This window comes from Paenibacillus cremeus (assembly GCF_007786445.1).
GTDB classification, from domain to species: Bacteria; Bacillota; Bacilli; order Paenibacillales; family NBRC-103111; genus Paenibacillus_G; species Paenibacillus_G cremeus.
In genome coordinates, this window is sequence record NZ_VNJI01000049.1 from 1 (window position 1) to 57671 (window position 57671).

General features: G+C 51.8%; 52 protein-coding genes, 1 tRNA gene and 2 pseudogenes (1 of these 55 running past the window's edge). 33 read left to right on the top strand and 22 right to left on the bottom strand.

Annotated elements, in window-relative coordinates; all coding sequences use genetic code 11:
• Positions 1-489: 489 nt before the first annotated feature.
• The 3 genes and pseudogenes from FPZ49_RS37935 to FPZ49_RS27385 all read left to right on the top strand — a co-directional run.
• A pseudogene (locus FPZ49_RS37935) lies at positions 490-821 on the top strand (transposase); the annotation flags it as partial.
• Positions 822-1112: 291 nt separating this feature from the next.
• Positions 1113-1361 (top strand): annotated as a pseudogene (locus FPZ49_RS37665) (S-layer homology domain-containing protein); the annotation flags it as partial.
• An 18-nt stretch (positions 1362-1379) separates the two neighbouring features.
• Positions 1380-3935: an S-layer homology domain-containing protein gene (locus FPZ49_RS27385; protein ID WP_261381650.1), complete on the top strand. Its 2556-nt coding sequence runs from the start codon at positions 1380-1382 to the stop codon at positions 3933-3935.
• A 537-nt stretch (positions 3936-4472) separates the two neighbouring features.
• Here the strand turns inward: FPZ49_RS27385 and FPZ49_RS27390 are convergent.
• On the bottom strand, positions 4473-4976 hold the full coding sequence (locus FPZ49_RS27390) for a GMC family oxidoreductase (protein WP_144853202.1): 504 nt from the start codon (positions 4974-4976) through the stop codon (positions 4473-4475).
• A 267-nt stretch (positions 4977-5243) separates the two neighbouring features.
• Positions 5244-5316 (bottom strand) — tRNA-Val (locus FPZ49_RS27395).
• Between the two features lie 213 nt (positions 5317-5529).
• Here FPZ49_RS27395 and FPZ49_RS27400 point away from each other — a divergent pair.
• Positions 5530-5772 carry a hypothetical protein gene (locus tag FPZ49_RS27400; RefSeq protein WP_144853204.1) on the top strand — a complete coding sequence of 81 codons (243 nt, stop codon included), beginning with the start codon at positions 5530-5532 and terminating at the stop codon, positions 5770-5772.
• Between the two features lie 73 nt (positions 5773-5845).
• The gene (locus tag FPZ49_RS27405; protein ID WP_261381651.1) at positions 5846-6820 is read left to right on the top strand and encodes a hypothetical protein; all 975 of its coding nucleotides are present in this window, start codon (positions 5846-5848) and stop codon (positions 6818-6820) included.
• On the opposite strand, the gene FPZ49_RS27410 is transcribed toward FPZ49_RS27405, so the two are convergent.
• Together FPZ49_RS27410 and FPZ49_RS27415 are read right to left on the bottom strand one after the other, a co-directional pair.
• Positions 6800-7246: a PilZ domain-containing protein gene (locus tag FPZ49_RS27410; protein WP_144853206.1), complete on the bottom strand. Its 447-nt coding sequence runs from the start codon at positions 7244-7246 to the stop codon at positions 6800-6802. The genes FPZ49_RS27405 and FPZ49_RS27410 overlap by 21 nt on opposite strands.
• Positions 7247-7351: 105 nt before the next feature.
• Positions 7352-7579 (bottom strand): hypothetical protein, encoded by a 228-nt coding sequence (locus tag FPZ49_RS27415; protein WP_144853208.1) that lies wholly within the window; start codon positions 7577-7579, stop codon positions 7352-7354.
• A gap of 180 nt (positions 7580-7759) precedes the next feature.
• On the opposite strand from FPZ49_RS27415, the gene FPZ49_RS27420 reads away from it, so the two are divergent.
• The 3 genes from FPZ49_RS27420 to FPZ49_RS27430 all read left to right on the top strand — a co-directional run bounded on the left by FPZ49_RS27420 (position 7760) and on the right by FPZ49_RS27430 (position 10309).
• On the top strand, positions 7760-8053 hold the full coding sequence (locus FPZ49_RS27420; protein WP_144853210.1) for a DUF1811 family protein: 294 nt from the start codon (positions 7760-7762) through the stop codon (positions 8051-8053).
• Positions 8054-8266: 213 nt separating this feature from the next.
• Positions 8267-9784, top strand: a complete 1518-nt coding sequence (locus tag FPZ49_RS27425) for a hypothetical protein (RefSeq protein WP_144853212.1) — start codon at positions 8267-8269, stop codon at positions 9782-9784.
• Positions 9785-9808: 24 nt separating this feature from the next.
• On the top strand, positions 9809-10309 hold the full coding sequence (locus FPZ49_RS27430) for a divergent PAP2 family protein (RefSeq protein WP_144853213.1): 501 nt from the start codon (positions 9809-9811) through the stop codon (positions 10307-10309).
• On the opposite strand, the gene FPZ49_RS27435 is transcribed toward FPZ49_RS27430, so the two are convergent.
• From FPZ49_RS27435 to FPZ49_RS27455, 5 genes are all read right to left on the bottom strand, one after another.
• Entirely contained in the window at positions 10293-11918 is a 1626-nt protein-coding gene (locus FPZ49_RS27435; RefSeq protein ID WP_144853215.1) for an ATP-binding protein, read from the bottom strand. The genes FPZ49_RS27430 and FPZ49_RS27435 overlap by 17 nt on opposite strands.
• A 231-nt stretch (positions 11919-12149) precedes the next feature.
• The gene (locus tag FPZ49_RS27440) at positions 12150-12383 is read right to left on the bottom strand and encodes a DUF3892 domain-containing protein (protein WP_144853217.1); all 234 of its coding nucleotides are present in this window, start codon (positions 12381-12383) and stop codon (positions 12150-12152) included.
• Between the two features lie 42 nt (positions 12384-12425).
• Positions 12426-13634, bottom strand: coding sequence for an ornithine--oxo-acid transaminase (locus tag FPZ49_RS27445; protein ID WP_144853219.1), 1209 nt, complete (start codon positions 13632-13634; stop codon positions 12426-12428).
• Positions 13635-13649: 15 nt separating this feature from the next.
• Positions 13650-14561 (bottom strand): arginase, encoded by a 912-nt coding sequence (gene rocF, locus FPZ49_RS27450; RefSeq protein WP_144853221.1) that lies wholly within the window; start codon positions 14559-14561, stop codon positions 13650-13652.
• Positions 14558-15496, bottom strand: coding sequence for a proline dehydrogenase family protein (locus FPZ49_RS27455; RefSeq protein ID WP_144853223.1), 939 nt, complete (start codon positions 15494-15496; stop codon positions 14558-14560). The genes rocF and FPZ49_RS27455 overlap by 4 nt, the downstream gene beginning before the upstream one ends.
• Before the next feature lie 169 nt (positions 15497-15665).
• Between FPZ49_RS27455 and pruA the strand changes: the two genes are divergently transcribed.
• Entirely contained in the window at positions 15666-17213 is a 1548-nt protein-coding gene (gene pruA, locus FPZ49_RS27460; protein WP_144853225.1) for an L-glutamate gamma-semialdehyde dehydrogenase, read from the top strand.
• A 47-nt stretch (positions 17214-17260) separates the two neighbouring features.
• On the opposite strand, the gene FPZ49_RS27465 is transcribed toward pruA, so the two are convergent.
• The gene (locus FPZ49_RS27465; protein ID WP_144853227.1) at positions 17261-18004 is read right to left on the bottom strand and encodes an MBL fold metallo-hydrolase; all 744 of its coding nucleotides are present in this window, start codon (positions 18002-18004) and stop codon (positions 17261-17263) included.
• 312 nt (positions 18005-18316) lie between these two features.
• On the opposite strand from FPZ49_RS27465, the gene FPZ49_RS27470 reads away from it, so the two are divergent.
• Positions 18317-18931 (top strand): stalk domain-containing protein, encoded by a 615-nt coding sequence (locus FPZ49_RS27470; RefSeq protein ID WP_144853229.1) that lies wholly within the window; start codon positions 18317-18319, stop codon positions 18929-18931.
• 95 nt (positions 18932-19026) lie between these two features.
• On the top strand, positions 19027-19317 hold the full coding sequence (locus FPZ49_RS27475; RefSeq protein ID WP_144853231.1) for a DUF1292 domain-containing protein: 291 nt from the start codon (positions 19027-19029) through the stop codon (positions 19315-19317).
• A gap of 158 nt (positions 19318-19475) precedes the next feature.
• On the opposite strand, the gene FPZ49_RS27480 is transcribed toward FPZ49_RS27475, so the two are convergent.
• On the bottom strand, positions 19476-19904 hold the full coding sequence (locus tag FPZ49_RS27480) for a DUF1885 family protein (RefSeq protein WP_144853232.1): 429 nt from the start codon (positions 19902-19904) through the stop codon (positions 19476-19478).
• A 130-nt stretch (positions 19905-20034) separates the two neighbouring features.
• Here FPZ49_RS27480 and FPZ49_RS27485 point away from each other — a divergent pair, with 130 nt between their 5' ends.
• Positions 20035-20871: a Cof-type HAD-IIB family hydrolase gene (locus FPZ49_RS27485; RefSeq protein WP_144853234.1), complete on the top strand. Its 837-nt coding sequence runs from the start codon at positions 20035-20037 to the stop codon at positions 20869-20871.
• A 63-nt stretch (positions 20872-20934) separates the two neighbouring features.
• Here FPZ49_RS27485 and FPZ49_RS27490 read toward each other — a convergent pair whose 3' ends face one another.
• Positions 20935-22404 (bottom strand): aminotransferase class I/II-fold pyridoxal phosphate-dependent enzyme, encoded by a 1470-nt coding sequence (locus FPZ49_RS27490; protein WP_449289945.1) that lies wholly within the window; start codon positions 22402-22404, stop codon positions 20935-20937.
• Between the two features lie 264 nt (positions 22405-22668).
• On the opposite strand from FPZ49_RS27490, the gene FPZ49_RS27495 reads away from it, so the two are divergent.
• On the top strand, positions 22669-23850 hold the full coding sequence (locus tag FPZ49_RS27495) for an MFS transporter (RefSeq protein WP_144853238.1): 1182 nt from the start codon (positions 22669-22671) through the stop codon (positions 23848-23850).
• 72 nt (positions 23851-23922) lie between these two features.
• Here FPZ49_RS27495 and FPZ49_RS27500 read toward each other — a convergent pair whose 3' ends face one another.
• From FPZ49_RS27500 to FPZ49_RS27520, 5 genes are all read right to left on the bottom strand, one after another.
• Positions 23923-24480: a GNAT family N-acetyltransferase gene (locus FPZ49_RS27500; RefSeq protein ID WP_144853240.1), complete on the bottom strand. Its 558-nt coding sequence runs from the start codon at positions 24478-24480 to the stop codon at positions 23923-23925.
• Between the two features lie 46 nt (positions 24481-24526).
• Positions 24527-25426: an S-layer homology domain-containing protein gene (locus FPZ49_RS27505; protein ID WP_144853243.1), complete on the bottom strand. Its 900-nt coding sequence runs from the start codon at positions 25424-25426 to the stop codon at positions 24527-24529.
• An 85-nt stretch (positions 25427-25511) separates the two neighbouring features.
• A complete protein-coding gene (thrS, locus tag FPZ49_RS27510; RefSeq protein WP_144853245.1) occupies positions 25512-27428 on the bottom strand; it encodes a threonine--tRNA ligase in 1917 nt (638 codons plus the stop codon).
• 711 nt (positions 27429-28139) lie between these two features.
• On the bottom strand, positions 28140-28916 hold the full coding sequence (locus tag FPZ49_RS27515; RefSeq protein ID WP_144853246.1) for a hypothetical protein: 777 nt from the start codon (positions 28914-28916) through the stop codon (positions 28140-28142).
• Positions 28917-29019: 103 nt separating this feature from the next.
• Positions 29020-29667: a DUF1054 domain-containing protein gene (locus tag FPZ49_RS27520; protein WP_144853248.1), complete on the bottom strand. Its 648-nt coding sequence runs from the start codon at positions 29665-29667 to the stop codon at positions 29020-29022.
• A gap of 241 nt (positions 29668-29908) precedes the next feature.
• On the opposite strand from FPZ49_RS27520, the gene FPZ49_RS27525 reads away from it, so the two are divergent.
• The 8 genes from FPZ49_RS27525 (at position 29909) to FPZ49_RS27560 (ending at position 41623) form a co-directional block, all read left to right on the top strand.
• Entirely contained in the window at positions 29909-30850 is a 942-nt protein-coding gene (locus FPZ49_RS27525) for an ABC transporter permease (protein ID WP_144853298.1), read from the top strand.
• A gap of 33 nt (positions 30851-30883) precedes the next feature.
• Positions 30884-31762: a carbohydrate ABC transporter permease gene (locus FPZ49_RS27530; protein ID WP_144853250.1), complete on the top strand. Its 879-nt coding sequence runs from the start codon at positions 30884-30886 to the stop codon at positions 31760-31762.
• Between the two features lie 149 nt (positions 31763-31911).
• Positions 31912-33474 carry an extracellular solute-binding protein gene (locus tag FPZ49_RS27535; RefSeq protein WP_144853252.1) on the top strand — a complete coding sequence of 521 codons (1563 nt, stop codon included), beginning with the start codon at positions 31912-31914 and terminating at the stop codon, positions 33472-33474.
• 87 nt (positions 33475-33561) lie between these two features.
• Positions 33562-34599: a response regulator transcription factor gene (locus FPZ49_RS27540; protein WP_144853254.1), complete on the top strand. Its 1038-nt coding sequence runs from the start codon at positions 33562-33564 to the stop codon at positions 34597-34599.
• Positions 34599-36491, top strand: a complete 1893-nt coding sequence (locus FPZ49_RS27545) for a cache domain-containing sensor histidine kinase (protein WP_144853256.1) — start codon at positions 34599-34601, stop codon at positions 36489-36491. The genes FPZ49_RS27540 and FPZ49_RS27545 overlap by 1 nt, the downstream gene beginning before the upstream one ends.
• The gene (locus FPZ49_RS27550; protein ID WP_144853258.1) at positions 36488-37255 is read left to right on the top strand and encodes an SDR family NAD(P)-dependent oxidoreductase; all 768 of its coding nucleotides are present in this window, start codon (positions 36488-36490) and stop codon (positions 37253-37255) included. The genes FPZ49_RS27545 and FPZ49_RS27550 overlap by 4 nt, the downstream gene beginning before the upstream one ends.
• Positions 37252-39300 (top strand): heparinase II/III domain-containing protein, encoded by a 2049-nt coding sequence (locus FPZ49_RS27555; RefSeq protein WP_144853260.1) that lies wholly within the window; start codon positions 37252-37254, stop codon positions 39298-39300. The genes FPZ49_RS27550 and FPZ49_RS27555 overlap by 4 nt, the downstream gene beginning before the upstream one ends.
• Before the next feature lie 13 nt (positions 39301-39313).
• On the top strand, positions 39314-41623 hold the full coding sequence (locus FPZ49_RS27560) for a DUF4962 domain-containing protein (RefSeq protein WP_144853262.1): 2310 nt from the start codon (positions 39314-39316) through the stop codon (positions 41621-41623).
• A 125-nt stretch (positions 41624-41748) separates the two neighbouring features.
• On the opposite strand, the gene FPZ49_RS27565 is transcribed toward FPZ49_RS27560, so the two are convergent.
• The 3 genes from FPZ49_RS27565 to FPZ49_RS27575 are packed head-to-tail and all read right to left on the bottom strand — an operon-like array spanning position 41749 to position 44397.
• On the bottom strand, positions 41749-42810 hold the full coding sequence (locus FPZ49_RS27565; protein ID WP_144853264.1) for an ABC transporter substrate-binding protein: 1062 nt from the start codon (positions 42808-42810) through the stop codon (positions 41749-41751).
• A gap of 50 nt (positions 42811-42860) precedes the next feature.
• Positions 42861-43625 carry an ABC transporter permease gene (locus tag FPZ49_RS27570; protein WP_261381652.1) on the bottom strand — a complete coding sequence of 255 codons (765 nt, stop codon included), beginning with the start codon at positions 43623-43625 and terminating at the stop codon, positions 42861-42863.
• Positions 43558-44397, bottom strand: coding sequence for an ABC transporter ATP-binding protein (locus FPZ49_RS27575; protein WP_144853266.1), 840 nt, complete (start codon positions 44395-44397; stop codon positions 43558-43560). The genes FPZ49_RS27570 and FPZ49_RS27575 overlap by 68 nt, the downstream gene beginning before the upstream one ends.
• 178 nt (positions 44398-44575) lie before the next feature.
• On the opposite strand from FPZ49_RS27575, the gene FPZ49_RS27580 reads away from it, so the two are divergent.
• From FPZ49_RS27580 to gndA, 7 genes are all read left to right on the top strand, one after another.
• Positions 44576-45490: a stalk domain-containing protein gene (locus tag FPZ49_RS27580; protein WP_144853268.1), complete on the top strand. Its 915-nt coding sequence runs from the start codon at positions 44576-44578 to the stop codon at positions 45488-45490.
• Between the two features lie 445 nt (positions 45491-45935).
• Complete coding sequence (locus FPZ49_RS27585) at positions 45936-46532, top strand: hypothetical protein (protein WP_144853270.1); 597 nt, start codon at positions 45936-45938, stop codon at positions 46530-46532.
• 247 nt (positions 46533-46779) lie between these two features.
• A complete protein-coding gene (locus tag FPZ49_RS27590) occupies positions 46780-47796 on the top strand; it encodes a LacI family DNA-binding transcriptional regulator (protein ID WP_144853273.1) in 1017 nt (338 codons plus the stop codon).
• A complete protein-coding gene (locus FPZ49_RS27595; RefSeq protein ID WP_144853275.1) occupies positions 47796-49070 on the top strand; it encodes a lactate racemase domain-containing protein in 1275 nt (424 codons plus the stop codon). Before FPZ49_RS27590 ends, FPZ49_RS27595 begins: the two co-directional genes overlap by 1 nt.
• Before the next feature lies 1 nt (position 49071).
• Entirely contained in the window at positions 49072-50631 is a 1560-nt protein-coding gene (gntK, locus tag FPZ49_RS27600; protein WP_144853277.1) for a gluconokinase, read from the top strand.
• Between the two features lie 83 nt (positions 50632-50714).
• Positions 50715-51482 (top strand): SDR family oxidoreductase, encoded by a 768-nt coding sequence (locus tag FPZ49_RS27605; protein WP_186446138.1) that lies wholly within the window; start codon positions 50715-50717, stop codon positions 51480-51482.
• Positions 51483-51533: 51 nt separating this feature from the next.
• Positions 51534-52946 (top strand): NADP-dependent phosphogluconate dehydrogenase, encoded by a 1413-nt coding sequence (gene gndA, locus FPZ49_RS27610; protein ID WP_144853281.1) that lies wholly within the window; start codon positions 51534-51536, stop codon positions 52944-52946.
• Here gndA and FPZ49_RS27615 read toward each other — a convergent pair.
• The gene (locus FPZ49_RS27615; RefSeq protein ID WP_261381653.1) at positions 52943-53284 is read right to left on the bottom strand and encodes a hypothetical protein; all 342 of its coding nucleotides are present in this window, start codon (positions 53282-53284) and stop codon (positions 52943-52945) included. The genes gndA and FPZ49_RS27615 overlap by 4 nt on opposite strands.
• A gap of 188 nt (positions 53285-53472) precedes the next feature.
• On the opposite strand from FPZ49_RS27615, the gene FPZ49_RS27620 reads away from it, so the two are divergent.
• Complete coding sequence (locus FPZ49_RS27620) at positions 53473-53988, top strand: shikimate kinase (protein ID WP_144853283.1); 516 nt, start codon at positions 53473-53475, stop codon at positions 53986-53988.
• Here FPZ49_RS27620 and FPZ49_RS27625 read toward each other — a convergent pair.
• Positions 53985-54278: a rhodanese-like domain-containing protein gene (locus tag FPZ49_RS27625; protein WP_144853286.1), complete on the bottom strand. Its 294-nt coding sequence runs from the start codon at positions 54276-54278 to the stop codon at positions 53985-53987. The genes FPZ49_RS27620 and FPZ49_RS27625 overlap by 4 nt on opposite strands.
• Before the next feature lie 217 nt (positions 54279-54495).
• Between FPZ49_RS27625 and aroA the strand changes: the two genes are divergently transcribed.
• The 4 genes in view from aroA to thiE are tightly spaced (at most 42 nt apart) and all read left to right on the top strand, a layout consistent with a single transcriptional unit that may run on beyond the window.
• Positions 54496-55791 carry a 3-phosphoshikimate 1-carboxyvinyltransferase gene (gene aroA / locus FPZ49_RS27630; protein WP_144853288.1) on the top strand — a complete coding sequence of 432 codons (1296 nt, stop codon included), beginning with the start codon at positions 54496-54498 and terminating at the stop codon, positions 55789-55791.
• A 42-nt stretch (positions 55792-55833) separates the two neighbouring features.
• Positions 55834-56697, top strand: a complete 864-nt coding sequence (locus tag FPZ49_RS27635) for a C39 family peptidase (protein ID WP_186446137.1) — start codon at positions 55834-55836, stop codon at positions 56695-56697.
• A 21-nt stretch (positions 56698-56718) separates the two neighbouring features.
• Positions 56719-57147: a CoA-binding protein gene (locus tag FPZ49_RS27640; RefSeq protein WP_144853290.1), complete on the top strand. Its 429-nt coding sequence runs from the start codon at positions 56719-56721 to the stop codon at positions 57145-57147.
• Between the two features lies 1 nt (position 57148).
• Positions 57149-57671, top strand: partial view of a thiamine phosphate synthase gene (gene thiE / locus FPZ49_RS27645; protein ID WP_144853292.1) — the 5' portion only. The gene runs 137 nt beyond the window's last position; 523 of the gene's 660 nt are visible here — the first part of the coding sequence; the start codon lies at positions 57149-57151; its stop codon lies beyond the right edge, outside the window.

Here is a 57671-nt window from a genome sequence, read left to right on the forward strand (position 1 = left end):
TCAGTGAAATCATCTGCGGATTTAGGAGCTGTGGCAGCCATTGCTACAGACGAAAACATCGAGAATGCCAATGCAAGAGAGAGAATGGAAGATACTTGTTTTTTCATATGTTGTATGGCCTCCTGGTTGTTTAAGTTTTTTTGAGCCGTTCGTGCTGGTTACAAGAATGAGTATACTACGTGCTATACGATTTATCATGCTATAGATGTTGACAATAGAGTATATTCAATTCCAGTCTGTTGATTTGTAGTGAATGGAAGAAGCAACAAATGAAACTCTTTATAATGGAGGATTTAAATAGAAGGACAATTAAACAAGATATTTTAGACTATTTGTCGTACGAAAACCTTTAAATAACGCCAAAAGAGGCTGTCTCAAAAGCCATGAAACTGGCTGGGATGCCCTCTCTTTAATTTAATACAACAAAAAGAAACCGTTCCTTGGTAAAATGGAGGTACCACCCAACCACTTACTAAGGAGACGGTTTCTTTGTACATTCAATATACCATGGATCAACTTTGCCGCAAAAGGATTTAGAAGAAGACATTCCTCAGAATCACATCGTTCGTGTTGTTAACGCCGCCGTCAAACGTCTCGACGATGCCATCTTCGACGCAGCCTATCCAGGAGGTGGACGAGACAGCTATCACCCCAAAATGCTAACCAAAGTCATCATCTATGCCTACACCAGCGGATTTATTCCTCCCGACAGATTGCCAAAGCTGTTCGCGAAAACATCATGTTCATGTGGATCGCGGGCAGGCAACGACCGGAACACCATTAATAGGTTCCACTCGGAGCGAATGAAAACAGTACTGGAGAAACTTGCAGGTTGCTTTAAAAGGGCGGTTCATCTAGCCCCTGCAATCCATAGAACATACGTATATTATTGTAGTGCTTTAATCACATTTAAGAATTCGTTACAGATACCGACAGATTTTGTAACGCTGAAATATTATTATTTTTATGTATATAAAATGGAATGCGATGGGGTAATGTCTCATTAATCTTCCAGGGTGAGAAGGAGGTTGTGTTGTTATAAGCAGGTAGTGCGTTATTTGAGATACATAATGTATCTATAAACTAAGGCTTAGGCTTATTGGAGGCTGGGTATGAATCGGCGTTGGTTTCAATTTCAAAAAGAATTCTCAATAATTCTTATTTTTTTTATCATCTTGCAGGCTACGGTTCCCACCTGGGCGGCGACAACGTCAGACTTGTCTATCGAATCAAGTGAAAAGCCAATATCCCAGAGTGTAGCGCTTCCCGAGTGGGCCGCGAATGAGATCTCCGCTTTACTCAAGGCAGGTATAATTCAGGGTTATGAAGACGGAAAATTTTACCCTGAGCGTACACTTACTAGAGCGGAACTGGTCACAATGATGAACCGGGTATCAGGGGAGAAATCCTCTGACGAGTCTTCACAGCCGAGATTTTCAGATTTGGCAGGCGAATGGTCTGCTGACGAGGTCATGAAAGCCGTACAACAGGGGTGGGTTCAAGGGTTTCCGGACGGTACGTTCCGGCCAAATCAGCCTATTAATCGGCAGGAAGTTGCGGTCATGTTGAACCGGTTGTTGAAGTTGAGCCCCAAAGGGACACTTCCGTTTCATGACAAGGATGCGATTCCTTCATGGGCTGCTCCAGCCGTAACGGCAATGTCAGAGGCGTCAGTTTTGGAAGGCTATCTTGACGGCACGTACCGGGGTGAACAGCCGTTGACCCGGGCCGAAGCGGCCGTTTTGCTGTACAGATTCCAACAGAAGGCAGCCGTTTTCGATCATTCGTTGACGATCCAAACGGTAACGATCTCCGACACCCCACTCGCAGATGCATATGTGTTTGTCCGTATGAAGGATCAGCGATCCGTTATCAAGTGGGGAAAAACGGACCCAGATGGTAAGTTGACGATGCAGCTTCCTTATGGTTCGTATGATGTGACCCTGCAGAAGGAGGGCTTTGCTTCCCACCAAGCCATCCAATTTGTAACAAATGCTGCCTCCTTTACACTCAAAGCGGCGAAAGCAGCTACATTTACCGGAAAAATTATTGATAAGGATGGAAAACCAGCGGCGGGGGTCATCCTCTCGTTCACGACGAACCCCACTTTTGTCGCCGTTACCAATGCGGAGGGTGAATTTAAGGCCGGTATTGCTCCGGAATTGAATTATAGGCTGTCGCTTATTTATGATACCGTCCTTAGCGACCAAATCCGCCGGAACGGTATCGTGGAAGATCCATTTACCCAGCTTGCGAAAAATCCGCAAAGTCTCGGACGGTTTGATGATCCGTCGCCCCATCCGTCTCTCTGCGAATGCGAAAAAATTGAATTAACTCGTTTGTTCACCGCTCCTACGGCAGGTGCAAACTTAGACTTGGGTAGGATCTACTTTACCGAAGTAAATGCAGTACCTAGCTTCGGTGGCGGTGGCGGTGGAGGAGGGGGCGGAGGTGGAGGATCATCATCTAGCGATTTTATTCCTCCTGCAGTTCCGACGGGTCTTAACGCGAGCCCCGGGATCGGAAATGTTGCGTTAGGCTGGTCCGCAGTAGCCGACAACGATTTGGCCCTTTACCGCGTATACGTGTCCGCAAATGATGGGGGTACTTGGAATACGGCGATTAATGCCGGGAAGGTCACACAGTATACCGTCACTGGTCTGACTTACGGAATACGATACAGCTTTTCCGTCACCTCTGTTGATACGGTAGGTAATGAATCGGTAAAAACCGCGATGGTTCAATCCGTCACATGGAGTGCACCGGATCAGACATCGCCAGCGATTCCAGCGGGATTAATCGCTACGTCGGGAATTGCAAGCGTCACCTTGAACTGGGCCGCAGTCAGTGATGCCGATCTAAGCCACTACAACGTGTATGTGTCTGCCAATGGCGGAGGTACCTGGGGCACTGCGATAAACGCAGGGAAGACGACACAGTACACGTTGACCGACCTCACCTATGGCAGCTCATATCGATTCGCTGTGACAGCAGTGGATACTAGCGGCAATGAATCAACGAAATCAGCCGAGGTCAGCGCATCGCCATTGAAGCCTGCCGATGGAATACCGCCAGCCGTACCGAGCGGAGTAACTGCATCATCAGGAATCGGCAGCGTCACCTTGAACTGGGCCGCAGTCAGTGATGCCGATCTAAGCCACTACAACGTGTATGTGTCTGCCAATGGCGGAGGTACATGGGGCACTGCGATAAACGCGGGGAAGACGACACAGTACACGGTGACCGACCTCACCTATGATTCACTGTATCATTTTTCCATTACGGCAGTAGATATTAGCGGCAATGAATCCGCTAAGTCCGTTGTAGTTTCAGCAACGATACAATCACCCGCGAGAGATCCGCTTCCACCGGATCCGGGCAGCGGTCCTGCCTATAAATTTGCGGATTTCTTTAGCCGTGTCGCGGTGCCACTTGGAGCTTCTGATACCGGGCAAACCTGGTTTAATGGTGCGGGCTCTCCGCTGACCTTTGGGGCCAATGGCACGAAGGCATATATCGCCGCCGGATCAGGCTTTGGAATGTGCTTTACTAACGCCGGGGCGGCGGATGGTTATACTCTCACGGTCAAAATCACCTATAAAGCCGGAGAAGCGGCGGCGATTATGTGGCGGTCAGACGGGACAAGCGCAAACCGCTGGGTGTTCGTCTTGCAGGACGGCGGGCAAACACGCATGGAGAAGAACGTAGCGAGCGCAGCCACGAACTACGCTACCACGGGATTTAACCCGGTAGATGGGCAAACGTATACCGTGAAGATTGTCGTCAGCGGCAACACGAATACAGCGTTTATTGATAATGTACAGATGCAGCAGCAGACGGACGCAGCGCTCAATGATAAGACGTTTATCGGTTTCGCGAGCTGGGCAAACGTGGGAACACCACGTTCCCAATGGGACGATGTAATTATGCAATAAAGGAGGTGAACCATGTAACTGCAGATCGGTTTTGACAGGGAAAAAACAGCGATTCATGATTCGGAAAAAATAAAAAAAGCCTTGTAAGCCAAGGTTTTCGCAGTATGACCTGTAGTGGGCTCGAACCACTGCCCCCCACCCTGTCAAAGAGACTAAGAGGAATTTTTGAATTCTGTTATGGTTGCATAAACTCCTGATGTATAAGGCATTTACTGACCAAATCCATTATCGATCCTTCTACATGCCCTAGAAGCGCTATCTATGTTCCTGACGCTTTATATAAGGGGCCTTGATTATTTCAAGGGGTCATCGGTTCTTTGTTTGTGTCACCGGACAGCTGCTCTACGAGAAAGATGTCAGGTGACACAAACTTATATGCATAATCTTTTTACGACACAAACATATGAGCATAATCTTGAATGAAATTGGCCCGCAAAATTAGCTCGATAACCGATAATAGAATGCTGGCATTATAAGCGGCTTTAAGTGTTCCCTCCAGACGGGAATCTTATGATTACTCTCGCTCGAATCAAGGATCTATTTGCTAGAGCCTATTGATGACTCAATGATTTGATTTGCAATCGTTAACCCAATCATAAACGCAGGGGCGCCCGTATTACCGTCTACCGTGAACGGAATAATGGAAGCATCCGCTACGATTAAGTTCTTCACTCCGTGCACTCGTCCTTTACTATCGACAACGCCGCCTTTATTAAGAGGAGCCATTCGAAGAGAGCTTTGTTGATGATGATTATGTCCGAAATTTTGTTTAATGTACTCCTCAAGCTGTTCGTCATCATCGATTTGGCTTACACTTGGGGTAACGAGCTGGTACTTAGGATCGATAGCTGCAAGCTGCTCTGCAATCCCTTTAATATATACCTTGAAAATGTTTTTGACTGACTCCAAGTCGTCGGGGTCTTGTAGAAATCCTTCATTGGCAAGCACAATTTTCAATGGGTCGTTGTTTTGGAATTTAATGGATCCGCGGCTTTTAGGCTTAATTGGTTTCCTAAATTCTTCACAAATAATACTATCGATGAAGAAACTAGAACAATCATCACTAAGTCAGGAAATTGGCTCGAATATGCCATGCAGTCACATAAGAAATCAAATTCCTTGTCACACCGTTGGTATGTACACATGGAAAAATTTATCTCTTAATGTAGCTCATTGAGAAGCAAAAAAATTTTCGTCAACAACTCGTCAACAATCAGCTGAAATAGTGTCTGTTTTAGTCTAATTTCATGAATCTGTTATATAAAAAAAGCCCGCAGAATCAAGGATTCTCGGGCTTCTGTTCTTATATGACCTGTAGTGGGCTCGAACCACTGACCCCCACCCTGTCAAGATGGTGCTCTCCCAGCTGAGCTAACAAGTCATGATACAATATTTCGTGTGAACATTTTCTATATTACCAAGGGAGCGCTAGCATGTCAAGAGTTAACTGAAATTTTACCATAGAAAGGTGAAAAATAATCTGTTTCGCCAGCAAATTTCGAGCGTTTTTTTATAGCGCCTATCATATAATCAATCTATTAAAAACGCGCTATGCTAGGTAGCGCCTCATACTACCACGAGAGGAATGATGCGGATGCCATTTGTGACCCATGTGAACCACGTGACCAAGTACGGCAGTATCTACTGCTGCTTGCGGAATAAAGTCGTTCCGTTAAACGACTACCAGATCTCGCACTACTGCTCCGGCTGCAAAATGAACCAAGGGGTGGAGCAAGGGGATAAAGTGCAGTGCTATTGGAATGACGTCCGGAACATCTCAAACCCTCATATCGTGTACGACCCTCAGACCGAATTCAAGCGAATGCAAGCCAGGTAATCGGCCGCCAAAGAAAATGGTGTGACACAGACGTGTTCTCGTCTGTGTTTTTTAGTTCGGGCGATATGCTATAATGTGGAGCAGAGACAAGCTGGAGAAAGCAGGGATGAGGATGAACCATTTTGACCGGATGAGACCGCCGTTTCCAGGGAGGAGTATGATCGAACCCGAAGGGGAGACGCTTGACTGGGGGGGCAAAGAATTCGGTACACACCGGTACCATGTTCGCCGTCTCGTGGACGAATCGATTAGACTGCTTGGGCGTCCTGAGAAAGCGGTAGTGCTGGGAGCCGGCAACCACGGAGAGGTAGATCTGCCGGCCCTCGCGGTTCATTTTGGGCAGGTGACCGTGATGGACAGTGAAGACAACATGCTGCAGGAGTGGCTGGAGTCGACTGGAGGGCTTGCACTCAGCCGGTTGAAATCGCTGACGCGCGTAGACTATACAGGCTTGGACCAAATTTCATTTTATGAGACGTATGAAGAAATGCTGGAGAACGGAGCGCCAGCGGCGGAGCTGGCGGGCTATTTACGCGATTGCGCCTTCCAAGTTCGCCGGCAGGAGCGCTTGCTACATTTGAAAAAATCGTTTTCCCTGGTCGTTTCCTCAGGTGTGCATACGCAGCTGTTTTATTTGTATGCCCTGACGCAATTCCACGGCTATATGGAACGGTATTCGGCATCCGATATTCGGCAGGTGATGGAGGCACTGGTGTATTTGCGGAACGGGCTTGTGACGGACTATAATCAGCTGCTGTTAGCACTGTTGAAGCCGGAAGGCAGAGTGGTGGCCTGGACGGAGATGGTACTGCTGGACGAAGCAAAGAAGGGGATCGTGGACGAGCTGTACATGCTCCAGTCGGAGCAAGAGCGGACAAGCTATTTGTTCGAGGTGTTTGGGAAATATGGGCTGGAGGCAGCAGTGCTGGGGATGAAGGATCTGCATGATAAGCTCCGATCGGAGCAGCTCTTGTTCCACAGCTGGGTATGGCACACCGAGACCGGCAGGACGTATCTCGCTGCCGGCTTATCGGGGCGTCCGAGTTAGGGGCAGGAAGTCGGCCAGCTCTTCTGCCGGACAAAAGCTGCAGCCCGACGGGGTCGGAGTTTTACGCAGCTTAATGGACAACGCATTAATCATGCTCGTCAGCGCGGTGGTGTCCGCTTCATCTAATGAAAACTGGGAGCAATATTCATAATGCCCCGGTTCAGGCAAAATCGACCGTACGATGGTGCCAAGAAGCCGAAAATCTTTGCCTAAGGCGGTAAATTTCATCTCGACGAGCAGGTTATGTTCTTCAGGCAAGGGATTCACCGTATAGAAACGGGCACCACCGGCGCTGATATCTACCAACGCGGTTTTGAATACTTTGTAATCCGGGTCGCTGTCATCATGTCCAATGATCTTAATCTCAGCACCTATGGGATGGGAGAACAAAAGTCGAAAAAAGTTACGTTTATTATCTGTAGCCATAGCATGCCAACCCTTTACTATAATGATGTTAGTAAACCTACTATAACGTACATTTTAGGTTCGTGACAAGACCTGAAATATGCACTGTAAAGCAAAAAGACCGCTCTAATAGAGCGGCATTTGAATGCTATCTTCCGATTGACTTCGATGTAGTATCGCATGATTTCCGATGATCTCGATCCGCGAAATATCGTTGAGCTCAGATTGTCCGGCGGTAGCCGAACGGGCATGCTTGCTTTCCAGTACGCTGATCAGCTGAGGAATCGCTTTTTGATCACTAGAAATGAAGCTTACAGGAATTTTCTTGTCGCGAAACAACAATTCCGTGGTCATCTGGGCCAGTGCCTCCTTATTAGCGTAGGTTCTCTTCTATTATACAGGATATGGATGGAATTACTATTAATAGTTTGTTACATTACTTGACATGGTTCGAGTCGAATGGACAGACTGGACGATTGAGTGGATCGGACACGGTCGATAAAAGCAGTAAAGAAACGAAAGGTGCGAACGGCTATGAAAAAGTTATTTAGCGAAATGACCAAGCAAGAACTGGAGGCGGAGATGAAGCAGCTTCGCGAAGAGATCGCGGAGGCTGAATTTGCGAGCCAGAAAGCGGTGTTGGAGCGCAAGTATTACACGGCGATGGCGTACACGCTCGATCCGGCGGATTTTCCACCCGGGGCATATAAAGTGGAGCACGTCCAGCTTCCGTTTGTGGTGCGTTATCTGAATGGCATTATGGCCTGGGGCACCATCGGTGAGGATGAAGAAGCCAGCTACCCGATTTCCATGATCACCCCCCTTTAAAGTAGGTTTGAAAAAAGGAAGCCGTGCAAAACGAACATTGGGTGTTCATTGCCCGCTTCCTCCCCTTCGGCTTCAGTCCCATGACCCCAGTACCTATGCGAACAAAAATAGAACATGTTGTTACAAAAATTTGACTATGAATCGGTCTGAAATGTGGTATATTTAACATAATTCAATGTGAATGCTACCATGACAGATTCGCAGGAGGGGTCAATGACTAGAGTAGGAATTTGGATGTTCCTATTCAGCTTGATGATCATGTCCACCATGACACCGATGGGCTACGCAGATGAACGAAAAATAGAAAGCGCATACAATTCCCCTGAGGGGATTTCGTTCACGAGCTACAGCAAGAAGTGGGATGAAGCAAAGCTGGAGGGGCTTTATCAGATGCTGCTGAATTGCGGCCATGGGGAAGAGCTGCAATCGCTTAAGAAGGTCGTGCTGGATCCAGAGAGGAGCACGGGAAAAAGCGGTGCCCGGGTCGGAGGCTACAACGAAAATGAAAGCGCTATCCGAATTTATGAAGCGGATGTCATTCCCGTCGAGCGGATATTGGTTCACGAATATGGTCACCATTTTACCTACTATTGGTTGAAGAAAAAAGAAGGCAAATCGCCTAATGAGCTGACGGAAGCAAGTGAGTGGTCTAAGCTGCGGCAGCTGGATGGCTATCCGATCCGGTGGTCAGGCAGTCCGATGACCTATCAGCATAAGTGGGATCCGGCAGAGATCATGGCGGAGGACTATGTCCTGTTATTCGGCATCGCTTCGCAAAAGCCGCCGACTCGTCCGGAGGAGGTTGTGAACTATGCGCGGCATGAGAATGAATACATTCCTTCCGTTTATACCTTGCCTGCTGTACGCGAGTATTGGGAGAAAGCCGCGGGATTACTGGCGAAGCCCTTGCTGACCGAACCGGAAATCCAAGGGATGGAGCTGGAACAGGCATCGGGTGACGAGCCCGCCCGCCTGAAGGTCAAGCTTGAATCGGTAAAAGAGGACTGGCTCTCTGGGAAGGTGCTGTACGCGGCGAAGCTGGTGCTGTTCCCGACAGCAGGTGGCTGGCCTGAGCGTGAGATCGCAACGATGGAATCGGACAGCGCGGAGGATCTGGAGATCACGATTCCCATTTCAGCGGCTGAGCATTCGAACGACAAATATTATGGGCATGTGTCGATTTGGGCATACCATGAAGATACACGTCAAATGACCAACACTCCGCTCTACGACAATTGGGTTGAACTTTCCAATATCAATGAATCCAATTCAAGTACCTCCATTAAGAAAGTGCTTCGCGACATTCCGCCGCCTTGGGACCAGCAGGGTTTAACCAACATTTTACGGAATGAAGGTCTGAAGCGTTGGCCGATCATGTATATGATGATAGACGGTCGTCTCCAGGCGATGGGGACTCGCGGCGTAAGTATGAATCAGGACGGAACGATTAACATCCCTTTAAAAGTGCTGGCGCGCACTAAATTGGCGAAAAAGGCAACCGTCGCTTTCCGCTGGGGTGGTCACAGTTTCATCGTTCGTACGGGTCAGGAGGAGGCTGTGGTGGACGGCAAACGCGTCCCTCTAAAGTTAAACAATGTGGGGGGCGAGCCCATGATTTCAGCGAATGAGCTGGGGCGGTTAGTCGGTGCACAGATGACTTGGAAGGAAACGGAGAGCACTCTGGTGTTCGAAAAGCGTTTAGAATCACGTATAGAATCAATCGGGGAATAGGATGCTAAGCTTGAGGTGATGGCCATGAATCGGGCGTTATGGACGTCCATTGCCGGCATCGCGGCAGCTCAAGTGCTTAAGATTCCATCGAATATGAAGGAAAACGGCGGCAGGTGGGAGTGGCGGGATATGTTCCGTACAGGCGGAATGCCCTCCTCACATGCCGCCGGTGTCGTCTCACTAGCCACGTATATCGGCATGAAGAAGGGGTTTGCGTCGTCGTCATTCGCTATTGCATCCACCCTTAGCTTAGTTGTCATGTATGATGCGATGGGCATTCGTCGGCAAGCAGGCCTCATTGCCACGGAAGTGAATGAATTAGACGAGAAGGTGAATAAGCTCTCGAAGCAGCAGATGCCGCATATGCCTGTGGAGAAAGATAATGAGCTCGAGGAGCGACTGGGGCATCTTCCCGCCGAGGTACTGGGTGGGGCGCTGCTAGGCACCTTTGTCGGGCTGGGGAGCTTTGCATGCGAAACAAAAAGAAAGCGCAGCGCGCTTTCTTGGATTAAGCTGAGATGGTAGTCTCGGCTGCTTTAGTTGTGGTTTCCGTCGTCTTGGGGGACACCGTAGGGAGCGTAAGGGTGAACTTGGTGCCCTCGTCCTTGACGCTTTCCACTTCAATCGTCCCCTCGTGGTCTTGGACAATCTTGTGACAGATCGACAAGCCTAATCCCGTGCCGGAGTCCTTAGTAGTGTAGAACGGAATAAAGATTTTTTCCAGCTCGGATTCGGGAATGCCTTTGCCGGTATCGGTAATTTCGATGATCACTTTCTGGTCGATGGGCAGCAGCTTGATGTGCACCTGTCCTTGCTCGGGCATCGCTTCGAAGGCATTTTTCACCAAATTGAGCAGGAGCTGCAGCATTTTATCTTGATCCATCATCATGAGAATCGGCTCTTCTCTGGGCTCAAAGCGGATATAATGGCCCAGCCGGGTCGATTCCGAATCCAGCAGAGAGATGACGCGATGAATGCATTTTTGAATCGATTGGACCTTAAACTGGGTGACGTGCGGCCGGGAGAATTGCAGGAACTCGGCGGTTAGCATGCTCATCCGGTTTATTTCGTCCATGATCAGATCGTACCACGGCTCAATATTATAGCTGCTGGCTTTGGACAGCTGCAGGAATCCTTTGACCGTCGTAAGCGGATTGCGGATTTCATGTGCCATACCGGAAGCAAGCTCTCCGACGACCCTCAGCTTCTCCGAGCGCAGCATATGCTCCTCGCGCTTCAGCCAGCTCTCTCGCTTCATTAAATAAAGGGAATGCTCCGCAACAAGGATCAGATCGTCCTTCGTCAGCCCGTCCACCGGATGGCAAGCGATGCCAAAATGAATATCGATGCCGGTCAGCTTCGGGAATTCGGACGCGAGCTGTTGCGTGATGGTATGTACAGTGTGCTGCAAGTCGTCGCATTTGAGCACGATCGCGAATTCATCGCCCCCGTAACGGCTAATCAGCGAAGCGTCGGGGAAAATAATGCGCAGCAGCTGGCCGACCTGCTTCAGAATTTTATTGACTCCCTGGAACCCGTTGGTCGTATTCAGCGCTTTGATATCCTTGCAGTCGATCAGGACGAGAATAACTGTATCTCCGGAGCTAACGAGCTTCTCAAACTGCTTATGAAATTCTTGGAGGTTATATAAGCCGGTAAGCGAATCATGCGTTGTGAGGTGTTTTTTCTCATTGGTGAACATTTGTTTCTGCTGCTCGAAGTCATGGATGTATTTGCAGTACAAATAAGCAAGAACCAGACAGCTTAGAGCGGTGTATGCCACTGGAATATAGTTGCTGACATCTGGATTGTGCGACAGCGAAACGGCGGAGAACGCCAGCATCAGCACGATGTTGATAGAAAAGGCGGTATTAAAGGACGAAATTCGGTACTCTCGGCATAAATGCAGCAGATAGAGCGGAATGCACCATTCCGAGCCGCTGGACCAATGAAAGGCAACTAGCAAAACGAGCTGAAGCAAGTTATGTATGGGAATGCGTTGGCTAACAAAGTGGCTGATGGCATATAATGCTGCAAGTAGAGCTAGGAGAAGCGGGGAAGTGGCTGAGCCGGTAATAAGGGAATAGGCGAATATAATGCAAGAATAGATGAGGATGATCCATTTGACATTCAAGGAACCTCAACTCCCGACCGTTCAATAATTTATCCTATAAATAATAAAATTCTGTGTCAGCCCCCGAAATTCCTGCTTTTCCCACCAAATTTCTCTAAAATTCTTTTTCTTGCTGTCGAGCCTTATATAAATTTCGTGTCCTGGATAAGAGGTTGGGGGGGCACGGCACGTGAAAAAACCAAGCCGCTAAATGTTGCATGCAGCTTGGTTTGGGTAGCTTTTTGGATAGGGTTAAAATCCGGGGAGATTATCCAGATTGTTGGTCGGGTCGCCATCGGCATTCGAGCGGAGATGCTCGTCGCCGTCACGCCCGCGAAATACATTGACATTGGCGATTTGGCCGTTTTTGGCCATATGCTGGGCTTCGACGTAGTCCACGACCTGGCCGTTAGACAGCTTCAGCTCTACGATATCTCCGTCGCCGTTCTTGCGGACAGCGACCACTTGCGCTTGGTTTTGTTCCATTGCTTTCGCCTCCTCCATCTTAACATGTGTAAGAAGGCGGCATTATATTCCTGCATCGAGCACACCTCGAATCCGTTCATACGCCCAAGTCAGCTGCGGGCGTGTAATGGTAAGCGGCGGGGTCAGGCGGATGACCCGCTCATGGGTTTCTTTGCAGAGCAGGCCGGCGGACATGAGCTTCTCGCAATAAGCTCTAGCGGGTACAGAAAGCTCAATGCCTATAAATAGCCCGCTGCCCCGGATTTCCTGAATCAGGGGGGAGCGAAGCTTCTTGAGCAGGCTCATGAAGTACGCTCCCAGCTTGTGCGACCGTTCGGCTAGTCGCTCCTGCTGGATGACATCCAGAGCGGCGATCGCCACCGCACAGCCAAGCGGGTTGCCGCCGAAGGTGGAGCCATGCGAGCCTGGCTCGAACAGCCCAAGCACCTCGCGGTCGGCGGCCACGGCCGAAACTGGGATGACGCCGCCGCCCAGCGCCTTGCCGAGCACGTAGACGTCGGGCACGACCTGTTCGTGGTCGCAAGCGAAGCGTAGTCCCGTCCGGCCGAAGCCGGTTTGAATCTCGTCGGCGATCAAGAGCACGTTGTGCCGCTTGCACAGCTCGGCTGCGGCTCGGAGATAGCCGGGAGTCGGGAGTAGGACGCCGGCCTCTCCTTGCATGGGCTCCACCAGGAAGGCTGCTGTATTGGGGGTGATCGCTTGCTCCAGCGCCGGGAGATCGCCGAAGGGAATCACCCTAAAGCCCGGAGTGAACGGGCCAAAGTCATCCCGGTACTCTTCCACGGTGGAGAAGGAGGTAATTGTGACGGTTCGGCCGTGGAAATTATTCTCACAAACGATCAATTCCGCTTGATCGTCGGCTACTCCCTTCGCACGGTAAGCCCACCGCCGGGCAGCTTTGATTGCGGTCTCGACCGCCTCCGCACCGGTATTCATCGGCAGGATCATCGATTTGCCTGTATAGGCCGCCAGCTTTTCATAAAACATACCCAGCTGATCGTTATGAAACGCTCGGGACGTAAGCGTGACCCGTTCTGCCTGACGCTTCAGCGCTGCGATGATTTTCGGATGCCGGTGGCCTTGATTTAAAGCGGAGTAAGCGCTGAGCATATCCATATACCGGTGTCCTTCCGGATCCTCGACCCAAACGCCCTTAGCCTTCGTGATGACGATCGGAAGCGGCCGGTAATTGGCTGCACCAAGCTGCTCGGTCGTCTGGATGATATCGGAGGTGCGGGTATCGGTAGCCATGCGGCTTCAGCCCCTTTACAATATGGTTTCGCCGAGCAGCGAGCAGATCAGCTCCGCCGCCAGCTTCGCCGTTCGATTGTCGGACTCCAGCGTAGGATTCACTTCGACCAGCTCTGCTGAGGTGACGAGGCCGGATTCGGCCAGCAGCTCCATGGCCAAATGCGCTTCCCTGTAGCTTAGCCCGCCTCGTACTGGCGTCCCGGTGCCCGGTGCCTCATAGGGATCTACGCTGTCGATATCGAAGCTGATGTGCAGGCCATCCGTCCGGTCGCCAGCCACGCGGAGCGCCTCCTCCATCACCTTGGCCATGCCGAGGCGATCGATGTCGTGCATCGTAAAGCAGCGGATGCCTTCTGCAGCAATCAGGGCCTTTTCCCCCGGGTCGAGATCCCGGACACCGATCAGCACGACATGCTCGGGGCGCAGCTTGGGCGACGGTCCGCCCAGCCCGGTGAGCAGGTCATGGCCTTTGCCCAGCAGCGCGGACAAGGACATGCCGTGAATGTTGCCTGACGGCGTCGTTTCTGCCGTATTCAGGTCCGAATGCGCATCAAACCAGATGACGCCGAGCTTCCTGTGCACTTGGGCAAGCCCGGAGATGGTACCGATCGCTACGCTGTGGTCGCCGCCAAGCACGAGAGGAAACCCTCCGCTCGCCGCAATCGCGGCGGTCTCATGCGCCAGCTCCCGATTGGTAGCCGCCACCTCGGCTAAATGGAGTAAGCCGGAGAGCGAGTTCACAGAGTTCCCGGCTGTCGTGTTCTGCGGATTCACCGTGCGGATCGGTTCAACGCGGTGGCCAAGACTAGTCAATCTGGGGATGAGTCCGGTATTTAAGATGGCGTCAGGTCCAAGGGCTGCTCCGCGCCGCCCCGCACCTAAATCGAAGGGAACGTTCACCACGGTGATGGTTTTCAATCTGCTCATGACTTTTTCCTCACTCGCCAATTTTTTAAGATAAACATCACATTCGCCGGCCGCTCGGCAAGCCGCCGCACAAAATACGGATACCACTTGCGCCCATAAGGCACGTAACAGCGGACTTTGTAGCCCTGCTTGGCCAAGCGCTCTTGAAGCGGAGAGGCTACCCCGTACAGCATCTGAAACTCAAACGCCTGACGTGAAATGCGGCGCTCTGAGGCATAGGTGCAGGTCCAATCAATGATGGCCGCATCATGGGAGGCGATAGCCGTATAGACGCCCGAATCGAGTCTTGCTGCAATGAGCTGCTTCAGATTTTCATCCACATCTCGTTTCAACCGAAACGCGATGTTGTTCGGCTCTTTGTAGGCGCCTTTCACCAGACGCAGCACGACTGCTTTATTAGTCAGTTGGTTCACATCGTCCAAGCTGCGGTGAAGATAGGCCTGAATGACGGTGCCAACGTTGCGCAAGCCTTCTTTGTGAAGCTTTTGTACAATGCCTATCGTTGAGTCCGTATAAGGGGAATTTTCCATGTCAATGCAAACGAACACCTGGTGCTTTCGAGCACGCTGAACAATATCGCGAATATGCGTAAAGCCGGCATCGGGATCAAGCGATAGTCCCATTTGCGTAGGCTTTAAGGAAATCCCTGCCTCTACCTTATGCTCCTGAATGCAATCCAGCAGCTTCAAATATTCCTGCTTGAACGCTTCAGCCTCTGTCATTGATCGAATTCCCTCACCCAAATGATCGATCGTCGCGGAAATCCCTTTTCGGTTCAGCTTGGCAACCTCCATCATGACTTCTTCCAGCGTCTCCCCTGCAACAAACCGCCTCGCCCCAAGCTTCAGGCCATAGCGCTGGGCCACAGCGGCCACCGCCCGGTTGCCTGCCATCGTAAGCAGGACGGAGCGGAATAATTTGGTACCGAGATCCATAGCGAATCCCCCTTTCCCTGATGCATTCGTAATGCCCTAGAGGGCTGTCGCATACATATTAAGAACAAAGCTGCTCATTGAACTTGGCCCTTTTTCGTGTTTGTTATATATCTTATTCGCCCGTCGCCCGGAAGGAGACCAATTTTTAAGACCTAAGGAGGCGTCTGTTATGCTGGAGCCGTTTCGGAATGAACCGCTGTCGAGCTTCTCCGATCCCAAGGAGCAGCAAAGCTTTGAAGCTGCGCTGCGCAAAGTGGAGTCCGAGCTGGGTAAAGAATATGCGATACGAATCGGAGCGGAACGAATTCTGACCGACCGAAAGCTGGTATCGATCAACCCCGCCGTTCCAACGCAGGTTGTAGGCAAGGTCGCACAAGCAGATAAAGCCATTGCAGAGCAAGCGATGCAGACGGCTGCGGCTGCCTTTCAAGAATGGAGGAAGGTGCCCGCTTCACATCGCGCACGAGTGCTGTATAAAACGGCGGCGCTGCTGCGTCGTCGAAAGCATGAATTTTCTGCCTGGATGGTGTATGAAGCAGGGAAAAGCTGGGTGGAAGCGGATGCCGATACTGCCGAGGCAATTGATTTCTTGGAGTTTTACGGCCGGGAAATGGAACGGCTAGATGAGCGGCAGCCCTTGGTGCGAATTGCAGGGGAGGATAACGAGTGGACGTATCTTCCGCTCGGGGTGGGCATTATTATTCCGCCTTGGAATTTTCCGCTGGCCATCATGGCTGGAATGACCTCGGCCGCCGTCGTGGCAGGCAACACCGTGGTGTTGAAGCCGGCCAGCACGACGCCAGTCATTGCGGCGAAATTCATCGAGCTGATGGAGCAAGCCGGCTTGCCGGACGGCATCGTCAGCTTCGTGCCGGGGGCGGGAAGCGAAGTGGGAGATGCGCTCGTCGATCATCCGCTTACACGGTTTATCAGCTTTACCGGCTCCAAAGAGATCGGGCTGCGCATCAATGAACGGGCTGCGAAGACCGTTCCGGGGCAGCGATGGATCAAACGGGTGGTCGCGGAGATGGGCGGCAAGGATGCGATCATTGTGGATCAGGATGCGGACCTGGAGCTGGCAGCCGATGCGATTACCGCCTCCGCCTTCGGATTTTCAGGCCAGAAGTGCTCTGCCTGCTCAAGGGCCATCGTTCATAATGCCGTGTATGACGAGGTGCTGAAGCGCGTTGTCGCGAAGGCTAAGGGAATTGCAATGGGGGATCCGCGTACTGGAGTTTACTTGGGCCCGGTCATCGATGAGAAGGCTTTTCATAAGATCAAGGAATACATCGAAATCGGCAAAAGAGAAGGAAACCTGGTTTTAGGTGGAGAAACGGGGAGTCCGGACGACGGCTATTTCATCTCGCCGACGATATTCGCGGATGTGCCGCCGGAGGCAAGAATCTCGCAAGAGGAAATTTTTGGGCCGGTGCTCGCTTTCACTCGGGCGAATACGTTCAAGGAAGCGCTGGACATTGCCAACGGGACGGATTTTGGCTTAACTGGAGCGGTGATCTCGAACAATCGGGAGCATCTGGAATGGGCGCGCGAGGCATTTCACGTCGGCAACCTGTATTTGAACCGCAAATGCACCGGCGCCTTGGTAGGCGTTCAGCCGTTCGGCGGCTTTAATATGTCCGGTACCGACTCCAAGGCGGGGGGACGCGATTACTTGCTGCTGTTCACCCAACCGAAGGTCGTCTCGGAACGATTATAACGCCAATAAATAAACCCGGCTCATCGGTATGATGTTCCGGGTTTTCTTCATTTGAATTCATACGTTTTAAATTGCTCGATAAAGCGCATCCAGCCGGTTTTTCCTATAAAATCCGTCATATTGTCGCCGTAGTGCATGAGCAACACGTTTCGTTGGAGCGCCTCGGGCAAAGTTAGCAGCTCATCTAGCGTCGCATGGACTATGTTGGAGCCGCCCAGCTGGCATTCATGGAGGAAGTGCTCGCATCCCCGCTTCTCAAATAGCTCCGTCAGCAGCGTGCCGTTGAGCCTCGAGTCGGCGCTGTAGTATACCCGCTCATTCAGCAGGAACCCATAGCTTGGCTTATGAGGAATATGCTCCGTTGGCAGCAGCTCGATGGTGAGCTCGGGATGGATGGCTACCGGCTCGCGTTCCGGAAGCGGGATGACGTCAAAATAGTCGCTCAGCTTATGTATGCCTTCTGCGATGTTCTCCAAGCCGCCGCGAAGCGAATGCTCCCAGAGTGGGACCTCCAATGCTGCCGGCACGAACAGCTTCGTTCGGCGTTTAAAGTTATACATGTATTGGAAGGCCAGCTCCTCAAGTCCACCTACATGATCTGCGTGAATATGGGAGATGAGAATGGCATCGATGTTCGGCAAGGGGATTTGCAATTCGTTCAGTGCCCGGGGGGCGGTGGCTCCGCAGTCGATTAGCAGCGTAAAATGCTTCGTATACACCAGAGCATTGTTATTATAGTAGGTTTTCGCAAACGCGCTTCCCGTACCGATCATTTGAATTTGCAGGCTCATTTGCGATCCTCCCCTTTTTACGTCTTAGGTCCTTTTCCTAAATCTAACACGGGGGAAGAAACCGTTCAAGAGAGATATGACACCATTTGACAAATAATGCTGCCATTAAGTATGAAGCATGAAAGCTTCAAGCCTAAATGGCTTTGAATTATTACCATATTTTGTGTAAAAACGAAAAATAACTCGTGTCTGCAACTAGATCTAGCGTGTTTTTGAAAAAAATGAGTTTTCTTGAGTGAATGTCCGCAACCTTTACCCGGCTTCGGAGTATAACCATTCAGAGACGAAAGAACATGATGGAGGTTGCTGGGAATGAAAGTGCAGCGATTGCTGACGTTAGCGCTGTCGTTATCCTTATTCGGGGCGACAGGGGCTGTAGCTAGCTCCATGTGGGGCGACTACGAAGGCTTTTCGAAAGCAAGAGTCATGATCAACAATGAAGAAAAATCGTTTAGCGATTCCGATACGCCTGCTTTTTTGATTAAGGGAAGTGCCGTGCTTCCGGTTCGTGTGCTATCAGAGACGTTGCATGCCTTGGTGAAATGGGACAGCTCAACGAATACCGTGAACATTCAGAAGCCTAATGTACATATGTTTGTTGCCAAGAAGGTTGACAACGATTATTCGATCAAGCAGCCGTTCGGCGGCGTGAAGAAGGGGGATCGGCTGGATTTTGCCGTATTCGCTCAAGTGGATAGCTTGAAGACCCCGATCAACTCGTTCAAAATCTCCATCGTTTCTCCTAGCGGAGAGCAGGTAGCGGTGCATGAGAAGGTGGTAGGAGGGCAGCGGGAGAGCTTCTGGTATCCTTGGCCGTTCAACGTCACGTTCAGCGAAGCAGGCAACTACGTTGTGAAATTTTCTATTAAACAAGATGAAGGCGGGGACTACACCGTCGTATCTGAGAAAGTGATTCTCTCGGAATAGCCTATGAAACCGCTTTGAGCCTTCATTGACTTCCGCTCCGTCATCATGTTACGATACGGTGGTGCAATCAATCTAAGACGAAGTGAGGTTTTCTAATGAGCGATCACATACATGATGCTTCATGTGACCATGATCATGAAGATGATATTTTTATCGTAACAGACCAAGAGGGTGTAGAGCATGAGATGGTGATGGTTTACACGTTCGAAGTCAGCGAACAAGCGTATGCTGTTCTGCTGGACCGCAACGATATGGAAGCGGACGGCGTCATTTTCCGTATCGAGGAAGAAGACGGCGAAGCGTTCTTGGCCAGCATCGAAGATGAGGCCGAGTGGGAGCGCGTTGTGAAGATCTACGAAGAGATCGTGGAAGAGCAAGAACAATAAGAATGGGAACCCTTCTTGCAGCGGTAGCCATAGTGAACCTTTGAAGTTCATAATGGCTACAAGGAGAAGGGTTTTTCTTTTGAAAGGCGACGAAGCTTGGAAAATGAAAAGACTGCCGGCCTCCGGTGACACCGGGCAGCTCAGCAGCCTCAAAACACTTATTTGCGTGGATTAAAGTACATAATGCGTCCGTTAAACAGATGAAGCTCGGCTTTCCATAAGCGGCCGAAATATTTGCAAAATTCATTGCCTTTCGCTTTATCACCGATGGTGGCGTCATCCGGCAGCACCACTTGAACGAAGGGACGGCCGGTTTCATCCGATGCGTCCGAAGCATCCGAGCCGACACCCAAGACGATGTATTTATACAGAGGGCTCTTTCCCTTCAGGTAAAACCATTTGCCTTCACCCTCGGTCTTGGTTTCAATCGAATAAGGAAATCCGGCATCATCGTATTCCCAGCCAAGCTGCTTGCCTGTGAGCGCGAGCTGCTCCTTATAATGCAATAATTGTTGTTTCAGATCATCCAAGGTAATGGAAGATAGGGCGGATCCTTCGACAAACTTAATATATGCGCTTTGCGCCATGACGTTTGCACCTGCCTAAATAGTGGACTGGAAAGGCTTACATGCTTGTGCGAGCACCAGAACCATCATAGCATTAAGAATTTGGAAATACAATATGGAGTTGTCAACTCGAGAGGGAGATCAAGGCGTAATGGATCAGAAAGTATTTAGCGGTTGCCTGCTGGTAACGGACCTGGACGGTACGCTGCTGGGCAGTGACAAGCAGATTAGCAAGGAAAATCTGGCGGCGATTGAGAGATTTGTAGAAGAAGGCGGGCTGTTCACCATTGCTACCGGTCGGATTACCGCGTCGGCACGCCGTTATGTGGAGCAGCTGCCGGTGAAGGCTCCTGCGATTTTATATAATGGAGCCGTCGTCTACGACTATGAGCGGGATGAGACCGTCTGGGCCAAAGAGCTGCCCGAATCGGTTATCGGGGTGATGGAGCGCGCTATGCAGCGATTCCCGGAGCTAGGCGTGGAAATTTACGAGGAGAACGGGGACAGCCCTTACATCGTACGTGAAAATGAGACCACGCTGCGTCACCGGGCCATTGAGCGTTTTCCTGAAAAGGCGGCACCTGACTATACTACGCTTTCCAAGCCATGGATGAAGGTGCTGTTCGCTTGGGAGCCGAAGCGATTGGATGAAGTCGCTGCTGTGGCTGAGGAGCTGAAAGGCACTGCGGATGTCATCTGGGTGCGGTCGGATGATAAATATTTGGAGCTGCTGCCCGCAGGGGCCTCGAAAGGGCACGCATTGGAGCAGCTTGCTGCGCAGCTGGGCATTCACTCCGAGCACTGCGTGGCGATGGGCGATCATTTGAACGACCTGGAGATGATTCGGCGCGCAGGGATTGGTATTGCGGTAGCGAATGCGCATCCGGATCTGCTGCAGGAAGCAAACCACTGCTGCAAGCACCACAACGACCATGCGGTGGCGGATGTTATCGCTTGGTGGGAAGAGAAGCGGAGTGCACGCGTGTAAGCCAAAGGAATAACTAAACACCCCCTGGTTCAGATGAATTGAGCCAGGGGGTGTTTTATTTTCTTAGAAAATAGCCGGCGTTTCTACGATAACCTTGACATTTTCGATGCTGCGGTCTTCCGGTCCTTTGACAGGCAGTCCCACTTCAATGTGCTCGGTGATGTAGTCGATCAAGTCCTGGGAGATGACTTCTCCAGGGAGCAGAATCGGAATGCCTGGCGGGTAGACGTAAATGAATTCCGCGATGATCCGGTCAGCTGATTCTTTAAACGGAATAATTTCCGTATCCCCGTAAAATGCGTCGCGCGGGGTCAGCGTAAGCTGTGGAATTTTCGGAATTTTGATCACGAGCTCGTTGGCTGTCCGGATATTGTAGTTTTCCTCCGACATTCTGCGGAGCGCAGTCAGCAGCGTTTCGATGTTGTCTCTTGTATCGCCCGGAGTCACCAGGCAGAGGATATTGTACATATCGCTCATTTCGACTTCGATATTATAGTGCTCGCGCAGCCAGTTTTCGGCGTCGTAGCCGGTGAGACCCAAGTGGCGTACATGGATATTCACCTTGGTAGGGTCATAATCGAACGTGGCTTCCGTACCGAGAATTTCCTCACCGAAGCATTCCAGCCCTGGGATGGAGTTAATTTCTTTGCGTGCATAATTGGCCAGCTCAATGGCGCGGTCGGCGATCGCCTGACCGTTCAATGCCAGATTGCGCCGTGCGCAGTCGAGCGAGCCGAGCAGAATGTACGAGGTTGAGGTGGTCGTCAGCATACTGATGATCGTTTTCGCCCGGCGCACATTGACACGGCCCTCACGAATGTTGAGCACGGAGCTCTGTGTCATGGAGCCGCCCAGCTTATGGACGCTGGTAGCCGCCATATCGGCGCCCGCCTGCATGGCCGACATCGGAAGCTTCTCGTTAAAATGGATCAACACCCCATGCGCCTCATCGACGAGCACTGGAATATTGTAGCCGTGGACAATATCCACGATTTCTTTCAGGTTGGCGCATACGCCATAATACGTCGGATTAATGACAAGCACGGCCTTCGCGTCCGGATGGCGCTCAAGCGCTCTTCGCACCGAGCTCGTCGTCACCCCATGGTCGATCCCGAGATTTTCGTCGCGGACCGGCTTCAAGAACACGGGCTTCGCCCCGGCAAAAATAATCGCAGCCATAATCGATTTATGTACGTTCCGCGGCACGATGATTTTGTCACCCTGCGAGCAAACGGTTAAAATCATGGTCATGATCGCCCCGCTGGTGCCCTGCACGGAAAAGAACGTATGATCCGCGCCAAACGCATCGGCAGCGAGCTTCTGCGCTTGCTCGATCACACCGGTGGGCTGATGCAAATCGTCAAGTGGCGCTATATTGATCAGGTCGATGGACAGCGCGTTGTCGCCGATAAACTCCCTGAACTCGGGGTCCATGCCGACACCTTTCTTATGTCCTGGAATGTGAAATTGCACTGGATTGCGTCCGGCATGCTCCTTTAACGCGGTAAACAGGGGCGTTTTCGTTTGATCCACGGTCATCCCTACCCTTCATTAGTGAAATTTGAAATTGAAGTACTATGAAAAAAAGCAACAAAATTGAGTATATCAAAATAGGGCGCGGTTGCAAGCAAATATAATTGTAGTTTGTTAACTTTTTGGCAAAAATAACCCCGCTTTGGATTTGTCCATTTTGTTAATCTTCCTAAGCAACGTTTCCATCAGCAAAAAAGTTATGGTACGATAAGATGGATTTCGTCACCATTGGACTATTCTTTTGCTCAGGAGGCAATTACGGCTATGAAAAAACAGCTGGCCATCATTATGGTACTGCTGATGACGATATTTATCGGCTTCGGCATCATTATTCCCGTGCTCCCTGACGCCATTACAGGTTCCGGAGCATCGAACTTCCACCTCGGCATGCTGCTTTCGATTTACTCGCTCGCTTCGTTTCTGATGTCGCCGGTGTGGGGAGGACTGTCGGATCGAATCGGCCGCCGTCCGCTCATTATAATCGGAACGCTCGGATTCAGCATCAGCTTCTTGCTGTTCGGTCTCGCTGGAGGCAATTTGCTGCTGATGTACGCGTCGCGGATTTTAGGCGGATTGTTCTCGGGTGCGGCAACCGCCTGTGCGGTCGCTTACGTGGCTGATATTACGACAGAGGAGAACCGGACGAAGGGTATGGGACTCGTTGGCATGTCGATCGGTCTCGGCTTTATCTTCGGACCGGCAGTCGGCGGCTTGCTCAGCCATTACGGCTACGAAGTGCCGTTCTTCGTGGCTTCGGGGCTGGCGTTTGCCACGTTCTTGTTTGCGCTCATCATGCTGCCAGAGTCGCTGTCGATGGAGAAGCGTCGAATGCCGCATCAAGCCAAAGCTTCCCGCTGGACCGCGTTTGTCGGGGCTTTGAAGTATTTGTACGTGCTGTCGTTCTTCGTTTCGTTCTCCCTTGCAGGGATCGAGGCGACTTTGCTGCTGTTTGAACGGGATCAGATTGGGGCGTCGGCGACGCAGCTCGGGATTATGTTCGCTGTAAGCGGCGTGGTCGGAGCGTTGATTCAAGGCGGAGTCGTACGGCGGTTGATCAAAAAAGGGCAAGAGGCCCGCGTGACCGGCATTGGACTAGTGCTTTCTGCGATCGGCTTCGTGCTCATCCTGCTGTCGAGCAATTTGCTCACGGCCTCCATCTATTTGAGCGTGTTTGCGGCAGGGAATGCGTTGATCCGTCCCTGTGTGACCTCGCTTATCACGCAAAAAACGAAGGTAGGGCAGGGCGTCGCCTCCGGATTAAGCTCGTCGATGGACAGCTTGGGCCGGATTACCGGACCGCTGCTATGCGCTGCAGTTTACGACTACAGCCACAGCATGCCGTTCCTGACCGGCGCGATCCTCTCGCTGGCGGCACTGTACTTGCTGACGCGGTTTATCGCAGCCGATCGGGAGGATGCCCGCAAGGCAAGCCAGCACGCTGCATAAGATCTTACGATAAAAAAGCTGCCGTTCACGTGATCCATCCTAGGGATCGCATGAGCGACAGCTTTTTTTTTACTACCTATTATTCTCCAGCCATTCCTCCGTCGTCATAGCATAGATCACATGATCCTCCCAGACGCCGTTGATTTTCAAATAGCGTTTGGCAAGCCCTTCAGGCCGCATGCCGTTCTTCTCCGCTACGCGAATCGAGCCGAGGTTGCGGGGCATGATGCCGGCTTGAACCCGGTGGAGGTGGGCTTCTTCGAAGGCGAATCGCAGCACGAGTCCGACCGCTTCCGTTGTGTAGCCTTTCCCGTTAGCCTCTTCGGCTAGAAAATATCCCAGATTGGCGTTCTGCCAAGGCCCGCGAAATACATTGGACAGCCGAATTCGTCCGATTAAGGCATCGGTGTCGCGTAAGAAAATGCCGAAGGAGTAGCTAAGGTCATTGGCTTGATCCGTAATATACTGCTCGATCGTCTGGCGCACGGCACCGAGGGTAAACGATTCGTCCGATTGAATCGGCTCGAACGGCTCCAAAAACGCGCGATTTCGTTCACGAAGCGCCTGCATGGCGTCCGCATCGGACTGCGTTAAAGATCGGATGTAGATCCGCTCGGTTTGTAATGTCAAAGATGCTCCTCCACTCTGAAATTAGGGATTACCTGCTCCTGTTCACCTAGCTCGGATTGGTCAACCGATATATGACGGCAGCCGCTTCAGCCCGGGTAATTTGTTGCGCGGGCCGGAAGCTGCCGTCTTCATAGCCGCCGAATAACTGGGATTGCTGGACGGCCGCGATCGCCTCCTCTGCCCAGAAGCCGGAGCTGACGTCCTTGAAGGCTGCCGGTCCCGTAGGCTTCAAGAGCTCGCTTCGGGCAAGAATGGCGGCGATTTCCGCCCGGGTAATGGCGGCTTTAGGCCTGAACGTATGATCGGGATAGCCCTCGATCAAGCCGTTCTCGACCGCCGTCAAAATGTAGACGCGATCCCCCGCTTTCGGCAGATCGGTAAGATCCGACTGCGTCTCATTGGTCAAATACCATTCCTTAGCTTTCACAAAATAGCGGATAAATTCCGCCCGGGTAATAAATTGATCGGGCTTGAACAGCAGCTTCCCGTTCTCGGTATAGCCGTCAACTACCCGTTTATCGAACAGCGCTAGGATTTCTTTGGACGCCCAATGATTCGCTACGTCGCTCAAATCGGTGGGGATCCCGTTTAAGCCTAGCAAATATTTCGTCACTGCCTTGTATTCATCATCCTTCAAGGAGCCGGGATTATTCTGCGGCATGTTGCGGCTGATGAACGCGTACGCTTTGTCGTAATTTGCGAGCCGGCCTTTACGGGCGGCTTCACCGACGAGCGCCGGGTATTTGCCGGCCCCTTGGCCCTCTGCAGCGTGACAGACGAGGCAGTGCTGCTCGTAAATTGCTTCACCTGAATCCGCTGCCGGCTCCGTTCCAGCGGAATGTGCCGTGTCGCTGCGCAGCGTGCTTTGCAGCAGCGTGCCGGTGACAAGGACGGCTGCGCCAGTCAGAAGGATCAGCCAAGATTTTTTTAGTCGAAGCTGGGGCATAGGGCACCTGCCTTTTCTCGAGAAGTCGTATACATTCGAGTATAGCAGGCAAATTTTACATTACTGTGGCATAACGAGCAAGCGTTTAATTTCGCTGGTCGCTCTCTGTCCGAAGCTGTTCAACCAATTCGTTCACCGAAATAGCCCCTGCATCGCCTGCGCCGCGTTTGCGGACGGAAACCGTACCGGCTTGCAGCTCCTGGTCACCGATGATGAGCATATAAGGGATTTTTTGCAGCTGCGCTTCGCGGATCTTGTACCCGATCTTTTCGCTGCGATCATCTAGTTCCACGCGAATGTCTGCTGCTCGAAGCGCTTGCTCAACCTGCTTGGCATACGCAGCATGTGCGGCTGCAATCGGCAGCACAATGGCTTGCGTCGGAGCCAGCCAGAGCGGGAAGGCACCTGCATAGTGCTCTGTGATCATCCCGATGAACCGGTCGATCGATCCATACACGGCGCGGTGGATGACGACCGGGCGCAGCTTCTGGTTATGCTCGTCGACATAAGCCAGATCGAACTTTTCCGGGAACTGAAAATCCAACTGGATTGTCGCGCACTGCCAGCTCCGCTTCAGCGCATCTTGAATATGAAAGTCGATTTTAGGACCATAGAACGCTCCATCGCCTTCATTGACTCGGTACGGGATACCTTGCGAATCCAATACAGACTTCAGCGCGCCTTCCGCCTGTTCCCACAGCTCATCTGAGCCCATGGAATCTTCCGGTCGAGTGGAAAGCTCCATTGTGTAGGGGAAGCCGAAAGTCCCGTACATTTCTTGAATCAGCTCAATCACGCCGACAATTTCAGACTCGATCTGATCCGGTCGGCAAAAGATGTGCGTGTCATCCTGAGTGAAAGTGCGCACACGCATCATACCGTTCAAAGCGCCGGATGCTTCATGCCGGTGCACTTGGCCGTTCTCCGCCATGCGGATCGGCAGGTCGCGGTAGGAGCGCAGCTTGTTTTTATAAATCAACATATGACCAGGGCAGTTCATCGGCTTCAAAGAGAACGGTGTACCGTCCACCTCGCAGAAGTACATGTTCTCGTGATAGTGCTCCCAGTGGCCGGAACGCTCCCACAGGCGTTGGTTCATAAGCAACGGTGTGCGAACCTCTTGATAGCCGCGCGCGTGCTGCAGCCCTCTCTCGTATTGCTCGAGCTCATTACGCAGCGCCGTTCCTTTGGGCAAATAAAACGGCATGCCCGGCGCGTCTTCGGAGAACATGAACAAGTCGAGCTCTTTGCCCAGCTTGCGATGATCTCGCTTTTTCGCTTCCTCCACCAGCAGAAGATGCTCCTCCAGCTCCTGCTTCTTCGCAAAAGCTGTTCCGTAAATGCGCTGCAGCATTCGATTGTTGGCATCACCTTTCCAATAGGCCCCAGCCACGGAAAGGAGCTTGAAGGCTTTGATCCAGCCTGTCGAAGGCAGGTGAGGACCGCGGCAAAGATCGATAAATTCCCCTTGCTTATATACAGAAATTTCAGCATCACCCGGCAGCTCGCGGATGAGCTCCAGCTTCAAGGGATCACCGATCTCATTGAACAGCTGGATCGCTTCCTCACGGGACACCACCTGCCGCTCGATTGGCAGGTTCTCCTCAACGATTGCGCGCATGGCCTGCTCGATTCTTGGGAGCTCGGAAGGGGAGAGCGGCTCGGGCAGATCCATATCATAGAAAAAGCCGTCGGCTGTCACCGGCCCTACGCCAAACGAAATGTGCTTGTCGCCGTAGAGGCGTTTGACCGCCTGCGCCATCAGATGCGCCGTGCTGTGCCGCAGCAGCTGCAGTCCGTCAGGCGAATCGAGCGTGATCACCTCGACTTGGGCATCACTGAGAATCGGTGTGTTCAAATCCACCGGCTTGCCGCTGATTTTCCCGCCGACCGCGCGATTTCGGAGCGATACACTAATGGACGCGGCCAAGTCGCCCACGGTGGCTCCTTTCACCAAAGGTTTAACGGATTGGTCTGGCAGGATGACATTGACTTGTTCCATGTTGAATCACTCCTCAAGGATAATGTTGAATAAAAAAATGAGCACAATCGCAGGGACGATGTGCTCGTGGTTCCACCCTAATTTAACGGTCCAAGCTAGCGTACACACGGATAACGCTTCAGGAGCCGTACTTTACGCAAGATAACGGGTGCGGACCCGGCAGACGATACTGGAAATCCCACATCGATGGGGTTTCGTTCCCGAACGCAGCTGCAAGGGGGTAAGTCACGTTGGCACATCGGGAGGCTTTTCAGCTGGGAGCCTCCTCTCTGGGCGAGCGCTATAACGGACTCTTTTCCTTGGTCAAAGCTTGTAAAATATGACTTAGAAAAACAAAAAAAGAGCACAGTCGCAGGGACGATGTGCTCGTGGTTCCACCCTAATTTAACGGTCCAAGCTAGCGTATACACGGATGACGCTGCAAGTACCGTACTTTACGCTTAATAACGGGAGCGGGCCCGGCAGACGATACTGAAAATCCCGCATATAACGGTGACTTTGTTCCCGACTGCAGCTGCAAGGGGGTAAGCCGCGTGAACGTTCTCGGAAAGCCTTTCAGCCGGGGGCTTCCTCTCTGGGCGATCGCTGCAACGGACTTTTGTCCTTGGTCAATGCTTTGATGTAATGATTGGTTCAGATTATATCTCGCGTCTGTCGGAATGTCAATGGGCCGATCCCGTAATCACACAGGTCGGCCCTTTGAAATCATCCTTATTTCGGGTTTTTATCCTCTTTTACATGCTTGCGATCAACCATTTTCTCAATCCAAGGGGTCATCTCGTCCTTGATTTTGCTGATCAGCTGGTCTTTGGTCATGCCCTTGCTTTGCGCGATGTCGGCCAGCGATTTGCCGGACTTCAGCTGCGCTTTCAGCTCGTCTTCCGTGATCCCGAGGATCGCAGCGAGCTTCTCCGGAGCAGGCATCATGCGGTGCTTGAAGCCATGCTTGCCGTGACCGTGCATGCCTTCTCCGGTAAACTTGTGGTTCACCATAAAGCTCAGGTGCTCAGCCAAATGATCCTTCAGCTGCTTCGCTTTGTCCGCTGTCAGCTTCCCTGCGGCGACCGCTTCGTCGATTTTTTTGCTGCGCTCGGCTTGCAGCTTGGCGATCAGATCGGCTTCGCTAATGTTCTTTTCGGCTGCGAGCTGCACCAGCGTCTTCTCCTTCAGAGCCGCTTGGAGCGCAGCCTTGTCCATCCCTAGAATGGCGGCCGCTTCATCGAAGATGGGCAGCGATTTGCCTGCATGCTTGCCGTCCTTGCTTTTCTCGTCCTGCTTCTCGCCGCGCTTGCCGAACCATTCCTTCAAGCGGCTAAGCTTGCTGGTCTGATCTTGTGGGGCGTCGCTGCTAGGAGCAGAGGACTGCACAGCCGGATCCGAGGGGTCCGCAAGAACGAGCTGGCTGGTGCCATAGAGCGCTCCGAATCCGAGCAGTAATGCTAAGGCAAGGGCAGATACGATTACTTTTTTACCGTAGGGCTGCTTCATAAATTGGTTCTCCTTCCAGTCATTGGTATAGGCTGTCGCCATCCATAGGGTATACAGGAGCAGTGAAAATTAGTTTAAAAGAACCTTAGGCTAAGATAAAAATTTAGCTGGACGCCTGGGCTAGCTTATACAACGGCATGAGCGTCTCGAACGTCTTCGCCGCGGTGTCCACAAAGGCTTGGCCGTCGCGCAGCAGCGGCTCGTCCGCCATAAAGGTGCGGCCAATCAGCAGCTCCGAGCTTTTGATGTCGCGGAACCGCTCGATGCCTTCCCGTAAGCCGGCTTCGCCCAGCTGCTTCACCACGAACGCGTCTTTTTTCATATGGTCAAACGACAGCATGAAATCGGACGGGATTGTCTTGCGAATTTTTTTCAGCTGGCTGAGATAGGTCTCGGCAATGGCTTTCTTGCTTGGAAGTTCATAGATAAGCGCCAGCCAAATAAATACCCGGTCATCAAACAGCCCGATTTGGAAATGAGGGTGCGCCTTGTAGCCGCGCTTATTGCCGGCCATCGCCATCCAAGTATCGACCGGTGCATTCACCGTGCGTCTGGCATGCTTGGCTATGTGCAGAAACATTTCTTCGCCGGCTTGCACGCTTACGCCTTGCAAGAGCGCGTCACTTAGAGCCCGAAATTTGGGCTGTATACGGCTGCGAATTGCTTCCATGCGGCCTTCCAGGCCCTCGATGCGAAAGGTGTCAAAATCCGTCTCGCGGAATCCTTCGAATGTAGTTGCAGTGGTGGTCATGTTTGTTCTTCTCCCCTAAAAACCAAGCTTCCGGAACGATCCGGTATTAGAACAATATACCATATTTTGAGGATCTGAGGCGATTGGTAACACGGTTCGACATGAATCGACTCATATAACAGGAATGCACCTAAAAAAAACACAAGTAAGGGAAAAGGCAATCCATAGTTTACAAATGCGAAATCAAGTTAAGATAAGGACACAAAATAAATATTCAGGGGGGACAAATATGGCTGTGAATATGGCAGAACGAGTCAATGTGAACTCCAAGGCCGATAAAAAAAGCAAGTACAGCTTCTTGTGGAAATATAAAGCGCTCTACTTACTGTCATTGCCAGGCATTATCTACTTTATCCTTTTCAAGTACGTTCCGTTGTTTGGCTCGATTATCGCCTTCCAGGATTACAACATGTTCGGCGGCGTGCTCGAGAGCAAATGGGTTGGGCTGGAGCACTTTAGACGGATGTTTGCGCACTACGACTTCCTGAACATTTTGAAAAACACGTTGCTCATCGGCCTTTACGATTTGGTGATTGCCTTCCCGGCACCGATTATTCTCGCTTTGCTGCTTAACGAGCTTCGGATCGTCACTTACAAACGGTTATTGCAAACGGTTGTCTATATGCCGCACTTTTTATCGTGGGTTATCGTTAGCGGGATCGCGGTAGGGATCTTGTCGCCTTCGACTGGTGCAGTAAACCAACTCCTCAACGCGCTTGGAATGCAATCGGTGTACTTCCTTGGAGAAGAATCTTGGATTCGGACGATCCTGGTAGGCTCCGGGATTTGGAGAGACTCCGGATACGGTACGATCATTTACCTCGCGGCGCTGGCCGGTATTAACCCGGATCTGTACGAAGCGGCCGAAGTGGATGGTGCGAACCGCTGGCGTCAAACGATGGCGATTACGGTTCCATCCTTGCTTCCAACGATCATGATCATGTTCCTGCTGCACATCGGTAAATTCTTGGATTTCGGCTTCGAGCGCGTGCTTGTGTTCTTGAATCCGCTGAATAAGAACAGCGGCGAAATTCTCGATACGTACATTTACTCGGTCGGTCTGCTCGGACAGCAATTCAGCTACACGACAGCCATCGGCTTATTCAAATCAATCGTAGGGCTTCTGCTGGTTATTATCTGTAATTACATGAGTAAAAAAACGACAGGCGAAAGCTTGTATTAATTTGACCGCATTTCGTCGGAGGTGAAATAGATCATGAGAAAAGCAACTAAGGCTTGGCATACATTCAATTTTTTCAACCTTCTCTTCTTAACCTGCCTGGCGCTTGCGATGTTTCTGCCGTTTTTGAACGTGCTGGCACAATCCTTCAGCGATTCGCAGGCGATTGTGAGCGGAAAGGTGCTCTTTTGGCCGGTGCACTTCACTTTGATCAACTATCAGTATGTGTTCAGCGATATGTCCATTTGGCGGTCATTCTATATTACCGTTTACATTACGGTCGTTGGTACACTCATCAACCTGCTGGCTACAGCATCCTTGGCTTATCCGGTTTCACGTCCAGAGTATAAAGGCCGACAGATGGTCGTCTTCATGGTGCTCATCACTATGGTGTTCAGTGCGCCGCTCATCCCGAACTTTATTTTGATGAAAACGCTGCATTTGACCAATACGACATGGGCTTTACTTATTCCAGGCGCGATTAGTGCATTTAACTTCTTCGTAATGCGTTCGTTCTTTATGCAAATTCCAAGTGAGCTGATCGATTCCGGCCGTATTGACGGATGCACAGAAATGCGCATGGTGTGGAGCATCATTTTGCCGCTCTCTAAGCCGGTAATGGCGTCGCTCGGGATCTTCTACGCAGTCAATCATTGGAACACGTACATGAACGCGTTGTATTATATCAATAAACCGGCTTTCTGGCCGCTGCAAGTAAAGCTGCGTCAGCTGATCGAAGCCGATGATATCTCCATTGATCCGAATGCGGCGCAATTCAGCTCCTTGCTGCACTCCGACCCAGAGGGGATCAAGATGGCTACGATTATTATCGCTACGATTCCGATCGTCTTGATCTATCCGTTCCTGCAGCGTCATTTTGTCAAAGGGATGATGATCGGATCCGTCAAGTCTTAAGCTGTACCACCTGCGTTAAACGGGGCCTAAAAAAATGACAACCCGAGCCAAAGTCATTCCCTTGTTCGGGTTTCATGGCCCCTTTACAATAAAGCGTGTGTGAAAGCGCTGTAATCTTATGTCATAATTTGATGAAAAGAGGGGCTATAATGAAAAAATGGATGAAGGTTGGTTTGGCTTCCGCGCTTGCTGCTACCATGGCTGCCGGTTGCGCTAAAACTTCGGACAAGCCGGCCGCAGACAGCGGTAAAAAAGCGGAAAAGGCAAAGTTCTCGGTTTCGATGCGTACGCTCGCATTTAACTACGTAGAGAAATCGCCTAATATCAATGATGACAAATGGGTTAAGAAGCTCGAAGAGCTGACAAATACAGACCTGGATATCGTGCTGGTGCCGCACAAGGAATTTGAAGCGAAAATGATTCAAATGTTCGCAACGAACGATATTCCGGATGTGGTACAAGGCAGCGGCGGGATCGCAGGTAAAGAAATGGCCGGTTCCGTACAAGCGGGCGTATTTATGCCGCTGGATGATCTGCTTCAGAAATATGGTCAAAACTTGCTGAAGAAAATCCCTAAAGAAGCTTGGGCGAAGCAAACCTACAACGGCAAAATTTACGCGATTCCGGAATTTTTGTCGAACCCTTCCCGCCGCGCTACGGCAATCCGCAAAGACTTGCTGGATAAAGCAGGCCTGCCGATTCCAAAAACGGTGGATGACTACCTGAACGTAATGCGCAAATTCAAAGAGATGGGCGTAGAGCAGCCTTACCAAGGCCGCGAGAACTTTAAATATGCCGACACCTTCTTCGGAGCGTTCGACGCATTCCCTTACCTGTCGATGAACATGGAGCAAAACGGTCAAATCGTTCCGAAGTTCTTCAACGTAGAGAACATGACTAAAGCGCTTCAAACGTATAAAACCATGTACGACGAAGGCTTGATCTCCAAAGAGTTTGCAACGATCAACCCGACGGTGTATAAGAACAACATTTTGGCTGGTAAAGCCGGTATTTGGTCCATGAACGCGAACGAAGTGCTGCAATGGGAGCAACAGCTGAAAGCGAATGTTCCTACAGCGAAGGTGGAGCTGATTCCTTCTCCAACAGGTCCGGATGGCAAGGGCGGCTACTATCTGTACAACTCCGTCACTCGCGCATGGTTCATTAACAAGAAAGCAAAGAATCCTGAAGCCATCATCAAATTCTATGACTGGATGTTGTCGGACGAAGCAGAGAAATTCTTCACTTTCGGTATCGAAGGCGAGAACTATACTGTGAAAGATGGCAAAATCGACTACAAAGCTCCAACGGATCCAGCAGCAGTAGACGAAGAGCGTTACCGGCAAGCCTTCCTGTGGATGGTACAAGACACAACGTATAACAAAGGTACACTCAGCCTGACTGAAGATGGCAAGAAATTGATGAACATTTATGATACAATGTTGGCAAAAGAAGGCCGCGACGGTATCCAATTCGAGCCTCGTTTGGATTCCTTGATCAAGAACCCGGACATCTCGCCGGAGTCCGACTTTGCCGCTCCATTGATACTTCAACACATGGTCAAAATGGTCTATGGCAAAGAGCCGATCTCCGATTGGCCGAAGGTTATCGAAGAGTATAAGTCCAAGGGCGGTAACGATGTCATTAAAGAGTCCACGGAGAAATTTACGAAGAAAGATCCAAGCGTAACGATCTCCATGCCGCGCCGTTAATAACTGAACTGTTTACTTTCCATCTCCTCACATCGCCTAGCGGTGTGAGGAGTGATTGTTATATCCCTCATGAATGGAGCGTTTCTCATGTATCGAATTCTTATTGCAGATGACGAACCAATGATCCGCAAAGGACTGCAAAAGCTGGTGGAGCAATCCGGCCTGCCGATCGCATCGATCCGCACCGCGGAGAATGGGGTAGAAGCGATGCAACTGATTCGTGAAGAGCGCCCCGATTTTTTATTTAGCGATATACGCATGCCGAAGATGGACGGACTGGAGCTGTGCCGCGAGGTGGCCGAGATGGATGCTGACATCCAGATGGTGGTCATTTCAGGGTATGGCGATTTTGAGTACGCTCAGAAGTGCGTATCGTTTGGTGTGAAAGAGTATTTGCTCAAGCCGGTGAACAAGAATAAGATCCAGGACGTGCTGGAGAAGCTGATCCGACTCGACGTGAAGCAGCGCAGTGAGGCCTTTGTTCCGGTTTCGAAGCTGGAGAACTGGGTCGGAGAAATGGACGAGGCGATCTGGACGCTCAAGGAAACCGAAATTGCATCGCTGCTGGGCGCCATGAAAAGTGAATTGGATGCGTACCGCTTCAAGCTGAGCCGGATTTGCGATGTGCTCGGCGAATTAAGTACGCTGCTCAGCAAACGGCTGAACACGCGGGATGTATTTACGATGAGCTCTCAGCTGACACTGGAAGGGACCTCCAACGAAGAAGAAGCATGGGAACGGTTCGCTAGCAGCATCAGACAACTGATGGCTGACCTGAAGGCCAAGCGCAGAGGCAAATTAAAGGATCCTGTGGAGGAAGCGAAGCACTACATCGAGGAGCATTTGGCCGAGGAGGTTTCCTTGGAGGAGGTGGCCGAGCATATTGGGCTTAACGCCTCGTATTTCAGCCAGCTGTTCAAGCAGTCCACGCAGGAAACGTTTGTGCAGTACCGGACGCGGCGGCGGATGGAAAAAGCCAAGAAGCTGCTGGAGCAGCCGCATTATCGCATCACCGACATTTCGGGGGAAGTGGGCTATGCGGACCATCCTCATTTTACAAAAACGTTTAAAAAATACGCCGGCTGCTTGCCATCGGAATACCGTCAGAGGCTGGGCATCGAGTAATGGAAAAACGGACGCTTTCCGCACAGATTTACCGCTATTTTATGATCGTAATCGTGCTTTCCCTGTCTACTGTCGGCGTATTTACTTACTTTCAGTCCTCTAAAGCGCTGGACCAGCAGGTTGAGCAGTATATGCAGCAAATGATTGATAGCGCGACGTACCAGACCGATATTTACCTGCAATCGTACGAGCTGTTTAGCAATACCTTTTCGTCCAATTCGGATGTGCGCGCATTTTTGGAAATTCAGCCGGACTCGGCGTATGAGCACTATTATTATTCCGAGGTCATCAAGAAATTTGCACAGGATTCCATCACGTCGATCCCTTCCATTTACAAGCAGCTGAACATGGTTTATGTGGTTGGACAGCATGGCCGATCGGTAGTTTATAATAACCAGAACCTGCTTTTCTTGGATCCGGTGCTGGTGACCGACCAATATGAAACGTTGATGAAATCCACTCCGGATGATGGACGGATTGTGCTGCTGGATTTAAGCATACGACCGGAGGATCATGGGACTGTAGCAACGATGGCACGCAAGGTGCGCGGCTCCAAGTATGGGGAAAACAACAGGGGCGTTGTGGCGATTGAATTCAAGCTGGCGGAGCTGGCCAAAATCTGGGAGCGCGTCAACCTAGGGAAAAATGGCTACTTCTTCATTGTAGATAAGGATGGCAATTACATCTACAACCCGAATGCTGAAACAGGAGAATCGAAGCTGGATCCGACATTTTCTAAGCAGATCATGAATAGCGGCAACAAATCCGTCATCGAGACGCTTCATGGTGAACGGCGGATGTTCGTTTCCCGGAAATCGGACTACTCCAACTGGAATTTGGTCGCGTCCATGCCGGTCGAAGAATTGCGACGTCCGATCTCGACCATTCGTACGACAACGCTTACGGTCGGTTTGTTTACGCTCGTTGCCGCCCTTTGGATGGCTTATCGCTTTGGCCGTTCGATTGTGGCACCGATTCGAGAGCTGAAGGACAGCATGCGCGAAACGGAGAAGGGGAACTGGCAGCATATCGATGAAGTGGGACGAACCGATGAAATCGGTGGTCTGATGCACAGCTATAATCTGATGGTGACGAGGCTGTCGGAGATGATCGAGAAGGTGTACGAAGCGGAGCTCCAGCAGCAAAAAAATGCGATTGAGCTGGGCAAATCCGAGCTTGAACGCGAGCGGGCGGAATTCCAGTCGCTGCAATTGCAGATTAACCCGCATTTTCTGTACAACACGCTGGAAACGATTAACTGCTACGCGATTGTACAGGATTCCAATGAAATTACGGAAATGGTCGAGGCGATGGCTTTTATGCTGCGCTATTCCATCCAGACGAATCTGGAGGAAATTACGGTTGCCAATGAGCTCAACCACGTTCGTAATTACATGATTATTTTACAGCACCGGACAGGCAAGGAGTTTGAGATTGATGTCGCTATTCCACCTGGACTGCTGCTGGAGAAAATGGTTCGCCTAACCTTGCAGCCGCTGATCGAAAATATTTTTCAGCATGCGTTCCCCGACGGCGTCGAACCGCATCATTACATTCGTATCGACGCTCGGAAGGAAGGCGGTATATTCCAGGTCATGGTGGAGGACAACGGTGCCGGCATCAAGCCGGAGCGGTTGGTAGAGCTGCGGCAGCGTCTTCAGCTTAACCGCCTTGCGGATCAACAAGAAAGCGGCGGGCAGCAGCGCGGCGGCATTGGACTGATGAATGTGCATCGGCGAATTCAAATGGTGTTTGGAGAGCAGTATGGACTTACGATTGAAAGCGAATGGGGCCGAGGCAGTCAGATTGTGATGAATATGCCGGAGACGACACGTCCCGCCTTACGAAAGAAGAACGATTCACAGACCGATCATGGGAGGAACTCACAATGAAACTCGATTTGACAGGTAAAATTGCTTTGGTCACAGGCTCGAATGCAGGGATTGGCCGAGCTATCGCGATTGCGCTCGCAGCTAACGGCGCCAAGGTAGGCGTCAATTGCCTGCGCAACGTTGCCCAAGGGGAAGAAACCGTAGCGGCCATTCGTGCGGCTGGCGGCGAAGCGGTGCTGGTGCAGGCGGATGTGACGAATGCAGCAGAAATCGACCGATTGGTACTTGAGGTGGAGCAGGCATTTGGAGGCAGCGTCGATATTTTGGTGAACAATGCGGGCCACTTGGTGCAGCGGCTTGCCAACAGCGAAATGACGGAGGAGCTGTACAATCAAATTATGGACGTCAACTTGAAAAGCACTGTCTTCATGTGCAAGCGGGTGATTCCAGGAATGAAAGCCAAAGGCGCAGGACGTATCATCAACATGTCCTCGGTCGCGGCGCACAACGGCGGCGGTCCAGGCTCCAGCATTTATGCGGCCAGCAAAGCAGCGGTTTCGGCGTATTCGAAGGGGCTCGCGAAAGAGCTGGCATCCGGCGGGATCACGGTAAACCTGGTTTCCCCAGGCTTTATCGGCAATACGATGTTCCACGCTACCTTCACATCGGATGATGCACGTAAAGCAACGATCAACGGCATTCCGCTGCAGCGCGAGGGGACACCAGAGGATGTAGCGGGTGCGGTTCTGTACCTGGCATCGGATCTGGCCGCTTATTTGACCGGTGAAACGATCGAAATCAACGGCGGGATGATGATGAGATGAGTACACAAATCGGGGAGAAACGGAACAAGACGGGTTGGGCGGCTACGCTGCTTCAGAAGCTTAAGCAGGAGATCGATGAACTGGCTGCTGCGGGAAGCCTCACCATTCCTTCGGAGCCGGGCGGCTGGTGGCATCAATATGTGTGCCCGGTGCACCATGCAGAGCTGCTCTTTAATCCTCTGGATCAGGATGCGCACGAGTTTTATTGTCCACACGGCTGCAAGGTGGATGAGCCGGCCTATCGCGGAGCGTGGCTGGTATTCAAGCACCAGTCGCTGGCTCGGGCAGCTTTGCAGGCAGCGGCGGTCTATGCAGGTACGCGGGACGACGGGTACGCTTCCATTGCCAAGCATCTCGTGGTGGAATATGCACGGCAGTTTCCTCACTATCCGGTGCATCCGGATGCGCAGCCTTGGATGCTCAAGGGCCGTGCGTTTCATCAGGCACTGACAGAGGGCATTTGGTCTACGACACTGCTTCGAGCACTCCTTCTACTGAAGGATGAAGGTGTGGCGTTTACAACGGACGAGCAGGAGGCTGTCGATCAGTTTCTGACCATGCTGGAATCCAGTATGACGGAGTACCGGCAAATCTTGATTTACGAACGCAAAAATCCAGAGAACAACTACACGGCCTGGCTGAACGCGTCGCTTTCGTGCGTTTATGCCGTTCGCGGAGAGCGCGAGAGCTTGCTCGGTTTGATTGAAGGCGAAGGCGGCTGGAGGCACCATTTGTCCATCGGCGTGAAAGCGGATCAGCTCGAATTTGAAGGCAGCACTTATTATCATATTTTTGTCCTTCGGGCTTATCTGATTTCCGCGGAAATGGCGCAGCGCTTCGGCATTGACTTGTATACAGCGGAAGGTACGGAAGGCCAGACGATGTCCGGCATGTTCGACGCGCTTGTCTCGCTGGCGGATGACCAAGGCGTCATTCCAGCGCTGCACGACGGACCGATGGAGCGTCTGCCGTTTGCCCGCGAAATCGCCGAAATTCTGGAGATCGGTTTAACGAACTACGGGAAGCAGGAACTTGTGCCGCTGCTTGCGGAGGCTTACCGCCAGCTTGGAAGTAAAACAGGCGAGCGATGTGATTTGGAAGCGCTGTTGTATGGAGCAAGCGAAGGAGTCGCCGCTGCAGAGGATTGCGTCAGCTTATCCGGGCTGCAAGCTCAGCGTTCGCGTGCTTCGAGACTGCTGGCTCCATCCGGCTTTGTCGTAGGACGCCATGATAAGAGCAAGCTTTCGTTCCTGGCGGATTTTGGCCCGCATGGGGGCTCGCACGGGCATTATGACAAGCTGCATGTTTCCATCATGCATCGGAGCGGGGCGTTTACGCCGGATTTTGGCATGGTGCCTTATGGCTCTTCGCTGCGCAAGACATGGTTTGCCGAAACGGCCAGTCACAACACGGTTTCGCTTGATGGAATCTCCCAGGCAGAGCATGAAGGCCGATGTGTCCGCTTCGAGGAGACAGAGGAAGCAACAGCGGTTTGGCTGCAAACCGATGGAGCATACCCTGGCTGCCGAATGGATCGACACCTGCGGCTGACCGAGCAATGGCTGCTGGATTGGTTTGAAGTGAAGCTGGAGCAGGACGCTGCGATCGAATGGTGGATGCATCCGATTGTGGAGGCGCTGGATTTGGCTTCACAGCTGGAGCCGGCAGATCCGGATGCAAGCTATGAGCTTCGGATCAACAACGAACAGCGATCCCTTCCGCTGAAGGGAAGCTATGTGCCGTCTGCCGATGGCTTGCTTCAATTCACCTATCAGCTGAAGGACGGCTCCAAGCTGTATCATTCGGCGCTGCAGCTGCCTGGTACGGAAGCGTATGCCATCCATACGCCGGGCAACAGTATCGATCCGAGCAAGCCGTTAACGGCATTGCTTCAAGTACAGCGCGGACTGTCGGGCCGCTTTATCCACGTCTACAGCACCAAAGGGCCGGTAGCGTTAACGCTGACAGGCAGCGAGCTGCGAGTCGAATGTGAATCGATCGTCACTACACTTTATATGTCTGAAGAGATGGGCTTGAACTCATAGGAGGGGAACAACCATGGAACAGTTATCGCCATTGTATGAGCCGCAGAGCGGTGTCCTTACGGTTCAGTACGAACCGAATGAGCAAATCGGATTGATCGAAAATCCGCCGAGGTTTACCTGGATTCCAGCGCAGCTGGAGAATGACCGCTATGTTCTGCAAATTTCGAGTCATCCGGAATTTGTGGATGAGATTACGACTACGATTCAGCCGATCCCTGTGAATTTGTTTACACCTGATGAGGCGTTTAAGCCTGGTGACTATTATTGGCGCTACGCACTGCTGACGGATGAGCATGGCGCACACACAGCATGGAGCAAGGTGCGCGGATTTACAGTCCCTGAAGGGCTGCCGGAAACACCGCTTCCAAGCCGTGAAACGCGCTATGCCACTACAGCTGAAGCTCACCCTCGCTTATGGCTGCAGGCCAGCGAGCTGGATTCGTTCCGCCGTAAGGTGAAGGAAGACCCAGCGGCTGCCGGTTGGGATGTGTTCTATGAGCGTTCAGTGAAGCCTTGGATCGAGCGCGAGCTGATTGCCGAGCCGCTGCCGTACCCGAATAATAAACGCGTAGCGAAGCTGTGGCGCCAAATGTACATGGATTGCCAGGAAGCGCTGTATGCGGTTCGCCATTTGGCGGTGGCCGGCGTTGTGCTGGAAGATGAAGCATTAATTGCGCGCGCAAAAGCTTGGCTTCTGCACATTACGTCCTGGAATCCGGAAGGGACTACATCCCGCGACTACAATGACGAGGCATCGTTCCGTATCGCTGGAGCGCTGGCTTGGGGCTATGACTGGCTGTACAACCATTTATCGGCCGAAGAGCGTGAAGCGGTTCGGGAGCAATTGCTTGCGCGCACAGGTCAAGTGGCGTTTCATGTCATCGAGCGTTCCAAAATTCATCACGTTCCATTCGACAGTCATGCCGTCCGTTCGCTTTCGAGCGTACTCGTGCCTTGCTGCATCGCGATGCTCGGTGAAGAGCCGAAGGCGGTGGAGTGGCTGGATTATACACTGGAATACTATTCCGGGCTTTATTCCCCTTGGGGCGGCGTAGATGGCGGCTGGGCCGAAGGTCCGATGTACTGGACGACGGGGATGGCGTTCGTGACGGAAGCGATGAACCTGCTCAAGAAATATACCGGGATCGACTTCTACAAACGTCCGTTTTTCAGCAAAACCGGCGATTTCCCGTTCTACTGCTTCAGTCCGGATACGCTGCGTGCGAGCTTCGGCGATCAATCCACGCTGGGCGATCCGGTTAGTCTCAAAACCGGCTTCAACATCCGCCAATTTGCAGGCGTGACCGGCAACGGGCTGTATCAATGGTACTTTGAGCGTGTTCGCGAGACCGATACGGATTCGGAAATGAAGTTTTACAACTACGGCTGGTGGGATTTCCGCTTCGACGAGCTGGTGTATCGCCATGATTACCCGGTGCTTGAGCCAGTCGTACCTGACAATGATAAGATCGAGTCGGTAAAATGGTTCCGCGATGTAGGCTGGGTCGCTTTCCATGCCAACATGGCCGATCCGGAGCGCCATATCATGCTGCTTGCCAAGAGCAGTAAATACGGCTCCATCAGCCATAGCCACGGCGATCAGAACGGCTTCCTGCTTCATGCCTACGGCGAGCCGCTGGCTATTGAGAGCGGCCATTATGTGGCGTTTGGCAGCACCATGCATATGAACTGGCGCAAACAGACGCGGTCCACGAACAACATTTTGGTCGACGGTCTCGGTCAATATGCAGGCACGAACAAAGTGCTGAACATGGCGGCCTCCGGTCAGGTTGAAGCGGTTGAGCAGCGCAACGGATACAGCTACTCGCGCAGCGACGCTACAGCGGCCTATAAAGAGAATGTGCCTTATCTGGAGCGCTACGTCCGCGAGCTGTACTTTATGGACAACTCGTACGTGGTCGTCGTCGATCAGATCGATTTGTCGCAGCCAGGTCGAGTAGATTGGCTGTTCCAGACGCTGCATGAGATGAACCTGAACGGTCAAGCGTTCAAAGTCCAAGGCACGAAGGCGGATATGGACGGCCGCTTCGTGTATTGCTCGTCTGGGGAGCTTGAGCTAATGCAGGTGAACGGATTCCCTGATGTTGATCCATCGGAGTACGAGGGACTGCCGACACATTGGCACCTGAAGGCAACGACGAAGGCGGCGCGCAGCCACCGCATCGCTACATTGCTCGTGCCGATCAAGAAGGGCGAGCCGAAATACGTGTCGTTCTTCCTGGACGATCAGGATCATGGCGTACACATTTACTTCACCGAGGACGGGGTTACCCGGAAGGTGGAAGTTCCAAAAGCATATTAATCCAATACACAAACCCGCATACCTTAATGAATCGGTGTGCGGGTCTTTTTGCGTACCTTTTAATTTACGAAAAAAGACCCCTCCAGCCCAGTGGGCGAAGGGGTCATACAAGCACAAGCACAAGCTTACTTGCCTTGCTTTACTTCATTCAACAGCGACAGATCGAGGAACTTGCTCAGATCCAGATCTTCCTTCTTCACATCCTTGATATATCCGGCGTCGAGAGACACGCGGGCCATCTCTTCGAGTGCTTCCTTGCTGACGTCTGTCGTGAGGTTCAGGTGCGAGATCGCCGCTTTGATCAGGTTGATCTCCATGCCTTTACCGCTGAGCGCCTTGAGCTGATTGTTGATCTGCTCATACGCTTTGTCCGGGTTCTTCTTAATGAAGTCGATGCCGTCCATGTTCGCTTTAATCGCTTGCTTTGCCATGTCGCGGTGCTCTTTCAAGAACTTATCGCTGGCGACCAGAATGGTGAGTGGATAGTTCCCTTTGTTCGGCGGTACTTGATCCCAAGGAACGATAACCTTACCGATGCCTTCTTGCTCCATCTGCGTGCCCCAAGGCTCTGGAATCAGCGTAGCGTCGACTTCCTTCTGGCGCATGGCGATGAGCGTATCGGCAGGAGCACGGGCAATGATATTTACGCCGGTTTTATCTGTAGTAACGTTCAGATTGTTTTCCTTCAGCAACAGGCGCAGCGAAATTTCGTTTGTGCTGCCTTTGGTCGGAATGGCGACGGTCTTGCCCTTCAGGTCTTTCGCGCTGTTAATTCCGGAGTCTTTACCTGCAACCAGGACGGCGCCGCCGTTATTGGAGCCGGAGATGACGCGGAAGTTTTTGCTTTTCAAAAATTGGTTCGTGGATGGTCCAGGACCGACGAAGCCCAGATCGATTTGATCGGTGGCCAAGGCTGTGGAAAAGTCGGAGCCGTTATCGAACGCTTGCACTTCGATTTTGACGTCGCTGCCCCAATACTTCTGGAAAATGCCTTGCTCCAGTGCGATATAGCCTGGTGCGTGAGTGACGTTTTTGAAAATACCGAGACGCACGGTTTTGGCCGCTGCCGGTTTTCCGCCGCCTGCTGCGGCTCCGTCCTTCGGTGCATCAGCTTTGGTGCCGCAAGCGGATACCAGCAGGGTAGCCGAGAGAACGACGGCGAGCAATGCAGAAGCTTTTTTAAACATGTGTGGTTTCTCCCCTTTTTTCAGTCTGAATGTATGAAAAGGTAGTATTGCTATTTCTTATGGCTGACTAAGCCGTAACGAATGAGGAGCTTGTCCTCCATCCGTTTAAAGAAGAGCGAGTCGGAAACGGTACCGAGCACCGCAATAATAATAACGATACAGAGCATAAGCGCCGTATCCGCCAGATTGCGGCCGTCCTGCAGCAGCTGTCCGAGTCCTACGCCTTTGGCGATGAGCTCGCCTGCTACCAGCGCGCGCCATGCAAACGCCCACGCTACGCGTACGCCGGTCATCATATGTGGGAACGCCGCTGGCACCATAACTTGATAGAACATTCGAAACCCGTCGCCTGTACCCATTGTTTGAGCGGCTTTGATGTAGATCGTCGGAATATTTTTGATCCCAGTCCGGCTCGACATCGCCATCGTCCATGTGGCACCCAGCATTGTAATGAAGATTACGGAAAAATCGTTCATCCCGAACCAAATGATGGCGAAAGGCAGCCAGGCGATGCTCGGAATCGTTTGCAGTGCAACGACGAGAAAACCGATCGTATCGTCGAGCCAACGGTAACGGGCGAACAGGAAGCCCAGCACCGTACCTACCGTGATGGAAATCACGAACGAAAGCACCAGCCGCTTCATGCTCTGGAAGGTAGCCTCCAGCAGCTGTCCGTGGACAAAGCCGTCATAGAACGCTTGGAACGTCTGAGTAACGGAAGGGAATTTCCAGCCCCAGTCAAAAATTCTAAATCCCGCTTCCCACGCTATCAAGACTAGAATTAGAAACAGACCTCTTCTTAATGCTGTACTCATCGCCCATCTCCTCCTTTACCACTTTTTCGAGCTCGTCTGCGAGGGCATCCATGATGCTTCGTTCGACGTGGTGAAGAACGGAGTCGGCGTAATCGCGCGGTCTGGCCGCTTGGACCACAAACTCTTTCTTGATGGTGCCCGGCCGGGTGGACATAACCAGGACACGATCCGATAAAATAACGGCTTCCCGAATGTTATGCGTGATAAAGAGAATCGTTTTGCGCGTGCGCATCCAGATTTCTTCCAATTCCTTATGTAAAATGAGCCGCGTTTGTTCATCGAGTGCTGCGAACGGCTCGTCCATCAGCAAAATTTCCGGATCCATCGCGAGTGCCCGGGCGATCGCGGCTCGTTGCTTCATCCCACCGGAAAGCTCATGCGGGTAACGGTCGGCAAACTTGCTCAAGTGTACGGCTTTAATCTGCTCCATCGCCAAATCTTCGCGTTCCTTTTTGCCGATGCCTTTTTGCTTCAAGCCGAAGGCAACATTCTCCAGCACGGTCAGCCAAGGGAACAGCGCATGCTCTTGGAAAACGACAACGCGGTCGGGTCCAGGTGAGCTGCAAGGCTTGCCGTTTACGGTGATAGTGCCTTGTTCGGCTTGCTCGAGTCCTGCTACCAGATTAAGCAGTGTGGATTTGCCGCAGCCGGACGGTCCGAGCAGGGAAACGAATTCACCTTTTTCAATCGTTAGGGAAACATTGTCAATGGCGGTAAAGGTGCCGCCGGTGCGCTGGTGAAACGTTTTGCTAATGTTTTTGATTTCAATCAAAGTGGAGTCACTCTCCTTGGTGCGACTGTAAGCAGCTGATATAGATATACAAATATACCAACTTATTTTATAGGAATTAAAAGGGAAGTCAACAACAAATTTTGCAGGAGTTTTCGCGATTCATGTCGAATTGTCGAGGGGATGACCACATTTTTCCTTGTTGAAAGGATTGAGAATAATGAAACGAACGAAACGCGTCGCGCTGCTGACCCTAATGCTCAGTGGTGCTTTTGTTGCGGGCGTCTACGCGCAGGATGTGATCCAAGAGGTGAGAGCGTACCTGCGTCCTGATTTCAACCTGGTTGTGGACGGCAGCCCGGCGAAGCTCGAAGGGTCCATCTTGATATTTAATGATAAGAGCTATTTGCCGCTGACAGAGCTAGGTCAGATGCTGGGTGCTAATATTTATTGGAAAGCGGAGAACAAAACGATCTATGTTAACAGCCGCATCAATCCGGAGCAGCGCAAGGATGACTCGGGCGAGGTGTACGAGACGATCCAGATGTACAATCCATATTCGGTAAAGCTGAACTACTTGGGGACGGAATATCCCATGCTCATAACCTATAACAATGCGACCGGCAGCGCAAGCTACGAGCCCTTCTACCGGCTGTCGGATGTGCGGAGAATGGGGGTCGATACGGACGGGCTGAAAAAGACGAGGGAGCGGTATACGCAGGAGCTGTATGTGAGCGAGAAGGAGCTGGACAAGCGCTGGAGTAAGCAAAAGCCGACCAAAGTATATGACACCAGCGGGTCCACCTACGTGATCAGCGAGGAGGTTCATCCGGTCAAGCTGGATTTGCTGCGCACGCATGTGAAGAATACGCTCAACTCAAACTTTTCGAATGTGACGGTCAACGATAAGCCGATCATCATCGATAAAGTGGCGGACGAAGAGGATACATATGATTACTTGTTCTACGAAACGATCCGCTCGGCCAATGTGAGTCAATCGGTCAGCGGCTTCTACAAAGCACGCATTCAGTTGTACAAGAACAATCTCCCTGGCTCCAATACCACGTACTCGCTTACGGTGACGAACAAGACGGATTTGACGGAGGAAGCGAAGAAACGGGAGAATCCGCAGTAATAGCAGTGCCAACCTGAGCTCTGACCAAGCAACTCTATTCAAATGGGAGCGGCGATGGCGGACAAAATCATAGCATGGCAGCCGACAAAGATCGTCTTTTCGCAGCGGCGCGGAGGCGGTCTTTTTGGCGATTCCAGGGGAGTCATGCCATCTTAAAAATAGGTTCAAAAATGAGTAAAAAAAGACAATAATCCAAGTTGCTAAATCATATGATTCATAATAAGATAGAATCAAGAAACTGAATAGTCAGAAAATTCTATCAAAGGGGCTGGAGCTTTCAACACTACAAAGCGATAGACGGTAATGCCGCCTAGACACCCTAACTGCCGCCGCTTATGTACACACTTTGCCGGACGTCTGCGACCTTGGCTTACAGCTAGACAGCGGATCCGGCGCTCGGAGCCCATGAACGGATTTCGAACTATGAGGACGAGGAGGGATTGCCGTGAGTAAAAGTCATGAAGTGGAATATTGCAACCTTGAATTGCGATTTGACCGTCGGCTAATCCGTAACTTCATCAAAACGCTTATCCAAGAAGGGTATTCTCTGTACTGGAACGAGAACGATCAACAATTTATCGTTTCCATTCGAACGGGCCGAAAGCTTGTGAAGCTCAAATTCCAACGCATAGGCGAACGATATAAGATTGTCGGCAACTATTCCTTTAAGGATGAGAAATTAGCGGAGCTTATGGAAAAGATGATCGGCGATACACGCGGACACGCGGTTGTCAAACGGTTTAAGGATCGTCAAATCTTGATTGAAAACATCATGTTCGGAGAAATCATCCGCATGGTGGAAATTTCGGGCGTCGAGCACAAGGTTTTGTTTCAAAAGGAACCGGTGGTGACTGTGGAAGAAATGATGCAAGCTTTTCGCTCCAAGCGTCCGGACGAACGGATTCCGGTGCTGCGGCTGGAGCTGGATTATGAGCTCGCCACTCTGCATGATGCCATTCAAGCGGGGGATCGCGAGACCACACAAAAATGCAAAGAGCGCTTAAAGGAGCTAAGGCATGAAATGTTGCTTCTCGAAATGTAATCGAATATGGCCTTGTGCCAGAGAATAAGCGGTCTGTGACATTGTGCACAGGCCGCTTTTTTGTGGAATAAGAAAAGACAACGGTCATGAAGTTGCCTGCGGGCTTCGAGTGGGGTAAACTGGTTTTGGAACCTGAATTCGCCCGAAAGATGCAGCTGCAAAAAAGGTCAGAATTCCGAGAATCCGGCAAGAAAAGAGCGTTGTTAACGTGTGCAGCTCTATGATATGATGATTCAGAGGTGGTAGGATGAGCAGCGTTACGATTAAAGATATAGCTAAACTTGCCGGCGTCTCGCATACGACTGTATCCCGAGCGCTGAACGACAGCCCGCTCATCAATCCGGAAACGAAGGAACGGATCAAGGCGATTGCCGACAGCCTGAATTATGCGCCGAATTACAGTGCGCGGAGCCTGGTGCTGGATCGATCTTATAATTTTGGCTTATTTTTCTCCACCCTGCATAAGGGGACTTCCGCCGGGTTCTTGTATGAGGCCATCAAGGGCGTCAACGATGTGATTAAGGATCAGTTCAACCTGATTGTTCGCGGGATTGACGACTATAAGAGCTTTCACAACGTGAACCGCAAAAGCTTCGACGGCTTGATCGTCATGAGCCAGAGCGCGAGCGATCAGCCCTTTATCGAATATGCGGCGCAGATCGATATTCCGCTGGTCGTGCTGAACCGGCCGCTGGATTCGGTCAAGGTGATGAACCTGGTGCCCGATGACCAGAGCGGAGCGTTCCGCGTAGTAGAGCACTTGATCAGCCGAGGTCATCGCGATATAGCGATCATCGAAGGGAAGGCCGGCTTTAAATCGACCGAAGCCCGCCGAGACGGATTCCGTGAGGCGATGAGCCGGTATGAGGTACCGGTTCGCGATGAATGGATCGTGCGAGGCAATTACGACTTGGAAAGCGGCCATGCCGGCATGATCGTGCTGCTGGATTTACCTGAGCGGCCGACAGCGGTATTTTGCTCCAATGACGACATGGCGCTGGGCGCGATTAAGGCAGTTACCGAGCGAGGACTGCGCGTGCCGGAGGATATTTCGGTGGTCGGCTTTGATGACCATTTGTTCTCCAGCTTTATGACGCCGGCATTGACGACCGTACGCAGGCCGATTGAAGAGATCAGCCGGGTCGGGGCGATGAAGCTGTTGTCTTTTATCGAGAAAAAACAGGTTGAGAAATCGACCGTTTACTTTCATACGGAGCTGGTCATTCGAGACTCCGTCAAAACGATTACAGGAGGCACAAACTGATGAGCGTTAGCGTTATTAGAGAAGTCTTGAAAGATATCCCGATCCCGCAAATGGTGCGCATCCGTCAAAAGTTTGACGGAACGAAGCTGGAGAACCCGACCGCCGTGCTGGAGCAAGAGCTCAAGAAGCCGGGTACGATCGACACGATCAAGCCGGGCCAGCAGGTTGCGGTAGCTGTGGGCAGCCGCGGGGTAGCGAATATCGCCGCCTTCACCAAAACGACGATCGATGCCATTAAGCAAGCCGGCGCACATCCGTTTATCGTTCCTTGCATGGGCAGCCATGGCGGCGCGACTGCGGAAGGGCAAAGAGAAGTGCTGCATCATCTCGGCGTCACGGAAGAAGCGATGGGCGCGCCGATCCGCTCCTCCATGGAAGTCATTAAGATCGATGAGCTCCCGAACGGCTTGCCTGTTTACGTGGATAAGTACGCATCGGAAGCGGATGCTATCGTCGTCATAAACCGCGTGAAGCCGCACACAGCGTTCCGCGGACGGATCGAGAGCGGCATCATGAAGATGATCTCCATCGGCTTGGGCAAGCAAAAGGGCGCGGAGGCGTGCCATCAGCTCGGCTTCAAGTATATGGCGGAGAATGTACCGGCTATGGCCAAAATCATGATGGAGAAGCTGCCGATCGTGTTCGGCGTGGCGCTTGTCGAGAATGCATTCGATGAAACTTGTATTGTAGAAGTGCTTCCGGCGGCTCAAGTGGAAGAGCGGGAAGAGAAGCTGCTGGAAATCGCGAAGGCGCGTCTGCCGAAAATTTTGTTCGATCAAATCGACGTTCTCGTCATTGACTACATCGGCAAAAACATCAGCGGCGACGGCATGGACCCGAACATTACCGGCCGTTATCCAACGCCTTATGCGCACGGTGGACCAGAAGTGTCCAAGATGATTGTACTGGACTTGACGCCGGAATCGCACGGCAACGCTAACGGTGTGGGCACAGCGGATTTCACGACCCAGCGACTGGTAAATAAAACGAACTGGGAAGGCACCTACATGAACGGCTTGACCTCCACGGTTTGTGCACCTACCAAGCAGGCGACAACGCTTGAAAATGATTATTATGCGATCAAGGCGGCGGTTAAGACTTGCAACATTCTTGACTACACCAAATGCCGGATCGTCCGCATTCAAGATACACTGCATCTGGGCGAGATCGAAATTTCCGTTAACCTGCTCGAGGAAGCGAAGCAGCACGCGGATATTGAAATTTTGACTGAGCCCTATGACCTGCCATTCAACAGCGAAGGGAATTTGAGATAACATGAGCGGTTCGTCCTCATCCAAGCCTTATATCATTGCAGCGGATATCGGTACCACCAGCACTAAGACGCTGGTGATCGACCGGAGCGGGCGTGTACTCGCATCGAGCTCGGTGGAGTATCCGCTGCATACACCAAGACCGGACATGGCTGAGCAGGAGCCGGATGAAATTTTTCAAGCGGTTCTGACGGCCATCCGCAACGTCATCAGCAAAGCAGCGATTCTGCCGGGGCAAGTGCTCTGCGTATCGTTCAGCTCGGCGATGCACAGCCTGATTGCTGTGGACCGGGATTTGAATCTGCTTACTCGCTGCATCACTTGGGCGGATAATCGAAGCGTCGGGTATGTCAAGAAGCTGAAAGAAGAGCACGGCGGACTTGAGATCTACAGGAATACCGGTACTCCGATCCATCCGATGTCGCCGCTTCTCAAGCTGATGTGGCTTCGCGATAACGAGCCGGAGCTTTTCGAGAAGGCTTATAAGTTTATCGGTATTAAAGAATACGTATTTGCCAAGCTTTTCGGTAAGCTGGTGATTGACCATTCCATCGCGAGCGCGACGGGCTTGTTTAACCTGCGGTCGCTGGAGTGGGACAAGCAGGCGCTCGAAACGTGCGGCGTACGCCCCGAGCAGCTCTCCGAGCCGGTTCCTACAACGCATGTGCTGGAAGGCATGCAAGCGCAGTACGCGGAAGCGATGGGACTTGCAGCCGATACCCCGTTTGTCGTCGGTGCATCGGATGGCGTGCTGGCCAACCTTGGCGTAGGCGCATTCGATCCAGGCATTTATGCGGTTACGATTGGAACGAGCGGCGCGGTCCGCGGCGTGGTGAAAGAGCCGTTCACCGATCCGCAAGGAAGACTGTTTTGCTACAACCTGATGGAAAACTTCTGGGTCGTCGGAGGCGCAATCAACAACGGAGGCATCATGTTCCGTTGGGTCCGCGATCAGCTGGCCACAGCGGAAGCGGAGGAAGGCCGCCGCAGAGGCATGGATCCGTACGATTATTTGACGGAGCTTGCCAAAGAAGTGCCTGCAGGCTCCGATGGCTTGATCTTCATGCCGCTCTTGGCCGGTGAACGCGCACCGTATTGGAATGCCAACGCACGCGGCGTTTTTTTCGGCCTGTCGCTGTACCATCAGAAGAAGCATATGATCCGCTCCGTGCTGGAAGGCGTCATGTACCGGATTCACTCGGTTGTTACCGCGCTGGAGGAGATGAACGGTCCGACGAAGGAAATTCGTGCATCCGGCGGCTTTGCCCGCTCGCCATTCTGGCTGCAGATGATGTCCGACGTATTGGGCTCCCCGGTCGCGGTTCCGAACACCATCGAGAGCTCCGGATTAGGCGCGGCGCAGCTCGGCATGCTGGCACTCGGCGAGATCAAAGACTTCACGTCCGTGCACAATTGGATGCATGTAGAGCAGTCGCTGCATACGGACAGCCGTAACCATGAAGTATACTTAGAGTTGACAAAAATTTATAATCGTGTGTACCATCAGTTGAAGGACGAGTTCGATGCGATCGCCGCGTTCCAGCAGGTCCACACGATTTCATAGCAACAGCTTCAAGGCAGCAGTACCTAAATGAAGTGCATTTTGCTGATGCAACTACTCTAAATAGGGGGACTAATACGATGGCTATGAATTTATTCGATTTGACAGGGAAAACGGCGGTAATTATCGGCGGTAACAGCACGCTTGGCGGAGCGATGGCGGTAGCTCTGGGTGGACACGGCGCAGATGTGGCGATCGTAGGCCGCAATGCGGAGAAGTCCGACGAGGTTGTGAAACGTATTCAAGAAGTGGGCGGCAACGCAAAGAGCTTCTCTGCAGATGCTACTAATGCAGAAGATCTTCAGAAGGTTCTGGCTGATGTTTTGGCTTGGACTGGCCGCTGCGACGTTCTCATGAACTGCCCTGGGAAAAACAGCGCAACGCCGTTCTTCGAAATTTCGATGGAAGAGTGGGACTCCATTATGGAGGTCAACTTGAAAAGCGTTGTGTTGGCGTGCCAAATTTTCGGGAAGCATATGGTGGAGAAAGGTGAAGGAGGCAGCATCATCAACATTTCCTCGGTTTCTTCCGATCCTCCGTTGTCCCGCGTATTCACATACTCCGCTTCCAAAGCGGCAGTGAACAACGTGACGAAATTCCTTGCGCGTGAGTTCGCACCGGCCCGCGTTCGTGTCAATGCGATCATTCCGGGCTTCTTCCCAGCGATCCAAAACCGCAGCATCCTGTCGCCGGAGCGGATTGAGTCGATCATGCGTCACACACCAATGAACCGCTTCGGTGAAGCGGAAGAGCTGCAAGGCGCAGCCGTATATCTGGCATCCGACAAGGCATCAAGCTTTGTAACGGGATCGCTGCTGAGAGTAGACGGCGGCTACGGCTCCATGACGATCTAGTTCACCCCATCAACACCCAATCAACCATACAAGAGAGGATGAGAAACCATAATGGCTAAACAACAAGTAGGCGTAATCGGACTTGCAGTCATGGGTAAAAACTTGGCTTTGAACATTGAGAGCAGAGGCTTCACGGTCTCCGTATACAATCGCTCCCGCGAGAAAACGGATGTACTTCTCTCCGAATCCCAAGGCAAAAACCTGGTAGGTACATACTCCATCGAGGAGTTCGTGGCATCGCTGGAATCCCCTCGTAAAATTTTGATCATGGTACAAGCCGGCCATCCGACAGATGATACGATTAACCAGCTGGTTCCGCATTTGGATAAAGGCGATATCATTATCGACGGCGGGAACGCTTATTTCCCTGACACACAGCGCCGCAACAAAGAGCTTGAGGCACATGGCCTCCGTTTCATCGGTACCGGCGTATCCGGCGGCGAAGAAGGCGCTCTGAAAGGGCCTGCAATCATGCCGGGCGGACAGCAGGATGCTTATGAGCTGGTGGCACCGATCCTGACGGCGATCTCCGCTAAGGTTAACGGCGATCCTTGCTGCACATACATCGGACCAGACGGTGCGGGCCACTATGTAAAAATGGTGCACAACGGCATCGAGTATGGCGACATGCAGCTGATTTGCGAAGCTTACCAACTGCTTAAGGACGTACTGGGCGTATCGACGGAAGAGCTTCACGAGATTTTTGCCGACTGGAACAAGGGCGAGCTTGACAGCTATCTGATCGAAATTACAACGGATATTTTCACCAAATATGATCCAGAAACCGGCAAGCCAATGGTTGATGTGATCTTGGATTCCGCCGGCCAAAAAGGGACAGGCAAATGGACCAGCCAAAGCGCGTTGGATCTCGGCGTGCCGCTGTCCATCATTACGGAGTCGGTATTCTCTCGCTTTATCTCGGCGATGAAGGAAGAGCGTGTTGCCGCCAGCAAAGTACTGAATGGCCCTAAACCGGCGGCATTTGAAGGAGATCGCAAGGCATTTATCGAAGCGGTCCGCAAAGCGCTGTACGCGAGCAAAATCTGCTCCTACGCTCAAGGCTTCGCACAAATGAGAGCGGCGAGTGAAGAGTACAACTGGGGTCTGGAGTACGGCAATATCGCGATGATCTTCCGCGGCGGCTGCATCATCCGTGCCCGCTTCCTCCAAAACATTAAGGATGCGTACGATCGCAATCCGGAGCTGAAGAACCTGCTGCTTGACGAGTACTTCAAGAGCATCGTAGAAAACTACCAGGATGCTTGGAGAACCGTGATTGCAACGGCGGTAACCCGCGGGGTTGCAGTACCGGCTTTCGCTTCCGCGTTGGCATACTACGATAGCTACCGTACAGAGCGTCTTCCAGCAAACCTGCTGCAAGCGCAGCGTGATTACTTTGGGGCGCACACCTTTAAACGCGTTGACAAAGAGGGGACGTTCCACTTCCAGTGGATGAACGACTAATTCGGTTTCCTCGACCGCACGGGTTTGGATGGATGGAGGCCGTAAGAAGCCTCTTGTACCCAAGCTTTTAACCGATCGGCCTCCTGATCGAAGCCGTTTCGGCGCTGGATCAGCATTAAGGCGATTTCAGCGAAATAGCGAAAATTTTGCAGCAAGCGTGGCTGGGAAAGATCCATTAACTGGGGGTCTTCCTCGGCCACCTTTTTTTTAATAAACTCCAGCATCCATATGATTTCTTCCTTGCACAGCGGACGAGCCGGATCCAGGATTTGTTCCAGCTTATGCTCAGTCAGATAGGTGCCTTGCATCTTGGTATGGGAGAGCGCAGATTGTAACATGGCCATGCTCCTTTCGAGTAGAGGTGTGTTATCATCATGACTGTTCTGACTGGAATTTATTCACATCCATCATATGATTTAGACAAACTTTCTATTCACGTAATGCAAGCTATGGTATGATAGGGGGAGTTTTACATCAGACCATATAGGGCTTATGACATATGTTTTTGTTGGGGGGTCAATGCAAGGTGAAGTACCGGAATCTTGTACTGGTAGGGTTGATGGGTACAGGTAAAAGCTCGGTGGGCCAGGCGCTAGCGGAGAAGCTGAAGTGGAGGTTTGTCGATACGGATGCGGCCATTGAAGCCGGCGAGGGGACGAGCATTAGCAGCATTTTTGCCGAACGGGGAGAGCCAGCTTTTCGGGCCATCGAGAGTAAGACCATTGAGTCTGCTATGCGAGGCGTCGATCAAGTGGTGGCAACGGGCGGCGGTGCCGTGCTGGCCGAGCAGAATCGGAGCTGGATGAAGGAAGGCGGGCTGGTTGTCGCTTTGACGGCTTCTGCAGACACCATCATTGAGCGAGTGAGCAAGGATACGAACCGGCCATTAGTTCAGGGGAATGTGGCGGAGCGTGTACATAAGATTATGGCGGAGCGGAAGCATGCCTATGATTTTGCCGATCTAATGATCGATACGACAGGACTGCCGGTTCAGGCGATCGTGGAACAAATCGAAGCGCGGCTGATGGCGGGAAAAGCTTAGAGCTTCTCCCATTCCAGCATGCCGCCAACCATGTTTTTAATGTTGGTTAATCCTTGTGCAGCCAAAAAGTCACAAGCTCTTCCACTGCGGTTGCCGCTGCGGCAAACCATGATGGTCTCGCCATTTTGCGGGATTTCGGCCAGACGCTCAGGGACCTGCATTAGAGGAATGTGCTTTGCGCCCGGAATCATGCCTTGGGCCACTTCTTCGTCTTCTCTGACATCAATGATGTCCAAGGTTTCACCATTCGCTAGACGCTGTTTAATTTCCGCTGGGGTTATCGTTTGCATGACGATCGTTCGTCCTCCTTCAGATCCGACCGGGACCCCGGTCAACTGCATTCATCATATGAGGATTTGCGCGGTCTGTCAAACGCCAAACGATGCGGTTGGACCTGAAGCAAGGAATACAAATCTGAGCCATAGAAGGGTTCAGACGAAATGTGTCGAATCATGTTAAGTTAGAGAGAGCGATTTTTGGATTAAGAATAAGGAGAGATACATAACGATGAAAGCTATTGTGAAACCGACAGGACGTTTGGAAGGTACAATTAACGCATTGTCTTCGAAAAACTACACGACCCGGTATTTGCTGATCGGCGCGCTCGCTGACGGTACGAGCACCGTTTATTATCCAGCACACAGCGAAGACAGCGATGCAATGCGCCGCTGCATCCGTGACCTTGGGGCAGTAGTGGAAGAAGACGATGTGAAAATGACGATCCGCGGCTTTGGCAGCCATCCAAAGCATGTGAGTGAGCTCAATGTCGGCAACGCAGGAGCGGTGCTTCGCTTTTTGATGTCGATCGCAGCGTTTTGTCCAGAGCTCACCTTCGTTAATACCTACCCGAATTCCCTTGGCAAAAGACCGCATAACGACCTGATCGACACCCTGCAGCAGATGGGCGTTGAAGTTGAGCATCAAGACGGCAAGCTGCCGATTACGATTCGCGGCGGTAAACCGCGCGGCGGCAAGCTGACGGTGTCCGGCAATGTAAGCTCGCAATTTTTGAGCTCCTTGTTGTTTATGACGCCATTATTGGAAGAAGACAGCGAGATTACGGTGCTCCATGATTTGAAATCGAAGGTCATCGTAGGCCAAACGCTCGAAGTCATTGCACAAGCCGGTATTAAAATTGAAGCATCCGAAGATTTGATGCATTATAAGATCCCTGGGCGCCAAAAGTACGCTCCTCAGGAGTATGTAGTTCAAGGGGACTATCCGGGATCGGCTGCGATCTTGGCGGCGGCTGCAGTGACGAACTCCGATGTGAAGGTGCTTCGTCTGTCGGAGAACAGCAAGCAGGGCGAGCGCGCGGTCGTGGATGTGCTCAAGGCGATGGGCGTTAACCTGACGCATGAGCATGATGTGGTTCATGTACAAGGGAATCAAACACTTCAAGCTGGGGAGTTTGACGGGGATCATTTTACCGATGCGGTACTCGCGATGGTTGCAGCGGCCGTGTTCGCGGAAGGAACCTCCCGTTTCTATAATGTAGAGAATTTGCGCTATAAAGAATGCGACCGGATTACGGACTACCTAAACGAGCTGCGCAAAGCAGGCGCGGACGTTGAAGAGCGCCAAAGCGAAATTATTATCCACGGTCGTCCTCAAGGCGTAACCGGCGGAGTGGAAATCAATGCGCATTATGACCATCGGGTCATTATGGCACTGACTGTGGTAGGTCTTCGCTCTGAGAAGGGTCTGATCATCAACGACGCACATCACGTGGCCAAGTCGTATCCGCAATATTTCGACCACTTGCTCTCGCTGGGGGCACAAATCGAGCTAGTACAAGACTAACAGCAAGACATCTAGAATGTGCAGTAAGGACGGTGATTTACCATGACCGTTTTATGGAAAGGCATGCAGGTGACCTTCGGATTGTTTCTCATCGGCGGACTGCTTTTTGCAAGCACGGTATTTGGTGTCCTGCTTTACGGCAAACTAACCGGACAGGATTGGTTTGGCGAGCCTGAGGTATTGAGTACGAATGTTGCTTACGCTGAAGATTCGCTGAATATAACTAAGAAGGCGGAGGTTAGCTCACCTGCGGCTCTAACCCCAGCACCGGCGCCTCAAGCCCCTGTCATGGAGAAAAAAAGCAGCATCGTGCTGGACGCTCCATTGGTTTTTCAAAAGCCGGAGCTGCCTTCAGGATGTGAGTTAACCAGCTTGACGATGCTGTTGAATTACTATGGTGTCAAGAAAACGAAGATGCAGCTTCTGCCGGAGATGAAGCGGGACACAACGCCGATTCGCTATAACAAGGATGGTTCGATCGCTTATTGGGGCAATCCGAATCTGGGGTTTGTAGGAGAGATTACCGGCTCCTCCAAAGGCTTCGGCATTTATCATACCGCTTTGATGGACCTGCTTCAAAAATATGTTCCATCGGCGGTCGATTTGAGCCGCGAGTCATTCAACAAGCTGGAGGATCAGCTCCTTGCAGGCTTTCCATCTGTCGTCTGGACGACCATTGATTACAATGTGCCGGACAACTGGGTGATCTGGGATTCTCCGATCGGCCCCATCCAAACGACCTTTATGGAGCACGCAGTGCTGCTGGTTGGCTTTGACGAGCAATTCGTATATGTGAACGATCCGTTGTCCGGCCGAAGCAAGCAAAAGATTGAGAAAGAGCGGTTTATCGCCACCTGGGAAGCGATGGGTCAACAAGCGCTCAGCTACACCCAGGCAGCCAAATAATTTTACAGGAGGTAGATTCAAATGCCGTTTGAAAATCCTTCGCGTGAGCATATCAAAGAAATTTTGCAGCGGACAACGACCGTGGCGGTAGTGGGCTTGTCCGATAAGCCGGACCGTGTATCCTACATGGTATCGGAAGCCATGCAAAAGAAAGGCTACCGGATTATTCCGGTAAATCCGATGGCCAAAGGATCTATTTTAGGTGAGACTGTGTACGCATCGCTTAGCGAGATCCCCGAGTCGGTAGACATTGTCAATGTATTCCGACGCAGCGAAGAAGTAGTTCCGGTCGCCGAAGAAGCGGTTAAGATCAAGGCTAAGGTGTTCTGGCTGCAGCAAGGCATATTTAATGAAGAAGCGGCAGATATCGCGAAAGCGGGCGGTTTGGAAGTCATCATGGATCGCTGCATTAAGGTGGAAGATTCCATCCTGCTGCCTGGAGGGAAGTAAGTTGTTTCGGACTCAAGTGCGTGACCGGCTGCCGGTTTATTTAGTAACTGATCTTTCGGATTATGAGGGAAGATCCGCTCTGGAGATCGTACGTGAGGCGCTCGAGGGCGGCGTTACGATCGTGCAGCTCCGGGAAAAGAAAGCCCAGCTTCGCCAAGTACTGCAAGAAGGAGCAGCGATTCGTCAGCTTTGCCGTGAATATGGCGTTCCTTTTGTGGTGAACGATCGGGTTGACCTTGCTATGCTCCTGGAGGCGGACGGTGTCCATGTCGGGCAGGACGACTTGCCTGGATCCGAAGCACGGAAGCTGCTAGGGAACGAGGCCATCATCGGTGTCTCCGCAGGGACGATGGAGGAAGCGGAGTGGGCGATGGCCCAGGGTGCGGATTATTTGGGGGTGGGAGCCATTTACTCGACCTTGACCAAAGGCGATGCTGGAGCGCCTATCGGGACCGGCCTGCTCGAGCAAATCCATGAACGCTGGCCTCACATCGGCATGGTCGGGATTGGCGGAATTCAAGCGG

Bases quoted from the DNA above. Each gene is read 5' to 3' on its own strand.
- FPZ49_RS27560 (WP_144853262.1), top strand. From the start codon at position 39,314: ATGGAACAGTTATCGCCATTGTATGAGCCGCAGAGCGGTGTCCTTACG.
- gndA (WP_144853281.1), top strand. From the start codon at position 51,534: ATGGCTAAACAACAAGTAGGCGTAATCGGACTTGCAGTCATGGGTAAA.
- FPZ49_RS27445 (WP_144853219.1), bottom strand. From the start codon at position 13,634: ATGGCTACCGATACCCGCACCTCCGATATCATCCAGACGACCGAGCAG.
- FPZ49_RS27420 (WP_144853210.1), top strand. From the start codon at position 7,760: ATGAAAAAGTTATTTAGCGAAATGACCAAGCAAGAACTGGAGGCGGAG.
- thrS (WP_144853245.1), bottom strand. From the start codon at position 27,428: ATGGAACAAGTCAATGTCATCCTGCCAGACCAATCCGTTAAACCTTTG.
- FPZ49_RS27640 (WP_144853290.1), top strand. From the start codon at position 56,719: ATGCCGTTTGAAAATCCTTCGCGTGAGCATATCAAAGAAATTTTGCAG.
- FPZ49_RS27475 (WP_144853231.1), top strand. From the start codon at position 19,027: ATGAGCGATCACATACATGATGCTTCATGTGACCATGATCATGAAGAT.
- FPZ49_RS27440 (WP_144853217.1), bottom strand. From the start codon at position 12,383: ATGGAACAAAACCAAGCGCAAGTGGTCGCTGTCCGCAAGAACGGCGAC.
- FPZ49_RS27550 (WP_144853258.1), top strand. From the start codon at position 36,488: ATGAAACTCGATTTGACAGGTAAAATTGCTTTGGTCACAGGCTCGAAT.
- FPZ49_RS27525 (WP_144853298.1), top strand. From the start codon at position 29,909: ATGGCAGAACGAGTCAATGTGAACTCCAAGGCCGATAAAAAAAGCAAG.
- FPZ49_RS27625 (WP_144853286.1), bottom strand. From the start codon at position 54,278: ATGCAAACGATAACCCCAGCGGAAATTAAACAGCGTCTAGCGAATGGT.
- FPZ49_RS27565 (WP_144853264.1), bottom strand. From the start codon at position 42,810: ATGTTTAAAAAAGCTTCTGCATTGCTCGCCGTCGTTCTCTCGGCTACC.
- FPZ49_RS27615 (WP_261381653.1), bottom strand. From the start codon at position 53,284: ATGTTACAATCTGCGCTCTCCCATACCAAGATGCAAGGCACCTATCTG.
- FPZ49_RS27385 (WP_261381650.1), top strand. From the start codon at position 1,380: ATGATGAACCGGGTATCAGGGGAGAAATCCTCTGACGAGTCTTCACAG.
- FPZ49_RS27485 (WP_144853234.1), top strand. From the start codon at position 20,035: ATGGATCAGAAAGTATTTAGCGGTTGCCTGCTGGTAACGGACCTGGAC.
- FPZ49_RS27520 (WP_144853248.1), bottom strand. From the start codon at position 29,667: ATGACCACCACTGCAACTACATTCGAAGGATTCCGCGAGACGGATTTT.
- FPZ49_RS27545 (WP_144853256.1), top strand. From the start codon at position 34,599: ATGGAAAAACGGACGCTTTCCGCACAGATTTACCGCTATTTTATGATC.
- FPZ49_RS27605 (WP_186446138.1), top strand. From the start codon at position 50,715: ATGAATTTATTCGATTTGACAGGGAAAACGGCGGTAATTATCGGCGGT.
- FPZ49_RS27465 (WP_144853227.1), bottom strand. From the start codon at position 18,004: ATGAGCCTGCAAATTCAAATGATCGGTACGGGAAGCGCGTTTGCGAAA.
- FPZ49_RS27415 (WP_144853208.1), bottom strand. From the start codon at position 7,579: ATGACCACGGAATTGTTGTTTCGCGACAAGAAAATTCCTGTAAGCTTC.
- FPZ49_RS27455 (WP_144853223.1), bottom strand. From the start codon at position 15,496: ATGGATCTCGGTACCAAATTATTCCGCTCCGTCCTGCTTACGATGGCA.
- FPZ49_RS27635 (WP_186446137.1), top strand. From the start codon at position 55,834: ATGACCGTTTTATGGAAAGGCATGCAGGTGACCTTCGGATTGTTTCTC.
- FPZ49_RS27480 (WP_144853232.1), bottom strand. From the start codon at position 19,904: ATGGCGCAAAGCGCATATATTAAGTTTGTCGAAGGATCCGCCCTATCT.
- gntK (WP_144853277.1), top strand. From the start codon at position 49,072: ATGAGCGGTTCGTCCTCATCCAAGCCTTATATCATTGCAGCGGATATC.
- FPZ49_RS27540 (WP_144853254.1), top strand. From the start codon at position 33,562: ATGTATCGAATTCTTATTGCAGATGACGAACCAATGATCCGCAAAGGA.
- aroA (WP_144853288.1), top strand. From the start codon at position 54,496: ATGAAAGCTATTGTGAAACCGACAGGACGTTTGGAAGGTACAATTAAC.
- FPZ49_RS27495 (WP_144853238.1), top strand. From the start codon at position 22,669: ATGAAAAAACAGCTGGCCATCATTATGGTACTGCTGATGACGATATTT.
- FPZ49_RS27535 (WP_144853252.1), top strand. From the start codon at position 31,912: ATGAAAAAATGGATGAAGGTTGGTTTGGCTTCCGCGCTTGCTGCTACC.
- FPZ49_RS27570 (WP_261381652.1), bottom strand. From the start codon at position 43,625: ATGAGTACAGCATTAAGAAGAGGTCTGTTTCTAATTCTAGTCTTGATA.
- FPZ49_RS27430 (WP_144853213.1), top strand. From the start codon at position 9,809: ATGAATCGGGCGTTATGGACGTCCATTGCCGGCATCGCGGCAGCTCAA.
- rocF (WP_144853221.1), bottom strand. From the start codon at position 14,561: ATGAGCAGATTGAAAACCATCACCGTGGTGAACGTTCCCTTCGATTTA.
- pruA (WP_144853225.1), top strand. From the start codon at position 15,666: ATGCTGGAGCCGTTTCGGAATGAACCGCTGTCGAGCTTCTCCGATCCC.
- FPZ49_RS27555 (WP_144853260.1), top strand. From the start codon at position 37,252: ATGAGTACACAAATCGGGGAGAAACGGAACAAGACGGGTTGGGCGGCT.
- FPZ49_RS27425 (WP_144853212.1), top strand. From the start codon at position 8,267: ATGACTAGAGTAGGAATTTGGATGTTCCTATTCAGCTTGATGATCATG.
- FPZ49_RS27580 (WP_144853268.1), top strand. From the start codon at position 44,576: ATGAAACGAACGAAACGCGTCGCGCTGCTGACCCTAATGCTCAGTGGT.
- FPZ49_RS27410 (WP_144853206.1), bottom strand. From the start codon at position 7,246: ATGGCTACAGATAATAAACGTAACTTTTTTCGACTTTTGTTCTCCCAT.
- FPZ49_RS27405 (WP_261381651.1), top strand. From the start codon at position 5,846: ATGTGGAGCAGAGACAAGCTGGAGAAAGCAGGGATGAGGATGAACCAT.
- FPZ49_RS27505 (WP_144853243.1), bottom strand. From the start codon at position 25,426: ATGCCCCAGCTTCGACTAAAAAAATCTTGGCTGATCCTTCTGACTGGC.
- FPZ49_RS27590 (WP_144853273.1), top strand. From the start codon at position 46,780: ATGAGCAGCGTTACGATTAAAGATATAGCTAAACTTGCCGGCGTCTCG.
- FPZ49_RS27515 (WP_144853246.1), bottom strand. From the start codon at position 28,916: ATGAAGCAGCCCTACGGTAAAAAAGTAATCGTATCTGCCCTTGCCTTA.
- FPZ49_RS27530 (WP_144853250.1), top strand. From the start codon at position 30,884: ATGAGAAAAGCAACTAAGGCTTGGCATACATTCAATTTTTTCAACCTT.
- FPZ49_RS27470 (WP_144853229.1), top strand. From the start codon at position 18,317: ATGAAAGTGCAGCGATTGCTGACGTTAGCGCTGTCGTTATCCTTATTC.
- FPZ49_RS27595 (WP_144853275.1), top strand. From the start codon at position 47,796: ATGAGCGTTAGCGTTATTAGAGAAGTCTTGAAAGATATCCCGATCCCG.
- FPZ49_RS27400 (WP_144853204.1), top strand. From the start codon at position 5,530: ATGCCATTTGTGACCCATGTGAACCACGTGACCAAGTACGGCAGTATC.